Origin of the sequence: Devosia limi DSM 17137 (assembly GCF_900128975.1) — a bacterium.
GTDB classification, from domain to species: Bacteria; Pseudomonadota; Alphaproteobacteria; order Rhizobiales; family Devosiaceae; genus Devosia; species Devosia limi.
In genome coordinates, this window is record NZ_FQVC01000019.1 from 1 (window position 1) to 57,401 (window position 57,401).

Below are 57,401 nucleotides of genomic sequence, written 5' to 3' on the forward strand. Positions count from 1 at the left end.
TTGCCGTCGTCGAGCAGCAGGCGGTCACCGACCGAGACGCTTTCGATGATTTCGGGATGGGGCAGGTAGACGCGCTCGATGGTGCCGGGCGCATCATTGCTGTCGAGGGTAAACGTCTGGCCGGCGACCAGCTGGATCGAGCCTTCGGCGAACTTCCAGACGCGCAGCTTGGGGCCCTGCAGATCGACCAGGATGCCGAGCGGATGGTTCAGCGTCTTTTCGACATTGCGAATGCGCTCGACCGTCTGGCGCAGCACATCATGGCTGGCATGGCTCATATTGATCCGGAACACATCCGCGCCAGCGCGCGCCAGTTCTTCGATCATCTTCTCGTCCTGGCTCGCAGGCCCGAGGGTGGCGAGGATCTTCACGCGTCTCATGCGTCTCATTGGGCTGTCTCAAATCGGTGTGGGCGCTGCGGAAAAAGCGACAGGCGAACCGGAGGCCGCCTGTCGCAGGGGTGGGGTCTACTCAGCGAGCCAGAGCATGCAGTCGCTGGGCAGCAAGACGTTGACGTCCGCCCCGACAGTGCGCACCGAGGCGCCCGACTGGAACGGCACGTCGATCAACACCTCCGATGTTCCCACCATCACGCCATAGCGCACGGATGCCCCGAGGAACTCGATATTGCTGACCCGGCCCGGCAGGCGCACGCCTTGGCCACCGGCATCTTCGAGCGAAGCATGCTGTGGCCTGAACACAAGCCTGGTTCCCGGGCTGATCGTCACACCGTCCGGAACCGGCACCGAAATGGTATCGGTCACCTTGAACAGCCGCTTGCCGTCGACCGTCACCAACTCGCCATCCAGAATGTTGGCGGTGCCCAGGAAGTTGGCGACGAACAGGCTGGCAGGACGCTCATAGAGGTCCATCGGCCGGCCGACCTGCTGGATGCGGCCATCGCCAAACACCGCGATACGGTCGCAGATGGCGTTGGCTTCCTCCTGGTCGTGGGTCACGAAAATGGTCGTCAGGTTGAGCCGTTGCTGCAGATCGCGCAGCTCGCGGCGCACCTGCACGCGCATCTTGGCGTCCAGGTTGGACAGCGGCTCATCAAGCAGCAAGACCTTCGGCTCGATGGCGATGGTGCGGGCCACGGCCACGCGCTGCTGCTGCCCGCCAGACAATTGGGAGGGGCGGCGATCGGCCAGATGCCCCATGCCCACCAGCTCCAGCGCCGCCTTGACGCGCCGGGCAACCTCGTCCCTGGGCAGCTTGCGCTCCTCAAGGCCGAAAGCGACGTTGCGCGCCACGCTCAGATGCGGCCAGAGGGCATAGGACTGGAACACCATGCCGACATCGCGCTTCCAGGGGGGCATGGCCAATATATCCTGCCCACCCACGCGCACATCGCCGCTCGACGCGTTGTTGAAGCCGGCAATCAGGCGCAGCAGCGTGGTCTTGCCGCAGCCCGACGGCCCCAGAAAGGCGAAGAACTCGCCCGGCTGGATTTCGAGGTTGATGTCCTTGAGCACATGCAGCTCACCGTAGTGGACGTTGACATTGGTGATCTCGATCTTCCTGGCGCCAGCTACCGCTGCGCCATCACGGGTCTGTGCCATTTTCGGCTCCTTAAACTTCACTGTCATTTGCGCGCTCCCATGGCTTTCTGGCTGCGCTCGATCACGTAGTGCGACGCGAAGGTACACACGGCGACCAGGATCACTGCGATGACGCCCAGGGCGGCGCCCGGACCGCGTCCGGCGGGGGACTGCATGAACATGTACAAGCCGTAGGCAATCGGTGCCTCCGAGTTGGACTGGATCAGCATCAGGGTGGCGGATAGTTCAACTGCGGCAGTCGAGAAGCTGGTGACGAAACCGGCAAGGATGCCGCCCATCATCAGCGGCAGAACGATACGGCGAACCGTGCGGCGCTTGTTGGCGCCGAGGTTTTCGGCGGCTTCCTCCAGCGATACCGAAATCTGCTGCATCGCGGCGTAGCAGGCGCGCAGCGCATAGGGCAGACGGCGCACCGAAAGAGCCAGCACCAGCATGATCGACAGCGTCGCCAGCGGCGTACCATCGGGCAAGGTCACGCCGTAGTAGGTGCGCAGATAACCGATGCCCAGCACCACGCCAGGGATGGCGAGTGCCGACATTGCTGCCCAATCGAGCCAGGCGCGGCCGATGATCTTGGTGCGCAGCACCAGATAGGCGATCGCGCCGCCCAGCACCACGTCGATCAACCCCGCCAGCGAGGCGTAGATCAGCGTGTTCTTGATGTAGATCGAGCTTTCGCCAATGACCCGGCCGTAATTGGCCATGGTGTAGCCATCGGGCAGGGGGCTGAAAGACCAGATCGTGGCAAAGGACAGAAGCAGCAAGCCGATATGGGGCGAGAGCACCAGCAGCAGCACCAGTGTCACCGCGCCATAGGCGAGGATCGCCTCGCCCCGCTTCATCTTGCGCCTGGCCAGGCCGCCGCCGCCGCGTTGCACAGTTGAGTATTCACGGCCGCGCATGACGGCCACCGAGGCCCACATGGCAAAGATCGAGACGGCGATCAGGATGGTGGAAATCACGTAACCCATCGGATCGGCCAGGCCGATCGAGGTCACGCGCAGATAGGCCTGCGGGGCCAGCATGTCCTTGACGTTGAGCAGCAGCGGCGTCGCCAGATCGTCGAAGACCTTGACGAAGACCAGCGAGGCACCGGCCAGATAGCCGGGCATGGCCAGGGGGAAGATAATGCGGCGGAACAGGCGGAAGCCCGAAGACCCCAGGTTCTGCGCCGCCTCTTCCATGGCGCTGTCGATCTGGCGCAGGCTGTTGGAAACGTTGATCAGAATGAAGGGGAAATAGTGCAGCGACTGCACGAAAACCACGCCGTTGAGGCCATCCATGAACGGCAGCTTGAAGCCCAGATGCTGATCGAGCAGCAGGTTGACCGAACCATTGCGGCCGAACAGCAGTTGCATCGCCACCGCACCGACAAAGGGCGGCATGATCAGTGGCAGAAAGCCCAGCGTCTGGATGAGCATGGCACCGCGGAACTGGAAGCGGGTGGTGATCACCGCCAGCGGCAGCGCAAACAAAGTGGCCCAGACGACCGACAGGGATGACACATAGACCGAGTTCCAGAACGAACGCACGAACAGGTCATTGCGGAAAAAGTCGAGGAAGTTGACCAGCGTCAGGTTGCTGGTGCCTTTCTCGGTGAAGGCGACATAGATGACCGTTGCGGCCGGAACGAGAAGGAAGGCCAGAAGGAAGGCTGCGATAAGCAGCACAACAGCCATCTGGCCCGGCGTCGCGCTGAAGCGGCGCAACCGGCCTATTGCCAGGTTCGTCATGTGATCTCCGTGGAGTCGGAAAGGGCGCTATTTGCTGCGCCGGGCCCAAGGGCCGGTGTGGCGCAGACTGGATGGCCGCGGTGATGGCGGGCCCGCCCGGCACGAGCCGGACGGGCCTTGGCTAATGAAGCGAGACGCGATTAGCTCAGGAGCGCCAATGCCGCTTCGGCCTTGGCCTTGGCAGCGGCGTAGTTTTCAGCGGCGAATGTAGCCCAGGCCTGCTCAAGCTCGGACTGGCGCGAGGTCTTGTTCTCACCGCCGGTGAAGGCATCGGTGATCTCGGGGCTCACGGCCTGCTCATGGTCGAACGGCATTGCCGCGATCAGGGCATGAGCCTCCGCAATCAGTGCGCCAGCTTCGGCATTGTCCTTGCCCACCAGCGCAGCTTCGGCAGCGTGAACGGCACGGGTCGCGGCCTTCAGATTGTCCAGCTGGAAGGTGATGAGCTGGTCGAACAATACGTCGACCACCGCGGAGCGCGCGGAGGACAGGTCGCCATTGAAGTTGATCATCGCCTGGAAGCGGGCATCCTCATAGGGATTGGGGAAGCCCTCCGGCGCCTTGGCATAAGTGGCAGGGTTGATCGGCAGGCGGCGGATGGTGGGCTCAAGCAAGACTTCCTGGCCTGGCTCGGACAGCAGGAAGTTCACGAAAACCTCGGCGCCATCATGATTGGGCGCATTGGCGACGATGGCGATATTGGCGGGCACCACGGTGGTGACCGATGGGTAGGAGAAGCCGACGGGGAAGCCGCTGGCCTGGGCCGAGAAGGCGAAGAAGTCGATTACGATGCCGATGCCGGCCTGGCCCGAATTGACCGCGTCCGGCACGCCGAACGAGCGATCCATGACCTGCTGGAAATTACCGCCAACCGACTTGAGCGTGCCCCAGCCCGCGTCCCAGCCCTCGCCCTGCAGAATAGTCTCGACGGTGAGGTGGGTGGTGCCCGAGCGCGATGGTGCGGCCATCACGACATGGTCGTAATATTGAGGGTGCTTCAGGTCGCTCCATTCAGCCGGCGCAGCCAGCTCGTTGGCTTTGATGTAGCGCTCATTCCACATGATGCCATAGCCCGATGCGGCAAAGCCGAAGAAGAAGCCATCGGGATCGTTCACATCATAGGAGCCGACCTTTTCGGGTAGACCTTCAACGGACGGGACGAACGAGGCCAGCAGCTGATTGGCCTTGAGGGTATGGAAGGCGTCGGGAGCGGAAGCCCAGAACAGGTCGGTCTGGTTGTTCGCTTTGGTTTCCGTCAGGTACTGAACGCCAGCATTGGTGTTCTTGTTCTGAACTTCCAGGGCGTAGCCGGGATTGGCCGCCTCAAAGGCAGCCTTGAAAGGGTCGGTCACATCCTTGGAGAACGACGTCACGACCGTAACGGTGCCACCCTGGGCATGGGCGGCGGTCATCGCAATAGCCGAGGCCATCAGCACGGCGGTGAGTTTCTTCATTGGCAGGTTCCTCCATAGCGTCGGGCTCTTGGCGGCCGACATGCTCAAGGAGATTGCAACCGTCGTGCCAAGTCGGCAGGCGCCCGGAAATCCTGGGTTTCTCAGTTTTCGCAGGGCGGGAGTGGGTCATAGTCGTAACATGGCGCCCAGCCAGCATGGGTCGAAACGGTAACGTCAGCCCGCTTCATCTTCCGGGCGGGCGGCAATGTCGAGCTTGCGCATCTTGAGGTAGAGCGTCTTGCGCGAGATCCCCAGCGCATCGGCGGTGTCACCCATCCGCCCGTCCTGCAATGCCAGCGCTTCGATGATGATCGCCTTCTCGGCCCGGTTGAGCTTCTGCTCCAGCAGGTCGGCACCATCCAGAGGCGTGGCCGGCTGGGCCGGGTTTGGCAATCCCATGCCCAGCACGAAACGCTCCGCCGCATTGCGCAGCTCGCGCACATTGCCGGGCCAGTCATGCGCCATCAACTGATCGATCGTCAGGGAATCGGCCACGGGCGTTGCCCGCCCCTGCCGCCGCGCCGCCAGATCGAGGAAATGGGTGAACAGCAGCACGACATCGCGTCCGCGCTGGCGCAAGGGTGGTATCTCCACCCGGGCGATGTCGAGCCGATAGGCCAGGTCCTCGCGGAAGCGGCCTTCGGCGGCCAGCTTGTTCAGGTCGACCTTGGTGGCGGTCACGATGCGAAGATTGACCTGTCGCTCGGTATTGGACCCCAGCCGCTCAATCGTGCGTTCCTGCAACACGCGCAGCAAGCGCACCTGCGCCGCCAGCGGCATCGATTCAATCTCGTCGAAAAACAGTGTGCCGCCATCTGCATGTTCGATCTTGCCGATGCGGCGCGCCTGCGCGCCAGTAAACGCGCCAGGCTCGTGCCCGAACAGTTCCGATTCCAGCATGGTCTCGGGGATGGCCCCGCAATTGACCGCCACGAACCGGCCTGCCCGACGACTGCCCAGATCGTGCAGGGCGCGCGCCGCCACTTCCTTGCCGGTGCCGGTTTCTCCCAGGATCAGCACATCGACATCGACGTCGCTGAGCATCTGCAATTGCTGGCGCAGCCGCGCCACTGCCGGCGAGCGTCCGATGACGCGCCCTTCCCAACTCGCACAGTCCATGGTCTGGGCCCGCAGTCCCCGGTTTTCGATGATGACTTTTCGATGTGCCTGCGCCCGGCGCACGGCCTCGACCAGCAGCGCGGGATCGGCAGGCTTTTCGATGAAGTCCCAGGCGCCCGCCCGCAGGGCCTTCAGCGCCATTGGAATATCCCCATGCCCGGTGACCATGATCACCGGGATATCGGGATCGATCTGGCGGATTGCGGCGAGCGCCTGGAAGCCGTCCCGCTGCGGCATCCGCACATCGGTGATGACAACTGCGCCGGTTTCAGCCGTGAGTTTCTCGATCCCGGCGGCGGCAGTGCGGCAGGGGCGCACCGCAAACCCCTCGAGTTCGAGGGTCTGGGCGTAGGCTTCCAGCACTTCCTTGTCGTCATCGATGAACAGGACGTCGAAATCGGTCATGAGGCGCGCTCGAGGGTGACAAGGAAGGTGGTGCCGGTGGAATTGGTCTGCCGCACGGCGATGGAGCCGTTGAAGTCCTTGATGATGTTATAGGAGATCGACAGTCCAAGCCCTAAACCCGAGCCCGGCGCCTTGGTGGTGAAGAACGGATCGAATACCACATCGCGGTGGCTGTGCGGAATGCCGCCGCCGGTGTCCGATATTGCCATCATCACCGTCTCGCCCTGCATGGTGACGACCAGCCTGACATGGCGAGTGTCCAGCCCGGATACGGCGTCTAGCGCATTGGCGAGCAGGTTTACGACCACCTGTTCCAGCCGCACCGATTCCGCCGTGACCATGGCTGGCATGCCGGTGGGCATCTCCACCTCGAGCACCACGTCTTCGTCTTCGAAGCGATGCGAGAGCAGGCTCACCGCCGCGTTGACCGGCTCATCCAGCGCCACTGGCCCCAGTCTGGTTTCGGGGCGCCGGGCGAAACGGCGCAAATGGCTGATCTGGCCCGCCATGCGTCCGGTGAGGCCCTTGATCTTTTCCAGGCTTTGCCGGGCCATTTCCACCTTGCCCTGCTCGATCAGGCGCACACCATTGTGGGAATGGGACTGGATGGCGGCCAGCGGCTGGTTCAGCTCATGGCCGATCCCCGCCGCCATCTGCCCCAGCGCCGCCAGCTTGGCCGATTGGATCAGATCGTCGCGGGTCCGCCTGAAAATGTTGAGCGCGGTGGCCAGGTCCCCCAATTCATCCCGTCCCTGGGGCTGGATCAGTGTACCGGATTTGCCCTCTGCAATATTGGCCGCCGCATTGGCCAGATGCCGGATACGCAGCAACAGGCTCCGATAGACGTAGAAATAGCCGATCAGGATGGCCGATGTGATCGCCAGTACCGCAATCAGCAGCAGCCAGCGTCGGCCCGTTTCGATGGCCTGCCGGGCCCGCACCGCGGCCGCTTCGGCATTGCGCTCGGTCTCGCTGACTTCCGCCCGGATTTCCTCGCCCAATTGCTCGACCAGGCGCTGGTTCTCCTCGGTCACCCGCTGCGCTTCGGCCAGCGCCTCCAGTTCCAACTGCTTGAGGTGCGGAATGCCATCGCGATTGTCGGCGATCTCCAGGATGCGGCCGGCCAGCTGGCGGACGGTAATGCTGTCGGGCCAGTCGGTCAGCGACTGCACCCGCGCCGCTAGTTCGTCGGTGCTGTCGCCCAGAAATGCCACGGCCTCCTGCATGTCTTCGGCGGTGGTGACGCCGCTGACCCGGCTGATCAACCCGGTCGCCAGGTTTGCCTGCGCCACCACGGTCAGCAGGGCTTCGCTCTTCTGGTTCTCGGCCAGAAGCGGGGCGGCGCCTGTAAAGTCGGCAAGCTCTTTTTCGACGTTGAACCGGATGTCATCGACCAGCGGCCCGGCTTCTTCGAGCAGGTCCGCCTGGACCCAGCGCAATTCGTCCACAAGCGAGCGCATTTCCCCGAGCAGTGCAAACCGCACGCCGACCGCTCCGTCCATGCGCTGCACCTGATCGGTGATCTCTTCGGCCAGCGCGTCGAGCTCTCCGCCGCCAATCCCATTGCGCTCGGCCTCGGCGATCACCTCGCGCAACTCAACCAGCCTGTCGCTATAGATGGCGCGCGCCGCCTCATAGGTTGCCGCGCGTTCCGATCGCGCCAGGCTGGGCAGCACAGCACTGATATCTGCACCCACGCGCGAGAGCCTGGAGGCCAGCGAAAGCCGTGGGAGTTCCGATTGCGCGATCTGCTCAAGCTCGCCCGAAAGCCGCGCATAGGACAGCCAGCCAACAACGCTGGCGCCTGCCGCCAGCCCCACGATGATGACAAACGACACAAACAACCGCATGCCGATGCCGAATCGATGCTTGGGCAACACCGTTTGACCCCGTCGCAGGCTTGATTGGTTGTGCTGGTTCATCGCGGATCGCGGTTCTCGCGCTGCATGCGCTGACCGACTTCGATCTCGGTCAGGATCGCCTCGGCGGCCTGCAGATTGGCAGCGATTTCCGATTGCACTCGGCTGACCAGTGCAGCCTGGTCCATCGAGGTGGGCAGCGCGGTGGGCGTATCGCTCAGGCCGCGCATCAGCTTCTCGTCGCGCGTGCCTTCCACTGCCATTGGCGGGGTGGTCAGCAGGGCAATCGCCCGGGCAAGCGGCGCGACACTTGCCGCGGCGCCGCGGGCCTGTTGCTCGTTGACCTGCCGCCATAGCCGCGCCAGCGTCGCCCGGTTGCGCACGATGAACTCATCGAACAGGATATTGACCAGCTCATATCGCCGGGCCGAAAGCCCCGCATCGAATGGGCTGGTGCCGAGCAGGCCGGGCTGGCCCAACAGCCCGGGATAGCGCGCCAGCGCGGCCTCGGCATGGCGCGACGACACCGGAATGCGGTTGATGGCCGGATCGAGCAGCAGCGCCTGCCCAGGCTCGGAGAGCACGAAGGCCACAAATTTCTCGGCCAGAGCGGGGTTCTCGCTACGCGTCAGCACCGCAATGCTTGCCGGCACGAACAGCGTTTCGGGCGGCATGGCAAACGTCGTCGTGCCCGGCACATAATCCGGCGCGGTCGCCAGAAAATCCACCGTAATGCCGATGCCGAACCGTCCCTGCGCCACCCCCGAGGCAACCCCGAAGCTGCGCGCGGTGATGGTGGAGAGATTGCCGCCGAGCCGCGACAGCAGCGCCCAGCCCTCGTCCCAGCCGTATTTCTGCAGGATGGCTTCGATCACCAGATGGGTGGTGCCCGAGCGTGATGGCGAGGAGATGCCAATATGACCCGAATAGGCCGGCAGCGTCAGGTCCGACCAGTTGACCGGCACCGGCAGGTTATGCGCCGCGAGATATTCGGGGTTGTAGACAAACCCATAGCCCGCCAGGGCGAAGCCCGAATAATGCCCATCCGGACCATTGACAGGAAAGCCGGAGACAGCCGCAGGCGCATCGGCAGCGATCGGCGTATCAGCGCGCAAGAGCCCATTGCTGCGCAACACCTCGAACGCGTCCACTGCCGAAGCCCAGAACACGTCGGCCGGCACATCAGTCCGCTCCAGGATGAACCGCACGGCGCTGTTGGTATTGCGCTGCACAAAGCTCACATTGCTGCCGGGCGACTGCGCTTCGAACGCGCTTTTGAACGGCTCGAAGAACGATGGCGGAAATGACGTCACCACGACGATCTCGTCGGCAAAGGCGCCCGGGGTGAGCGCCAGCGCCAGCCAACAGACCATCCGCCATCGCGCGATCCGTGCGCACATTGGTAAGTGCCTCCTCCGCCGGGCTCGCCGAGGGCTATCCTGCCTCTTGTCCGATCCGCGTTGGACACGCCTACTGCCCTGTCGACCAAAGCGCAACAATTCCGTCGTCTCGAGCGTTCTGAAGAGCCGCCTCCCCACCTGCGCCGGACATCCTATGTTGTCGTCACCCTCGCGCCGCGGTTCGGCGTTATTGCGCCCTGGCGTGCGCAGGCCCAGTCGGGCGTTCCCTGGAAAGTATGTTGCCCCGAAGGGCCAAAGTGCATCACCGAGCACATGGTCTCGGCTTGGTAATGATTTTTTGCCTTATTTGGATGCATGGTGAACGAACTCTTTCCCGAGGCCTGATTTGCTCAAGACCAGTATTGTTCGCCTCGCCGCGCTCGCGGCGCTCAGCGCCGTTTCGGCCACAGCCCTCGCTTGCGAGGACTTGCGCATGGTCGATGGTGGCATCGTGGTGCAGGTCACCGATGGCGATACGGTGGTGCTCGATAGCGGGGTCGTGGTGCGCATGATCGGCACCCAGGCCCCCAAACTGCCGTTGGGCCGCGACGGATTTCCGACCTGGCCGCTCGCTCCGGAGGCCAAGACAGCGCTTGAGGCGCTGGCGCTGCACAAGCCGGTGCGGCTTGGCTATGGCGGCGAAGAGCTCGATCGCTATGACCGGGCGCTGGCCCATGTGTTCGTTGCCGGCGAGAGCGGCGCGGTCTGGGCGCAATTGGCCATGGTGGAGCAAGGGCTGGCGCGGGTCTATTCCTTCCCCGACAACCGCAAATGTCTGGATCAACTTCTTGTGGCCGAAGGCCGCGCACGTGCGGCAAAGCTTGGAATCTGGGGCAATCCCTATTACAGCGTGCGTGCGGCGGATCGTCCGGACGAAGTTCTGGACCGGGCGGGCCATTATGAACTTGTCGAAGGGCGCGTGCTGCAGGCCGATCAGGCTGGCGGGCGGGTCTACCTCAATTTCGGCCGGTTCTGGAAAGAAGACTTCACGGCCGTTATCGAAGCCCCCGCCTTGCGGATCTTCACCGCGGCGGGAATGGATCCGCTGGCGCTTGAGGGGGCGCTGGTTCGCGTAAGAGGATGGGTGGACGACCGGGATGGTCCGCGCATCGAAGTCACACATCCCGAACAGATTGAGGTCTTGGCCACGCGATGACTGGGTTGGGTCCTATCAAAACCGGATTGCGGATCGGGATGCTGGCGGTATCGCTGCTGGCGCTGAGCGCCTGTTCGACGTTTACCGGCACCGGCGTTTCGGTCAGCCAGACCGGCGACCGGCCGGCGCCAACTGTCGTGCCCGAAGGCACCGATCCCGAAGATGTGGTGATCGGCCGTCGCGAGCACCCGCGCATCATTGCCGCCTATGGTGGGGTCTATTCGGACCGCCCGGCCGAAATCATGGTTGCGCGCATTGTCGGTCGCCTGCTGGCGGCCGCCAACCAGCCCAATGCCCAGTTCCAGGTCACCATTCTCGATAGCGCCGAGGTCAACGCTTTTGCACTGCCCGGTGGTTATATCTATGTGACGCGCGGCATCCTGGCGCTGGCGTCCGATACCAGCGAGCTTGCGGCAGTCCTGGCGCACGAAATTGCCCATGTGACGCTGCGCCATGCGCGCGCCCGCACGGACCGTACCCGCACCACGGAGATCGTCGATCGCGTCATCAGCGGCGTGTTCGGTGGCAACGGTGCGAGCGATCAGGCGGCCAACCTGACGCGGCAATCGATGGCGGCGTTCAGCCAGAACCAGGAACTGGAGGCTGATCGCGAAGGCATCAAGTTTGCCGGCAAGGCGGGCTATGACCCCCATGCCGCAGCGCGTTTCCTCGGAGTCATGAGCCGCTTTGCCAAGTTCTCGGCGGGCGAGGACAGTGGCGATGGCTTCCTGTCATCGCATCCCTCGACCCCCAATCGCATCCAGAAGGCTGTCGAAACCGCCCGTACCATGTTCGGCGCACCAGGTTTCGGCGAAACGGATCGCGATGGCTATCTGGCCAGTGTTTCCGGGCTGACCTTTGGCGACAGCCCGTCCCAGGGCTCGATCGTGGGGCGGCGATTCCTGCATCCGGCCAACAAGTTCACCTTCTCGGTGCCGCAGGGCTACACGCTGCAGAATTCGCAGAGCGCGGTGGTTGGCGTTGCCGGCGATGGCGAGGCGGTGCGCTTCGACAGCGCCGATGTCTCGCCCTCGCTGGGGCTGGCCGCCTATCTGCGCTCGGGCTGGATCGCCGGGCTCAAGACCGATAGCGTCACCACGCAGACCGTCAATGGCATTGAAATGGCGTCAGGCGTGGCGCAGACCGATCAGTGGTTCTTCAGGGTCTCGGTGATGCGCCTCGATGGCCAGGTCTATCGGTTCATCTTTGCTGCCAAGGCTGACAGCGCGCGGTTTGAACAGGGCGCCGAGGCGACGCTGAAAAGCTTCCGCCGCACCGATGCCAGTGACCTCGCCCAGATTCGCAAGGTCGGGGTTCGCGTTGTCACGGCCAAGCCCGGCGACACCGCCGATTCGCTGGCGCAGCAGATGGCAGGGCTCAGCCGCGGGAGCGAGTTGTTCTACATTATCAATAATCTGTTCCCGGGCGATCCGGTGCAGGCGGGCAAGAAGTACAAGGTCGTCGCCCTGCAATAGGGGCTGGCCATTGGCTAGGGGGTGGCGCTGTCCAGGGTCAGGGCGGCGCGTCCGACACCCCGGTCGAACAGGTTGTACAGGCTATCGCCCATCAGCATCATGGTGGTGATCAGCACGACAGCGATCATCGCAGCGATGAGGCCATATTCGATGGCCGTGGCCCCGGATTCATCGCGCAGAAATCGCGTCGTAACCCGTGCCAGCATCCGTGCCCCCGTGACCGACCGTGTTTGAAGCTAAAGAAGGTCGCACAGGGCGGCGATCAATGGCTCGTCCGCCGGCGGCATGGGATAGTCGCGCAGGGACTGCGGCCGCACCCATTTGAGCGCAATATGTTCCCTGGGCTGTGGCGTTCCCTGCCATTTCCGGCAGGCGTAAAGTGGCATCAACAGGTGAAAATTCTCGTAAGAATGACTGGCGAATGAAACCGGCGCCAGGCACGCCGTCCTGGTCGAAATGCCGAGTTCTTCTTCCAGTTCGCGGATCAACGCCGCTTCGGGCGTTTCGCCCGGCTCGACCTTGCCGCCGGGAAATTCCCACAGCCCAGCCATGGACTTGCCCTCGGGGCGCTGGGCGATCAGCACGCGGCGATCGGCATCGATCAGGGCGACGGCGACGACAAGAAGCAGGCTCATAATTGGGGCCGCCGGTAATGATAGGAATAGATTTCGGTAAAGCCGAGCGAGCGGTAGAGCGACACTGCCGGGACGTTGTCGGCCAGCACCTGGATCGCCGCAGACTGCGCGCCGGACTGGCTGGTCCAGTTCAGCGCTGCGTTCATGACGGCGCGACCATAACCCAGGCCGCGGGCGGCTTCATCGACCACCACATTGAGGAAGATGGCGATGCCATTGGCATTGACCGCCAGGGCTGCGCCAACCGGGCGGTACTCATCATCGAATACCAGAATGCCGCGGGTCGGCGCGGTCATCTGGGCGGTGATAGCGGCAAAGCTGGCCTGAATTGCCGCATCATTGCCGGCCATGGCGCCCTGAGCGTTGATCCATTGCGGGTCGGTGGGCTCGAACAGCTTGGTCAGCGCCGCTACAGGACGGCCGACCGGACGCAGCGGCATCGCCAGCACGAGGCTTGTCTCGTAGACGTCCCAGTTCCTGGCATCGAGTTCAGCGATCACGGCGGGAGCGGCCAGCGGCGTGATGCGGAAGGTCGGGCGCAGGCCGCGGGCACGGTATTGCTCGGCCAGCGCCTCGATCCGCGCACCGGCATCGGCATGGTCGGCCGGGTCGAGGCTCTGGATCGAGTTGGCGCGCTTGGTGTAGCCATTGGCAAAGCGGGCGACCCAGGCGCCATCGTGCTGGGTTTCGACGGCGGGCCAGGCGAGAAGGCTGGCGGCTTCGATATCGGCAGTGTTGGGGAGGGTCATCTCGGGATCGTCTGGTGCTGAAAAGCCGACAGGCTAGCCGCCGCACGGGGCCGGCGGAAGCCGGAATCCCGTGCCTTGGGCAATTTTGCGGCCGGTGCCGGTCGCGCGATCAGCTGCGGTAATCGCCATTGATGGTGATGTAGCCGTGGGTGAGGTCGCAGGTGTAGACGGTGGCGCGACCTTCGCCGAGGCCGAGGCCGACGGTCAGTTCCAGGTCTTCGCCCTTCATATAGGCCGAGGTGGCGGCTTCGTCGTAGCCGGTGGCGCGCTCGCCATCCTTGGCGACGAGCAGGTCACCGAAGCGGATCGAGAGCTTGTCGCGGTCGGCCGGCTCGCCAGCCTTGCCCACGGCCATGACGACACGGCCCCAATTGGCGTCTTCACCGGCAATGGCGGTCTTGACCAGCGGGCTGTCGGCAATCGCCTTGGCAATGCGGAAGGCGCTGGCATCGCTGGTGGCGCCTTCGACATGGATCGAGACCTGCTTGGTGGCGCCTTCGCCATCGCGCACCACCTGGATGGCGAGGTCGAACAGCACGTCGCGCAGCGCTTCGCCGAAGATTTCGGCGCGGGGGTCGTCAAGGCTTTCCAGGGGGGCGACGCCTTCGGCCTTGCCGGTGGCGAAGGCCAGCAGCGTATCGGAGGTCGAGGTATCGCTGTCGACGGTAATGGCGTTGAAGCTGGTGGCGACGTGCTTGACCAGCAATGCCTGCAGCACCGGGGCCGAGACGGCCATGTCGGTGAAGACAAAGCTGAGCATGGTGGCCATATCGGGGGCGATCATGCCCGAGCCCTTGGCAATGCCATTGATGCGCACTTCGGCACCGTCGATCTCGACCGTGGCACCCGACAGCTTGGGGAAGGTATCGGTGGTCATGATGGCCTTGGCCGGGTCCATCCACGGGCCGTCATCGAGGCGCGTGGCCATCTGGTCCAGCACGCCGCTAAACTTGCCGGCGTCGAGCGGTTCGCCGATAACGCCGGTCGAGGCGATGAAAATCTCGTTGGGCGCGCAGCCGAGCGCCTTCGCCGCGATATCGGCCGTCAGTTCGACTGACTTCTGGCCCTTGATGCCGGTAAAGGCATTGGCATTGCCCGAATTGACCACGAGGCCACGGGCCACGCCGCCGGGCAGGTTGGCCTTGCACCAGTCGACAGCGGCCGATGAGCACTTGGAGCGGGTGACGACGCCGGCCACACTGCTGCCGGGCTCGAAGCCGACCAGCAGGACGTCGGTGCGGTTCTTGTATTTGATACCGGCTTCGGCGGTCGCGAAGCGCACACCGGCGATCGCCGGCAGGTCCGGATAGGATTTGGGGGCAAGTGGCGAAACCGGGATAGCGGCCATGAGAACAAGAACTCCTCGACGGGTGTTGCTCGGATGTGCCTCAAAGTCCTGCGGTTCGCAAGTGACACTGCCAAGTCACATTGCGATGGCTCATCGCAGAGGATGGCATGGATGCCATTGGGGGATAGCTCGAGACCACCAGTGCTTGAAAAAATCCGCCACCGGCTCGCGATGACCCGGTGGCGGTGATCGGTGCGGCCGGCAGGCGGTTAGCTGAAGGTCGTGCCGATCGCGAGGAACTTTTCGCGGCGGTGCTCGCGGGTTTCCAGGCGGCTCTTGCCGGCAAAATCGGCGATGAAGCTGGTGATCGCCTTGCTGGTATTGTTCATGACCGCGTCGGGGTGGCGATGCGCGCCGCCGGCCGGCTCGGCAATGATGCCGTCGATCACGCCAAAGCTGAGCAGGTCGGCCGAAGTGATCTTCATATTGGTCGCCGCGTCCTGGGCACGAGCGGCGTCCTTCCACAGGATCGAGGCGCCGCCTTCGGGCGAGATCACCGAATAGATGGCGTTTTCCAGCATCAGCACGCGATTGGCGGTGGCGATGGCGATGGCGCCACCCGAACCGCCTTCGCCGATGATGATGGCGAGGTTGGGCACGCCCAGCTCCAGCGACTTTTCAGTCGAGCGGGCGATGGCCTCGGCCTGGCCGCGTTCCTCGGCGCCGATGCCGGGATAGGCGCCGGCGGTATCAACGAACGAAATCAGCGGAATATTGAAGCGGTCGGCCATGTCCATGACGCGGACGGCCTTGCGATAGCCCTCGGGGCGGGCCATGCCGAAATTGTGCTTGAGACGAGTTTCGGTGGAATTGCCCTTTTCCTGACCGAGGATGGCGACAGGCTGGCCATTGAAGCGGCCAAAGCCGGCCTGGATCGCTGAATCCTCGCCGAACTTGCGGTCACCGGCGAGCGGCGCCCATTCGGTGATCAGGGTGCGGATATAGTCGGAAAAATGCGGGCGCTGCGGATGGCGCGCCACCTGCGTCTTCTGCCACGGGGTCAGGCGCTTGTAGATATCGACCAGCGCCTCATCGGCCCGGCTGGAGAGGCGGTTGACTTCTTCGTCAATCGACACGGCCTGGTCGGCCGCAGCAAGCGACTTGAGTTCGGCGATCTTGCCTTCAAGATCGGCGACCGGTTTTTCGAAATCGAGATAAGACTGCATCCCACCTGCCTATTGGAGCGCACGAGGTTCGCCGGGGGCGAAAAACTGCGCTCTCATGTCGTTTGCGCTTAGGGCGCTGCTCTTGCCCCTTAAAGTGGCCGGAAAGTGGCGATGGCGCAACACCAAGTCAAGGCTTGTAGCGCATCGGGCTGTGGGCGAGTTGCAAGGTTAGCAATCTGCTAACCGCACCAACCGGCTTGTCTAACCCTCGGCGAGGGGGTGATGGGTCTCCACCAGGGTGCGCAATTTCTCGTCCAGCACATGGGTATAGATCTGCGTCGTCGAGATATCGGCATGGCCCAGCAGCATCTGCACGACGCGCAGGTCGGCCCCGCCATGCAGCAGATGGCTGGCAAAGGCGTGGCGCAGCACATGCGGCGCGACGCGGGCCGAACTGATGCCGGCGCGTCCGGCCAGCCCCTTGAGATCGCGGGCAAAAACCTGGCGCGACACATAGCCTTCGGCGCCATTGGCCGGGAACAGGTAGGGCCCGGGCGGCAGCGTCTCGATATAAGTGCGCACGGCATCGCGAGCGCGATCATTGACCGGCACCACGCGTTGCTTGCTGCCCTTGCCGGTAATGGTGAGGAAGCTGGCGTCCCGCATCACGGCGGAGCGTTTGAGGCTGACCAATTCGGAAACGCGCATGCCGGTTGCGTAGAGCAGTTCGAGCAGCACATAAAGTCGCAGGGCCGCTGCGCGCCGATACCTGGTGCCGCCGGCATTGGCTTCGGCCTCGGCGGTGGTCAGCAATTTATCCACCTCGGCGATGGAGAGCACCTTGGGCAAGGCGCGGCGCGCCTTTGGGCTGGCGACAATGCGGGTGGGGTCATCGCCGCGCAGCGCATCGGCGCAGAGAAACTTGTGGAACTGACGGATCGCCGACAGACGCCGTGCACTGGAAGACGCCGACAGGCCCTCATTTTTGAGGCGATCGAGATAGGCGGCGACATGCTCGCGACCTGCGGTCATCAGGCTGGCCTCATGGCGCTGCAGGTAGGCCGCGTAATCGGTCAGGTCGCGCTGATAAGCGTCGATAGTATTTTTAGCGGCGCCGCGCTCGGCGCTCATCATTTCCAGAAATGCGCCGATCAGGTGCCCGCTCATGGCGTGGCGGGGGCGGGCGTGGTGCCCGGCAGTGCCGGGGCGCTTTCGCCCAGCAGTTCGCGGGCAGGAATACGAATTGTCACTTCCTTGGGTGTCGGCTCGACCAATGCGACAAGCGCGATCATGCCGGCATAGACCAGGCCGGCCAGGAACAGCAAGGTGATGACAAGGCGGATCAGGGTGGGCATGGGTTTCCGGACGTCGCAAGGGCATGGGCGGGGACAAGCCCCGGAACACAGTCGCACCAAAAGGTTTCCATCTGGTAGGCCCAGTCTGCCCCGCTTTGCCCATGAGGATCAACCCGAGGTTCTTGACAGGGGGGCTCTGCCCCGCTTGATAGCGCCAGACTATTCTGGAGTGCCCAGTGAACCGACCCGATCCGGCAATACGGCAAGCCCGCGCCGAAGAACTCGTCCAGTTGCTGGGCGGCAGGCCGCTGGTGCTGATAGGCATGATGGGGGCCGGCAAGACCACGGTCGGGCGGCGCCTGGCCAGTCGGCTCGGCCGCAATTTCCTCGACAGCGACGAGGAAATCGAACGCGCCGCGCAAATGACCATTCCCGAAATTTTCGCGCAGCGGGGTGAGCCCGAGTTTCGCGCCGGGGAAACCCGCGTTATCGCCCGGGTGCTCAAGAACGAGAACATCGTTCTCGCCACCGGTGGCGGGGCTTTCGTCAATGCCGAGACGCGGGCGCTGATCAAGGCCGAAGCCGTTTCGGTGTGGATCAAGGCGGATTTCGAACTGCTGTTCGCGCGGGTCTCGCGGCGGTCCAATCGGCCGCTGCTCAAGACCGAGAATCCGCGGGCGACTCTGCAAAAGCTGATCGAGGATCGCTATCCGATCTATGCCGAGGCCGATGTGACCGTCATCTCGCGTGATGTGCCCCAGGAGATGGTGGCCAGCGACCTGATCGATGCGGTTCTCGACCAACTCAAACGCTGAAGGAATTTTCATGGCCGCCGAGATCGCGCACAATGTCCATGTTGCTCTGGGCGAGCGTGCCTATGACATCCTGATCGGCGATCGGCTGCTCGATCACGCCGGCTCGATACTGGCCGAGCGGTTCCCGGGCCGGCGCTATGGCATCATCACCGATAATATGGTGGCCGAAGCGCAATTGCCGCGCCTGCTGGCTTCGCTTGATGCGGCCGGGCTCAGCCATTCCGAGATCATCCTGCCGGCGGGCGAGAGCACCAAGTCGTTTGCGCATCTGGAAACGGCGGTCGAAGGCATTCTTGCGGCGCGGCTGGAGCGTGGCGATCTGGTCATCGCGCTGGGTGGTGGGGTGATCGGCGACCTCGCCGGTTTTGCCGCATCGATCGCGCGGCGTGGCATGGATTTCATCCAGATGCCGACCTCGCTGCTGGCGCAGGTGGATAGCTCGGTCGGCGGCAAGACCGGGATCAATTCGCCGCATGGCAAAAATTTGATCGGCGCCTTCCATCAGCCGCGGCTGGTGCTGGCGGATCTGTCGACGCTCGACACGTTGTCGCCCCGCCAGTTCGCCGCCGGCTATGCCGAAGTGGTCAAATATGGCCTGATCGACGATGAAGAATTTTTCTTCTGGCTCGAAGAGCATCAGGCCGAAATCTTTGCCGGAGGACCGGCGCGGGGCGAGGCGATTGCCCGCTGCTGCCGGCACAAGGCGCGGGTGGTGATCGAGGACGAGAAGGAACTGGGCGTCCGCGCGCTGCTCAATCTCGGCCACACCTTTGGGCATGCCCTCGAAAAAGACACCGGCTATTCCGATCGCCTGCTGCATGGCGAGGGCGTGGCCATCGGCATGGTGCTGGCCCATGGATTTTCTGCCAGACTGGGCCTGGCGCCATCGCAGGATACTGGCCGGATATCCGCGCATTTGAAAAAGGCGGGCCTGCCCACCATATTGGCTGATATCCCCGGAGCGCTGGGATCGACCGAAACCCTGATGGCAGCGATTGCCCAGGACAAGAAGGTCGCGCGCGGTGCGCTGACCTTCATCCTGACACGCGGCATCGGGCAGGCTTTCATCGAGAAAAATGTCGACGGCGCGGCGGTTTCGGCGTTTCTGGACGAGATGCGCGGCTCGGCCTGAGCGTCACGCCGCCGGGCCGCTCGAGGGCAGGATCTCGATCGCCAGGGCGTGGACGCGGTCCTTGAGTTCGGCGTCCAAAGCGTTCATGACGGCACGGTGTTGCGCCACGCGCGTCATCCCGTCAAAATGACGGGTCGCGATTCTGACACGAAAATGGGTTTCACCGCCCTCGCGCCACCCGGCATGACCAAAGTGTTTGTTGGACTCGTCGATGACGTCGAGTTGGGTAGGCGAAAAGCTGGCGGTAAGCTTGTCGGTGATGGTATCTTTGACGGTCATCTGACAGGCTCCGATGTTGATAATGGGATTGTAACTAGGCGCAATGAAACCTGAATCCAAGCTCTTCGACACCATTCGCATCCGGCCACGCCGGGAAGAAAAGCCCGAACCCATCGCCCAAGGCTGCGATTGGGAAGGATGCGAGCTGGCTGGCACCTACAAGGCGCCCAAAGGCGCCCGTAACCAGGGCCAGTATCACCATTTCTGCCTTGAGCATGTCCGCCACTACAACACCTCGTTCAACTTCTTTGCCGGCATGGACAAAGAGCAACTGGACGAGGCGCTGCATGCGCCGCCCAAGGCCGAGAGCCGCTCGAGTTTTGCCACCGGCAATCCCGGCATGCGGGCGTCGACCAGCGCGCGCAAGGCCGGCGTTGGCGCCGGCGACAAGTATGGCGATCCGTTCGGCGTGTTTGCGCGCTTCCGCCATCGCCAGTCGCAAAAGCCGGCCGCCGAGCGCGTGCGGCCGCTGCACGAGCAGGATCGGCGGGCGCTGGAAACCCTGGGTATTATCGGTGCGCCGGTTTCCGACGAGATCAAGCGTGCCTACAAGACCCTGGTCAAAATCCACCATCCAGACGCCAATGGCGGGGACAAATCCTCCGAAGAACGGCTGCGCACCATCATTGCGGCCTATTCCCACCTCAAGAAGACCGGCTTCGTCGCCAAATAGCACCTTGCCGGTTTTGTCGATCCGGTCGGAACGCGACAGCGTCCCGACGACTACCCCCGCCGTCACAATGCTGCTATAGACCGCCGGAGTTTTTACGCGACCCCGCCTCGATTTTTTCTTCTGCCACGAGCCCCTTCCATGAGTGAATTCGCCAATCTGCCGGATACCGACTACAAGGCCCGGGACCTTTTCGGGATCGATACCGATATGGTGGTCAAGGGTTATGCCGAGCGCACTGCCCACGTGCCCCCGATTGATCCGGACTATCTTTTCGACCGCAACACCACGCTGGCGATCCTTGCAGGCTTTGCCTTCAACCGCCGCGTCATGGTGCAGGGCTATCACGGTACCGGCAAGTCGACCCATATCGAGCAGGTCGCGGCGCGGTTGAACTGGCCGCTGGTGCGCGTCAATCTGGACAGCCACGTCTCCCGTATCGATCTCGTCGGCAAGGACGCGATCGTGCTCAAGGACGGCAAGCAGATCACCGAATTCCGCGATGGCATCCTGCCATGGGCGGTGCAGAACAATGTCGCTCTGGTGTTCGACGAATATGACGCGGGTCGTCCCGACGTGATGTTCGTTATCCAGCGCGTGCTGGAAGTGGCGGGTCGCCTGACCCTGCTTGACCAGAACCGCGTGATCGTGCCGCATCCGGCCTTCCGCCTGTTCGCGACCACCAATACGATTGGTCTGGGCGATACGTCGGGCCTCTATCACGGCACCCAGCAGATCAACCAGGGTCAGATGGACCGCTGGAGCCTGGTGACGACGCTCAATTACCTGCCGCATGACAAGGAAGTCGGCATCGTTCTGGCCAAGGCCAAGAGCTATGCGCAGACCGAGAAGGGCAAGAAGACCGTGTCCAACATGGTGCGTCTGGCCGATCTGACGCGCTCGGCGTTCATCAATGGCGACCTCTCCACCGTGATGAGCCCGCGTACGGTGATCACCTGGGCCGAAAACGCCGAGATCTTCGGCGATGTCGGTTTCTCGTTCCGCCTGACCTTCCTCAACAAGTGCGACGAACTCGAACGCCCCGTGGTTGCCGAGTTCTATCAGCGCGTGTTTGGTGAAGACCTGCCGGAATCCTCGGCAAACCTGGCGGTGACCGCCTAGTTCGGGATCAGCCTCTTGGCCCAGAACATCTATGACGATGCGGCATTCTTTGAGGGTTACAGCCAGTTCCCCCGCTCACGCGAGGGACTGGCCGGCGCCCCTGAATGGCCGTCGCTCCGGGCCATGCTGCCCGCGCTCAGGGATCGCACGGTCCTCGATCTCGGCTGCGGGTTCGGCGCGTTCTGTCGCTGGGCCGTGGAGCAGGGCGCCAGCGACGTCGTGGGGCTGGACCTGTCGCAGCGCATGCTCGATACGGCCCGCGAGCGCAGCGGCGACATGCCGATCCGCTACGAGCAGGCCGATCTTGAAACCTTCGAGCCGCAAATTGGTGCGTTCGACCTGGTGTTCAGCTCGCTGACCGTTCACTACCTCGCCGATTTCGATGCTTTCTGCGCCAAGGTGCGGCGGACCCTCAAGCCGGGTGGGCACTTCGTCTTTTCGATGGAGCACCCGATCTTTGCCAGCCGGGCCGAGCCCGACTGGATCAGCGACGCGGCCGGCAAGCGGGCCTGGGCCATTCAGGACTACAATCGCGAAGGCGAACGGGTGACTGACTGGATCGCCAAGGGCGTGATCAAGCATCACCGCAAGATCGCCACCGTCTTTGCCAGCCTTTCCGCCCATGGCCTCGTCGTCGATGCGATGGACGAATGGGGTCCCACGTCTGCGGACCTTGTCGCCATCCCGGCGCTTGCCGATGAAATCGTGCGGCCGATGCTTTTGCTGATGGCCGCTCACGCCGCGGGCGACCGCGTCATCCCTGCCTAATCTTTCCGACCCGGATCCGTTTCCATGGCACAGCCACCGCGCAGCAAAGCCAACAAGCCCGACCAGACCCAGGTGTTCAAATCCGCCATGGGTGCCACGGTGCGCGCCATTGGCGGCAAGGCCGATCTCGAAGTGACCTTCACCGCCGATCGGCCCTTGCTGACCTCGGACAAGGCGCGCCTCGCCAATCTGCCGCGCCTGCCGACCCGGCGCGACATTGCCATTGCTCGCGGGCAGGGCGACGCCATGGCCATGCGCCTCGCCAGTCATGATCCCGATGCGCATCGCAAGCGCTCGCCGATGGACCCCGTCGCCCGTGCCGCCTTCGATGCGCTGGAACAGGCTCGTGTCGAGGCGCTGGGCTGCGTGCGCATGCCGGGCATGGTCGGCAATATCGGCGAGATGCTGGAAGACCGGCTGTTCCGCGCCAATTTTGCCGAGATCAGCGACAAGGGCGATGCCCCGATCGCCGAGGCGCTGGGCCTGCTGCTGCGCGAAAAGCTCGCCGGCGTGCCGGTGCCGCCCTCGGGTCATGCGCTGGTGGATTTCTGGCGCAAGGAAATCGAGGAGAAGGGCGGTAATTCGCTCAACGAGCTGCTGACCCGCTACGAAGACCAGGACGAGTTTTCGCGCGTTGCCAAGGCGCTGCTGCGCGACCTCAACCTCGTGCCCGAAAGCGAGCTTGAAGACCCCGATGCCTCCGACGAAGACGCCGGGGACGACCAGGAGCCGGACAAGGCCGATGGCTCCGACCAGTCGCCCGAACAGGGCGAAGGCGAGAACGAGCAGGACAGCAGCGAGCAGGACGAAAGCGCTGGCCAGAGCGAGGAAACCGGCGATGTCGAGGGCATGGAAAGCGACATGGCCGACACCGACGAGGACGCGGCCAGCGATGCGGGGGACGATGCCCCGATGCCGCCGCCGGCCAAGGACGGCGGCACGCAGCTGACCAACCAGTTCAACTACAAGGTGTTCACCACCAAGTATGACGAGATCGTCAAGGCGGCAGAGCTCTGCCCGCCCGAGGAACTCGATCAGCTGCGCTCGCTGCTGGACAAGCAGCTGGAAAACCTGGCTGGCGCAGTGGCGCGGCTGGCCAACAAGCTGCAGCGCCGCCTGATGGCCAAGCAGAACCGCAGCTGGCAGTTCGACCTCGAAGAAGGGGTGCTGGATACGGCGCGGCTGACCCGCGTGGTCACCGACCCGATGCAGGCGCTGAGCTTCAAGGTCGAGAACGACACCGATTTCCGCGATACCGTGGTGACGCTGCTGATCGACAATTCCGGCTCGATGCGCGGGCGGCCGATCACCATTGCGGCGATCTGCGGCGATATTCTTGCGCGCACGCTGGAGCGCTGCGGCGTCAAGGTCGAGATCCTGGGCTTTACCACCCGCGCCTGGAAGGGCGGCAAGAGCCGTGAAGCCTGGCTCGAGGCCGGCCGGCCCGCCAATCCTGGCCGCGTCAATGACGTGCGCCACATCATCTACAAGGCCGCCGACGAGCCGTGGCGACATGCGCGGCGCAATCTCGGGCTGATGATGCGCGAGGGGCTGCTGAAGGAAAACATCGACGGCGAGGCGCTGGAATGGGCGCGCAAGCGCCTGATGGCGCGGCCGGAAAGCCGCCGCATCCTGATGGTGATCTCCGATGGTGCGCCGGTCGATGACTCGACGCAGTCGGTCAATGCCGGCAATTATCTCGAGGCGCATCTGCGCCAGGTGATCGAGGATATCGAGACGCGTTCGTCGATCCAGCTGGTGGCGGTGGGTATCGGCCACGATGTGACCCGCTATTATCGCCGCGCCGTGACGCTGCTCGATGCCGAGGAACTGGCGGGCGCGCTGACCGACGAATTGGCCTCGCTGTTCGATGAAGAATTGCCTGCCCAGACCCGGCGGAGGGGGCGCGGATGATCCGCGCGGCCGTTCTTGCGACGGCTGCATTCCTCGGGCTGGGGCATGCCCCGGCCTTCGCTCTCGAATTGACCGTCGGTGCGGTCCAGATCACTCAGTTCAAGGGCGCAGCCCTCGACCAGAAGGTCGACAAGCTGATCTGGCGTGGCGGTATTGCCATGGTCAGCCAGGACGATACCTTTGGCGGGCTCTCGGGTCTTGCCACGACTGGCAGCGACCAGCAGGTGGCGCTGGTGTCGGATCGGGGAAACTTCGTTTCCGGGCAATTGGCCTATGACGAGGCCGGGCGGTTGTTCGGCTTTATCGGCGTGACCATCCAGCCGATCCAGAATTCCAGGGGCGCGCCGCTGCCGCGGCAATATAGCCGCGATGCCGAGGCCATGGACACGGTCTATCGCGATGGCCTGCCGGTAGCGGTGCGCGTCGGCTTTGAGCATCTGACGCGGGTGGCGGACTTCGATCTGGCCAAGGGCGTGCCCGGTGGTCCGGCGCGCGAAGTGCCGATCCCCGACTGGCTGACCAATACCCGCACCAATGAATCGCTGGAAGCGGTGTGTATTGCGCCGCCGGCCTCCCCGATTGCCGGTTCAACCCTACTGCTGACCGAGGGCGTCATTGATGACGATGGCCAGCATGTGGCGCTGCTGCTGGGGCAGAACGACAAGGGGCCGCTGAGCTATCAGTCAAACCCGGTGGTCAATCCGACCGATTGTGCCTTCCTGCCCAATGGCGACCTGCTGGTGCTGGAGCGCGGGGTGGCGTTCCTGAGCTTCACCATGACGCTGCGCCGGGTGCCGGCCGCCGAAGTGCGGCCGGGCAATCTGATGATCGGCGAAGTGCTGCTCGAGGCCAGTGGCGGCGACATCGACAATATGGAGGCCTTGGCCGTCCATACCGCGCCCGATGGGGAAACCCGGATCGTCATTGGCTCGGACAATAATTTCAACGACTGGCAGCGCAGCCTGCTGCTGGAATTTGCGCTGCCGGAGTGATTATCAGGCCCGGGCGCCCAACGGTGGCAGGGGGCGGATCCGGCCCATCAGCGCCCGGTAAGGGGCCAGCAGCAGCAGGGCGGCCAGGAACTTGACCATGAAGTCGCCCGAGGCCAGCGAAGTCCAGAGCGGCACTTCCGGGCCAATGCCGAGCCAGGGGGCCGGGAAGCCCAGCGAACCGTCGGGCAGGCCGAACATGGCGTCGATGCCGGCCATGGCGGGCGAGAAGGCGACGGTGAAGAAGATCGCGGTATCGATCATCGAGCCAAACAGCGATCCCAGCAGCGGCGGCAGGTACCAGGCGCGGCTGGAGCGCAGGCGGGAGAAGATGGCGATATCGAGCAGCTGGCCGGTGAGGAACGCCGTGGCCGAGGCCATGGCGATGCGCTGGGTGGTGGCGGGCGAGCCGCCAGCATTCCAGGGCAGGGGATTATAGCTGAGATAGAACGAGACCCCGAGACCGACAAGAAAGCCGACCAGCACGACGAGACGCGCCTTGCGCGGGCCGTCATAGCGGTTGGTCAGGTCCGTGATCAGGAAGGCAAAGGGGAAGGTGAAGGCGCCCCAGGTCAAGAGGTCGGCCAGATTGACCGAGCCGAGCTGCGCCTGCAGCGGGTAGAGCACCAGGATATTGGACGCGGCGACAACCACGACCATGGCGGCAACAGCCGCCAGGAAGCGAGCAAGCATTGGAATGCACCTCTATTGAGCGCTATCCGGCAAAAGACCGGGGCGCGGGGTAGTCTAGCGAATGGGCGTCATGGACGCCCGTAAAATAAAAGCCGCGCGGACCGGAAGGCCTGCGCGGCTGAATTCGGGATGGGCCGGTGGCTTACGACGCCAGAGCGGCGCGCACTTCCTTCTTCAGGCCCTGGGCCAGCGGCGACATATCGGCATCGTCCTGCTTGAGCAGGAAGGCATCCAGACCACCGCGGTGTTCGACGGTGCGCAGGGCAGCTGCCGAAATGCGCAGCTTCACCGGGCGCGCCAGGGCGTCCGAGAGCAGGGTCACATTCACCAGATTGGGAAGGAAGCGGCGGCGGGTGCGGTTGAGGGCGTGGGACACGTTGTTCCCGGTCATTACACCCTTGCCAGTCAGTTCACAGCGACGTGCCATTTGGAGATATCCTAATTTGTGTAAAGGTCCTGCGTGGCGGGTTATCCCGCGACGGGCCTCGATTGTTGTGAAATCTTGGCCGGTCTTTAGAGAAAAGGGGTGCTGCCGTCAAGGTAAGCTGGTGCTCAAACGCCCGCGAGCGCCTTGCAAGGGCCTCGGGAGGGAGGCACCTTTTGACTTTACGTGATTCGTTGGCCGGTTCGGGCCGGGTCACGCCCTGGCCCCAGTGCCGATAAAGAGACGACACCCGTGACCTTTTTTCGTTTTGCCTCTGCCCTTGGGCTTGCCGCCTGCCTCGCCATCCCGGCGCAGGCCGCCGATGTGCAGGCCAGCGCCAGCTATGTGATCAGCCTGGGCGGCATCAATGTCGCCAGCGTGGCGGTCGACCTGAGCGATAACGGCTCGCGCTACGAACTGGACCTCAAGGCCAATGTGGCCGGGCTGGGCTCGCTGGTGGCGAGCGGCACGGCGGCCATGGTGTCCAAGGGCCGCGTCAATGGCTCGGCGTTGATCTCGGAGACATTCGATCTCAATACCCGCGCCAATGGCGAGACCTTCTCGGTCGATGTCGACTATGCCGGGGGCAGTGTTGCAGGGTTCAAGGTCGAGCCGCCGCTGCTGGACAATTACAACCGGGTGCCGATCGAGCGCAGTCACCTCAATGGCGTCGGCGACATGCTGTCTTCCTTCGTCATCAAGGGCGGCGCCTTCGACAGGAGCCTCTGCCAGCGCAAGGTGAACATCTTTACCGGCGTCGAGCGCTTCAACATTGCCATGGCGTTTGCCGCCAATGATGAGGCGACCTCGCCGCGCACCGGCTATCAGGGGCCGGTCGTGCTGTGCAATCTGCGCTACACGCCGGTATCGGGCCACTTCACCACATCGGAAATCACCAATTATCTTGCCGACAGCGACCGCATCCTGATCTGGTATGCGCCGCTGGGCGAGACCGGCTATGTCATCCCCTACCGCGTGCTGCTCAGCACCAATATGGGTGACCTGTCGATGGTGCTGACGCAGATGCGCAGCTGACCGTCGCACCTGCTGCACCGACAATGTTTCCTCGCAATCGCACCCCTTGCCCTCTCCCCTGAGGGCGAGCGGGCGGTCGGCGTTCGAGCCGATTTCGGCTAGATCACGCTTTCCATTCCCCACGCGCTCGGCCACGAGACTTAACAATACCTTAGCGGGGGCGCTGTCCCGGGCTGGGACGGTCAACGGCTTTATCCTCAATTTCGAAGTTTTTTCACCCCGGTTGCTGCCGCATTCGGGGTGAAAAGGTGCGCCGGTCTGTCGGACATTGGCGTTAAGGTCTTGTTCGTAAAGGGCTCTGGCGGGGCAATCTTTACGCTTTGGTAAGGATGATGAACGGGTTTGGCTGGGTTTTGGATGGGTTCGGCGCCTGAGGCAGTGGCGTAGTGGGTGGGCTGGTGCCCAGCGACTATGGGCTGGGGTGAACAAAGCCGCATTCTCTCCGTTGCTCCGATTCGATCCGTGTTCGTTCTTGGTTTGCACCAAAGGTTAATGGAGCGGGCGCGACTGGCCGCGGGCTGTCCCGTTCTGGACGTGTTGTGGCGCCGCCTGGCGAGGCCGGCGGTTGGACGGGACTGCGTTGCATGCGGCGAGACGGGCCTCATGAGTTTTGAATATGCGAGACACCGCCTCGCCGCATGCGATGGGTTTTCTGGAACTCAGGTGCGGCCGACCTTTTGAGCTTAGGCCGACACAGCCCCCATGGACCCAAGGGGAGGCGAACGCCCCCCTCTCCCATCTGCCTCCCACAAGCCGGTTCGCGCGACCCCGCAGCTATCGTGGGTGAGTGCGGGGAGTATGCGGGCGGGTGGAGGGGGCGGGGATAAGTTTCGGTTTTGTCGTCATTCAGTGGCTGCGGGGACCCCCACCCTTGATCCCTCCCCCCCAGGGGGGAGGGTGTCGCAGTCGGTATACCCCCCCCAAATTACCGGGGGTGCCCGGGCGTGACCCGCGGGTCTCGGGGCACAATCGCTGTGCGGTGCGGAGGAGAGTGGCCCACGGATCAGGCCCGTGGGCAGCACGGTGGGTGGATTTTGACCCGAGTTTGCGGCGCCATACCCCCACCCTGCTCGATGACGGACTTAGCAACCTAAGTCCTATCTCGCTTCCCTCCCCACAAGGGGGAGGGATGTCGACTGATGGAGTGGTGATGGAGCAAGCAGTCATCTCCCTCCCCCCTTTGTGGGAGGGATCAAGGGTGGGGGTGCTGACGGGCATAGTCTCGCCCAGTTCACTGGGCTGCCCGCGGGCTTGACCCGCGGGTCTCGGGTCGCAGCCGCTGGGCCGTGGGGAGGAGAGTGGCCCACGGGTCAGGCCGGTGGGCAGCGCGGTGGGTGGATTTTGACCTGAGTTTGCGGCGCCATACCCCCACCCTGCTCGATGACGGACTTAGCAAGCTAAGTCCTATCTCGCTTCCCTCCCCACAAGGGGGAGGGATGTCGACTGATGGAATGGTGATGGAGCAAGCAGTCATCTCCCTCCCCCCCTTGTGGGAGGGATCAAGGGTGGGGGTGCTGACGGGCATAGTCTCGCCCAGTTCACGGGGCTGCCCGCGGGCTTGACCCGCGGGTCTGGTGCCGCAGCCGCTGGGCCGTGGCAGCGCGGTGGGTGGGGGATGGAGGCGCGGCTCGCGAAACGCGGGCGGGATGTGGTTATAGTTAACGCAAGGCTAACGCGGGGCGGGTCCAGGAATGGGACGGTCAAGGGCCGGAGGAGTGAAGAGGGGCGCGGAGAGGGCAGGGACGCTGGGGTGGAGAGTGTCAAGGTGACAAAAATCTTTGCGCGGCATGGATTTACCTCTCGTTCACAGGTCGAGTCGGCGGCGGTGAAAAGGCGAGAAATTAACGGTCTGGTAGGGATGATGAACGGGTTCTATGGGGAATGCGCCGGGAAAACACCAGATGATGAGGTGTTAGTGCCTGGGACGGGGCAGACCCACCACGGGCAGTAGGGAACAAAACCAGATTCACCGAGTCGCACCGATTCGGTTCTGGTTCGTTCCCCTCTCGTTCCGATTGTGATCAGTCGATAAAATGGGTCGCATAAACTGTCCTTTCGTGGGACAGTATGGCAACACTCGTAACCGTCCGCTCGACGCCCTACATTGGCGGCAATGACCTTCGCACCCTATCAATCGCTCAAGGCGATTCTCGGCCCCACCAATACCGGCAAGACCTACTTTGCCATCGAGCGCATGCTGGCCCATCCCACCGGGATGATCGGGCTGCCGCTGCGTCTGCTGGCGCGCGAGGTTTACCAGCGCGTGGTGGAGCGAGTTGGCGCCCAGGCGGTGGCGCTGATTACCGGGGAAGAGCGCATCGTGCCGGCGCGGCCGCGATTCTGGGTGTGCACGGTGGAAGCCATGCCCACCGATATCCGGGTCGATTGCGTCGCCATCGATGAAATCCAGACAGCGATCGACTTTGACCGCGGGCATGTGTTTACCGATCGCATCCTGCATCTGCGCGGCACCCGCGAGACGCTGTTCCTGGGCGCGGGGACGATGGCGGGCGTGATCAAGCGGCTGCTGCCCGATGTCGAAATCATCGACCGACCGCGATTCTCGCATCTGACCTATGCCGGCTCCAAGAAGATCTCGCGCCAGCCGACCCGCTCGGCCATCGTCGCCTTCTCGGCCCGGCAGGTCTATGCGATTGCCGAACTGATCCGGCGCGAGCGCGGCGGGGCGGCGGTGGTGATGGGGGCGCTGAGCCCGCGTACCCGCAATGCACAGGTCGAGCTCTACCAGAATGGCGACGTGGATTTCCTGGTGGCGACCGATGCCATCGGCATGGGGCTGAACCTCGATATCCATCACATCGCCTTTGCCGACGACACCAAATTCGACGGGCACCAGAGCCGGCCATTGACGGCGGCCGAACTGGGCCAGATCGCCGGACGGGCCGGTCGACATGCCCGCAATGGCACCTTTGGCGTCACCGGCGGCACCGAAGGATTTGACGAAGAAATGGTCGTGGCGCTGGAAACGCACGACTTCGATCCGGTCAAAGTGCTGCAATGGCGCAACAATCGGCTGGATTTTTCATCCATCCCGGCCCTGCTCAACAGCCTGGAACGCGCCCCCGAGCACCGCAGCCTGACAAGGGTGCCGATCGCCACCGACCAGCGGGCCCTGGAGTTCGTGGCCCGCAATGAAGCAGGGGCACTGGCACGGGGACTGGATGGGGCGCGCCTGCTGTGGGAGGTGTGCCAAACCCCGGATTACCAAGGAATTTCGCCCGCGGCGCATGGCGAAATCGTCACGCGAATTTATTCAGATTTGAAACGAAATGGCGCCGTCAATGCGGACTGGATTGCCGAGCAGGTGCGGTTTTGCGACAATACGAGCGGCGATATTGACACGCTCAGCAACCGGATCAAGCAAATCCGGACCTGGACCTTTGTCGCCAACCGTAAAAACTGGCTTGCAGACCCATCACATTGGCGCGAAAAGACCCGTGATATAGAAGATCGGCTGAGCGACGCTTTGCATGAGCGTCTCACCCAGCGATTCGTGGACCGGCGGACCAGCGTTCTACTCCGCCACCTGAAAGACAAACGTATGGCATCTCCCGAGATCAATGAACGTGGCGAAGTACGGCTGGAAGGCCATCTGATCGGCACGCTCGAAGGCTTCCGTTTCACCCTGGCGCGCAATGACGGCGACGTCGATGCGAAGGGACTGCGGACCGCCGCCGATCACGTGGTGGCGCCCGAAATCCACAATCGCGCCGACCGGCTGGCCGGGGCGCCGAACGAGGAATTCGTGCTGGCGACCGACGGGCGCATGCGCTGGAAGGGCGATGTCATCGCCGAACTGGTCGAGGGCGACGCGCTGCTGCGCCCCCGGATCCTGATTCTGGCCGATGAAACGCTGACCGGCACCGACCTCGAACGCGTGCAGGACCGGCTGAACCTGTGGCTGCGCCACCATATCAATACCGTGCTGGAGCCGGTGATGGCGCTGGAAGCGCCGGCCGATCTCGATGGTCCGGCTCGTGGCATTGCCTTCCAGCTGTTCGAGCATCTTGGCCTTATTCCGCGTGCCCAGGTGGCCGAGGAGGTCAAGGGGCTCGACCAGGACGTGCGCGGCAAGATGCGCAAGCTGGGGATCAAGTTCGGCGCCTATCACATCTATCTGCCGCTGAGCCTGAAGCCGGCGCCGCGCGAACTGGCGCTGATTCTGTTCGCCCTGCGCAATGGCGGCATCCGCCAGCCGGGCGTCACCGATATTCCGCATATCGTGCTGTCGGGCCGGACGTCGTTCCTGGTCGATCCGGAAGTCGATGTCCGGCTTTACGAAATCGCCGGCTTCAAGGTGGCAGGCAAGCGGGCGGTGCGCGTCGATATTCTCGAGCGCCTGGCCGATATCATCCGGCCGTTGATCTCGCTCGATCCGAGCCGCATCGAAGGCGAGCCCCCGGCGGGCGCTGCCGAAGGCAATGGCTTCCGGGTGACGGTCGAAATGACCTCGCTGCTGGGCTGCTCGGGCGAAGATTTCGCCTCGATCCTGACCTCGCTGGGCTATCGCCTGCGCCGTACGCCGAAGGTGGTTGCGGTGGCGGCCCCGGCAGCTGAAGCGACGGCGGAGGCGCCGGCGCTTGAGGAAGTGCTGGCAGAAAATCCGGCCGAGATCGAGCCGAGCCCGGCGCTTGACGGTGAAGCTGCTGCCCCAGCGGTGGTGGCCGACGCCGATATCCCGGCGACGACGATCATCGAAGCCGCGCCAGCGACTGCCGAGACGAATGAGGCGGTTGCGGCGGCCGAAACGGGCGAAGCCGTTTCAGCGAATGAAACAGTTGAGACTGTTTCGGTGGAGCCAGAGTTCGATGAAGTTTGGTTCCCCGGCGGCAAGCGCCAGGACAATGCCAAGCGCCATGGTGGCCGGCGCGAACAGCGCGGCGGGGGTGCCGAAGGCGGGCAGCGCCCGCCCCGTCACGAGCGCCAGCGTCCGGCGGCCCGACCGGCCAATCGCCGTCCCGAGGGTGAAGTGCAGGACCTGAGCAAGGCGGCCCATCTCAATGGCAAGGCGCGGTTTGAAAACCGGGCCAAGGCCGAGGCGCGCCCGCGCTTCGACAAGCCACGCGGCGATGCAGTGCGCCAGGACAATACCAGGCCGGCGCAGCGCGACGAGCGCAAGGTGGCCTTCGATCCCGATAGCCCGTTCGCGGCCCTGGCTGCGCTGCGCGGCAAGAAGCCCGAGTAAGGATTGGCAGGGCCGGTTCCCCCGGCGCCCCGCAAGGAGCGCCTGGACAGGTTCCTGTTCTTTTCGCGCGCCATCAAATCGCGCACCCTGGCGCAAAAGGTCATCGAGACCGGCGCCATCCGCGTCAATTCCGAACGCATGATCGCCAGCGACCACAAGGTGGGCGCTGGCGATGTGCTGACCATGGCCGTCCATAATCGCATTATCGTCTGGAAGATCCTCGATTGCGGCACGCGGCGCGGCCCGGCCAGCGAGGCGATGACGCTGTATGAGGACCTGTCGCCGCCCGTCCTGCCGCGTGAGGAGCGCTCGCCCTATGACGCAGCGATTGCCGAGCGCGACCCCGGCAGCGGGCGGCCGACCAAGCGGGAGCGGCGGCTGACGGACAAGTTGCGGGACGGGGACGAGGAGTAGCGGGCTGAGCCCGATGGGCCTCGCGGGAATGACCCGGTGGAAAGTTCAGAGCGAAAGCTCTTTCTCTCATGGGGAGCGGCGCGCCAATCCGTCCTACGGCGCAGCCTTGCAGCGGGGGTGAAAACGGTTTAGCACCGGTCCCGTTGAGACTCCCCTTGGACTGCCCTCCACATGACCTACATCGTCACTGACAATTGCATTAAGTGCAAATACACCGATTGCGTCGAGGTTTGCCCCGTCGACTGCTTTTATGAAGGCGAGAACATGCTCGTCATTCATCCGGACGAATGTATCGACTGTGGTGTGTGCGAACCGGAATGTCCGGCGGAAGCAATTCGGCCCGATACCGAAAGCGGGCTCGACAAGTGGCTCGAGATCAATACGAAATATGCTTCGATCTGGCCGAACTTGTCTGAACGGCGTGATCCGCCTGCTGACGCCAAGGCATTCGATGGCGAAGAAGGCAAGTTTGAAAAATACTTCTCCGCTACGCCCGGCGAAGGCGATTGACGGGACTCAACGCGGAATAGTCGTTGCGGCAACGGACCTCGAACAGGCCCGCGAAGACTGCTGATTCGTAGTTTTTGATTCTGCTGAAATATTGTGCTATGGTGCTCCTATATGCAGTTGAGCCCGTCACCCGTGCCGTCAGGCACATTTTTTTTGACAGACATCACCAGATGCTTGGCGTTCCGGGAAAGCGGACCCGGACGGCCATAGGGCTTGACTGCGCTGCCCCTGAGCGGGGCGATATCAGTATGAGGTGGACGGTCCTTCCCGCAGGGTTCTGTCCATTGGGGCGTCAACAAGGAGTTATCTTATGGTAGCCAAGAAGACCACTCAGCGGCTTGGGTTCAAGACCGGCGAATTCGTTGTCTATCCGTCGCATGGCGTCGGTGTGATCGTCGCGATCGAGGAACAGGAAGTTGCCGGTCTGGTTCTTGAGTTGTTCGTCATCAGCTTCGAGCAGGACAAGCTGACCCTGCGCGTTCCCGTGGCAAAGATCAAGTCGGTCGGCATGCGCAAGCTGGCCGAAGAAGACATGGTCACCCAGGCCCTCACCACAGTGACCGGCCGGGCTCGCGTCAAGCGCACCATGTGGTCGCGCCGCGCCCAGGAATATGAAGCCAAGATCAATTCGGGCGATCTGATTGCCATCTCGGAAGTCGTGCGCGATCTCTATCGCTCCGACGACCAGCCCGAGCAGTCCTATTCCGAACGCCAGCTGTTCGAGCAGGCCATGGATCGCATGAGCCGCGAAATCGGCGCGGTGAACCGCCTGACCCTGACCGAAGCCGTGCAGCTGATCGAAAAGAACCTCGCCAAGTCCCCGAAGCGGACCAAGGCCGATGCGGCCGAAAGCGACGAGGAAGCTGCGGCCTAAAGTGGCGGTGGATTGAGAATTATGGAGGCCGGCGGAAACGCCGGCCTTTTTTGTTTTTGGGGTGTGGGGGAGTGGGAAGTATGGGCTAGCCGGCCCCCACCCTTGATCCCTCCCCGCAAGGGGGAGGGTGTCGACTGAGGATTTGGTGCGCGGTGGTGGCTGTGCGGTGGGCGGTAGCATCAATGGTGTCGCAAACACCGGCTGCCCACGGGCTCGACCCGTGGGTCATTATCAGCGCGGCACAAGCGGGGAGTGGTCCCCGGGTCAAGCCCGGGGACAGCGCGGTGGGTGGGATGGGCAACGCGGCTGGGATGGGCAACGTAGGGGATGCAGGTGGGTGAAGATGCGGCCGTGTGGACGGGAACCTACGATTTGTCGCCCAGGACGCTTTTCATGCTGACTTTGGCGCTGCCGGGCCGGAGGGGCTGTTGCTGGCTTTCATGGGGAGCCCAGCCGGAGAGCCAGATCACATCGAGGCTGGCGCGGACGCGGCCGTCGGGGTCAGCGTCGCGCTCGGCATAGGCCGTCGCGGCGGCGGTGAGCAGGGTGCGGGTGGCTGGGCGGCGGGGGCGGTCGAAGAGCGGATTGGCGGCGCCCAGCGCCTTGAGTTCGGCCATCAGCGCGAAGGGGCTGGAATAGCGCACGATATGGGTTTCGACGTCGGTGACGGGTAGCGCCAGGCCAGCCCGTTGCACCAGGGCGCCGGCGTCGCGGACCTGGATCATCGGGGCGACACGGGCGGACGCACCGCCCAGCACCAGCGCATCGGCGGCGAGGAAGGCTTCGCGCAGCTCAGTGAGCGTATTGCCGCCGAGCGCGGCGACCGTCAGCAGGCCATCGGGCGCCAGTTTTGAGCGCAGCCGCGCCAGATAGCCGGGCACGTCATTGACCGCCTGCAGATGCAGGATGGAAACGATGAGGTCATAGGGGCCATCGCCGAGATCGGGCACATCGTCGGGGCCGGCAAAGGCGGCATGGCGCTGATAGGAAAAGCTGGCGCTGGCAGTGCGGCCGGTGGTCGGCAGGCGCTCGATATCGGGGCCGATGATGACGGCGCGAGGAAAATCGCGGATCAGCGCGCCGAGGCGATCGTCAAGGTCGGCCAATACCAGATCGGTGACAAAATCCTCGCGCCCGGCCGGGCGGCGGGCGAGGTGGCGCGCGATCAAGGTCGTGTCGAAGATTTTCGGGGGCAGGGACATGGCGCGGGGACGACAGTGCTTCATTGCGGTGGCAGTATGGAGCTTATGGAGAGCCCGGACGCGTCTGTCAAAACCCCGCTGCACAGCCGCCTGATCGGCGGGGCGCAGCGCATGGGGGCGCTGCTGCTCGACCAGCTCTATCCGCCGATATGCCTCAACTGCGATGCACCGACAGCCAGCGCCGACACCTTGTGCGGCACCTGCTTTGCCGGGCTGCGGCCGATCACGGCGCCGCTCTGCCCGCGACTGGGACTGCCCTTTGAGACCGATCCGGGGGCCGATGCGCTCTCGCTCGAGGCGATTGCCGAGCCACCGCCCTTTGCGCGGGCGCGCTCGGCGGTGCTCTATAACGCGGTGGCGGGGACAATCGTGGCGCGGCTGAAATATGGCGACCGGCCGGAGCTGGCGCGGTTCTGCGCGCTGCTGATGGCGGGGGCCGGGCATGAATTGTGGGGGGATGGCCCGGTGCTGGTGCCGGTGCCGCTGCATCCCAGCCGGCAGCGCGAACGGCGCTATAACCAATCGGGCGAGTTGGCGCGCGCCTTGGCCGCAGTGACGGGGCTGCAATGCGATCCGGCTTTGGCCCGGCGCATCCGGCGGACGCGGCAGCAGGTGGGGTTGAGCGGGGATGGGCGGGCGCGCAATGTGGCGGGGGCGTTTGCGGCGCATCCGGACCTGCTGGCCCGCCTCAAGGGCCGCAATGTCGTGCTGGTCGACGACGTCTACACGACCGGGGCGACCTGCAAGGCGGTGACGCGGGCGCTGCTCAAGGGCGGGGCCGGCTCGGTTGATGTCATCAGCTTTGGTCGCGTTGTCATTGGGGCGGAAATGCCCATATAAGCGGGACAGACCTGTATTTCCTGCGTTTTCGGAGAGCTTGCATGGCCAAGATCGAGATCTACACCACCCCAACCTGTCCCTATTGCCACGCCGCCAAGGCGCTGCTGGCCGACAAGGGGGTCGATTTCACCGAAATCACGGTGCTGGAGCCCGACCTGCGCGCGGCAATGACCGAGCGCGCCCATGGCCGCCGCACCGTGCCGCAGATTTTTATCGGTGACACCCATGTGGGTGGCTATGACGACATGGCGGCGCTGGATCGCCAGGGCGAGCTGGATGGGTTGTTGCAGGGGTAGTGGCGGGCCGCGCTTGTGCGTTTCTCATGCTTTCGTTTCCCCCAGGGTCTTTTCCCATTCACTCCGTGGGATGAGGAACGAATGGGTGGGACGGCATAACTCCGTGGGATTTGGGGAGTTGCCCCACGGGGCATTATCGGCCCGGCGTGGGTGGTGAGTGGTCCCCGGATCAAGTCCGGGGACAGCGTGGTGGGTGTGAGGACGTGTGGCCGTACTCAGGCGCGGCAAGAATGGATTCCCGCCTGCGCGGGAATGACCCGGTGAAATGCGCGAATGAGGCGGTGGTCGGAGCAGCAGTCAACGACAATCAAGCCACCTCCAAATGGAAATGATCTGACATGAAGATTGCGGCGATACAGATGCGGTCGGGGCCGGAGCCGGAGGCTAATCTGGCGGCGCTGGAGCCATTGCTGGCCGAGGCGGTGGCGGCGGGCGCGCATTATGTGCTGACGCCGGAAGTGACCGTGGCCTTTGCGGAAAACCGCGAGGGGCTGGCGCGGGTGGCAGGGCCCTATGAGGGCAATCCGCAGCTGGCTGTGCTGGCTGATCTCGCCAAGCGGCATGGGGTGTTCCTGCATATCGGCTCGATGGCGGTGGCGCTCGAGGACAGGCGGTTTGCCAATCGCTCGGTGCTGCTGGGACCGGACGGGCAGGTGCAGGGGCTTTACGACAAGATCCATCTGTTCGATGCCGATATTGCCGGGCTCAATGCCTATCGCGAAAGCGACACCTATAAGGGTGGCGATGCAGCGGTTGTGGTGCCTGTGGACGACATCAAGCTGGGCATGGCGATCTGCTATGACGTGCGGTTTCCGCCGCTGTTCAATGCGCTGGCCAATGGAGGGGCGCAACTGATCGCGGTGCCCGCGGCATTTACGGTGCCGACGGGGGAGGCGCATTGGGAAGTGCTGCTGCGGGCGCGGGCGATCGAAACCGGCTCCTATGTGATTGCGGCGGCGCAGGGTGGCGTGCACCCCAATGGCCGCGCCACCTACGGGCATTCGATGATCATCGACCCATGGGGCAAGATCGTCGCCATGCTTGACCATGACGCGCCCGGGGTGATCACGGCAGAGATTTCCGCCGAAGCGGTCGCCGATGCGCGCCAGCGCGTCCCGGCGCTGGCCAATGCGCGCGATTTTGCCAAGGCATTGCCGCGCTGAGCGATCGACCTATATCTTAGTGGCAGGGGCCCAGTGCCCCGAGGACGAAGCCGTGATCAATTTTTCTTTGCACTGCCCACAGGACCACCAGTTCGACGCCTGGTTCAAGAGCGCTGCGGCGTTCGACGAACAGCAGGCGCGCGGGATTGTTACCTGTCCGGTTTGCGGATCTTCCGAAATCGGCAAGGCCTTGATGGCGCCGGCGCTGTCGCGGGCGCATTCAGACAAGCATGCGGTTTCGGCGGGACATCCCGACCAGGCCAGGATCCAGGAAATGCTGCGGGCATTGCGCCAGAAGGTGACGAGCGAAGCGGATTATGTCGGCGACAGGTTTGCCGAAGAGGCCCGCAAGATTCACTTTGAGGAAGCCGAAGCGCGGGGCATTTACGGCGAAGCCACGCGTGAAGAGGTTGTTGCCATGGTCGAGGAGGGCATCGAGTTCATGCCGCTGCCCGACCTGCCCGAGGACCGCAATTAGGGTTCCATCAAGCTTTGCCCGGACCTGACCGGCCCGCCATGCGCGGCGGGACGATGGATTGCCATGCCTGGTATCCGGCGGCGCGCGGAAGCCTGCAATGGTCGAACTGGATTTGTTTTGGGGGATTTAGGTCGGTTCGATGGGGAGGGTGGAATCCCCGCCATCGAACCTAACCAACCGGCAATCTTGGCAGACCGCCTTCGGCTGAGCGTGCGAATAGCATGGGTGAGCGGGGAAGGCGATGGGGATTGTGACAAAAACGTCGTCTGCGACGAAGCGTCCGGTGACGGCGGAAAGCTGGATTGCCCGGACAAGCCGGGCCATGACGGCGTGGGCGCATTGTGGCCACATGAAAACGCCGCCCCGGGGTGTCCGGGGCGGCGTTGGTTTGGGGAGGTCGCCGGCGCTATTCCAGCTTGCCGAGATCGCGCACGGCGCCGCGGGCGGCGGAGGTGACGAAGGCGGCATAGGCCTTGAGCGCCTGGGTGACATTGCGCTTGCGCGGATGCGCCGGCTTCCAGCCCAGCGCGTCCTGGTCGTGGCGGCGCTGCACCAGCTCATCATCACTGACCAGCAGGGTGATCGAGCGGTTGGGGATATCGATCTCGATGGTGTCGCCTTCGCGCACGAGGCCAATGGTGCCGCCTTCGGCCGCTTCGGGAGAAACGTGGCCGATGGAAAGGCCCGAGGTGCCGCCCGAGAAGCGGCCATCGGTCAGCAGCGCACAGGCTTTGCCCAGGCCCTTGGATTTCAAATAGCTTGTCGGGTAGAGCATTTCCTGCATGCCGGGGCCGCCGCGCGGGCCTTCATAACGGATGACGAGGACGTCGCCCTCCTTGATCTGGTTGGCCAGGATCGCCTTGACGGTATCGTCCTGGCTTTCGAAGACGCGGGCCGGGCCGGTGAATTTGAGGATCGACTCATCGACACCAGCGGTTTTGACGATACAGCCATCAATGGCGATATTGCCCTTGAGCACGGCCAGGCCACCATCCTTGGAGAAGGCATATTCGGTCGAGCGAATGGCACCATCCTTGCGGTCGGTATCCAGTTCGGCCCAGCGATTGGACTGGGAAAAGGCCTGGGTGGTGCGCACGCCACCGGGGGCGGCCATGTAGAAATTGCGCACTTCCTCGGAATTGGTGCGCGAAATGTCCCATTTGTCGATGGCGTCGCCCAGAGTGGGCGCATGCACGGTCGGTTCGCTGCGATTAAGCAGCTCGGCGCGGTCGAGCTGGCCCAGGATCGACATGATGCCGCCGGCGCGGTGGACGTCTTCCATGTGGACGTCGTTCTTGGCCGGGGCGACCTTGCACAATACCGGCACCTTGCGGCTGAGCTTGTCGATATCGTCCATGGTGAAATCGACGCCGCCTTCATGGGCAGCGGCCAGGATGTGCAGCACGGTATTGGTCGAGCCGCCCATGGCGATATCGAGGGTCATGGCATTGGCGAAGGCGGCCTTGGTGGCGATGGAGCGCGGTAGCACCGAGGCATCGTCCTGCTCATACCAGCGCTTGGTGATTTCGACGATGGTGCGGCCGGCCTGCTCGAACAGGCGCTTGCGATCGGAATGGGTGGCCAGGGTCGAGCCATTGCCGGGGAGCGACAGGCCCAGGGCCTCGGTGAGACAGTTCATCGAATTGGCGGTGAACATGCCCGAGCAGGAGCCGCAAGTGGGGCAGGCGGCTTCCTCGACAGCCTGCACTTCCTCGTCGGAATAATGCTCGTCGGCGGCCATCACCATGGCATCGACCAGATCGAGCGCCTGCAGCTTGCCCTTGAGCATGGCCTTGCCGGCTTCCATCGGCCCGCCGGAGACGAAGATCACCGGGATGTTGATGCGCATGGCGGCATTGAGCATGCCGGGGGTGATCTTGTCGCAATTGGAGATGCAGACCATGGCGTCGGCGCAGTGGGCATTGACCATGTATTCGACCGAGTCCGCGATCAGGTCGCGGCTGGGCAGCGAATAGAGCATGCCGTCATGACCCATGGCGATGCCGTCATCGACCGCGATGGTGTTGAATTCCTTGGCGACGCCGCCGGCGGCCTCGATCTCGCGGGCCACCAGCTGGCCCAGGTCCTTGAGGTGGACATGGCCGGGCACGAACTGGGTGAACGAATTGACCACCGCGATGATGGGCTTGCCGAAATCGTCATTCTTCATGCCGGTGGCGCGCCAGAGGCCGCGAGCGCCGGCCATGTTGCGACCGTGGGTGGTGGTGCGGGAGCGATAAACAGGCATGATATCCTCAATAAGGCTTGGCGCCGGTTCAACTCCGGCTGGATGGTTGGTCTTTCTTAGACCCATTCCAGGGATGGATCAATCAAATTGCGTACCGTACGGTACGGTACGCAATAGGTGGCGCCAGGGGGGCGGCGCAGGGGATGATGCGCGCTGCCAGCCTAGTTGTTGATGCGGATGATCAGCCAGTCGGTGCTGGAGCAGGCGTCGTCGGCGCAGACATTGGCGAACCAGAGGACGCCGTCGCCGAAGCCGACGCCGTCGCTGGTGACGATGAGGTCCGCGAAGTCCTGGCTGGCAAGGGTGGCCAGGGTGTCCTCGGTAAGGAGGCTATCGAAATTGTCGATGAGATCGGCGGGTTCGAGCACGTCATAGAGCTCGCCATTGGCGGCCACTTCCAGCGGATAGGCCGCGAGGTTGGCGAGCGCGGTGGGGTCGTCGAACAGGAAGGCGTCCTGCAAGGCGCCGAAGGCTTCGCCAAAGGCCTCGGCATCGCCGTGCAGTGCCTCAATCCGGGTCATGACGTCTTCTTCGCTCTGGGCGAAGGCGGGGCTGGCGGCGAGAGCAAGGCACGAGGCAGCGAGCAGGACGAGGCGCATGGCAGCTCCAGGGACGACATTATCGTCCAGCTATAGCGCAACGCCCTGGCTTCGCACGAAAAATCGGATGTGAACCGGCAAGGTGATCAGGCGGCGGGGCGCTCGGCCATGACCATGTAGTTGACCCCCATGTCGCGCGACTTGCGCCATTCATCGGCCAGCGGATGATAAACCACGCCGGTTTCCCCGGTCACCTTGAGCCCGTTGCGCTTGAGCAGGGTCTTGATCTCGTCGGGGGTGAGGAATTTCTTCCAGTCATGGGTGCCCCTGGGCAGCCAGCCCAGCACATATTCGGCCCCGACAATCGCCAGCGCATAGGCGCGGGCGGTGCGGTTGAGGGTGGCTGTCAGCATCAGTCCGCCCGGCTTGACCAGATCGGCGCAGCTTTTCATGTAGAGCGGCACATTATCGACATGCTCGACCACTTCCATGTTGAGCACGATATCGAAGGTCTTGCCCTCGGCGGCCAGGGCCTCGCTGGTGGTGGCATGGTAATCGACGGCGACGCCGGACTGCTCGGCATGCAGGCGCGCAATGGCGATATTGCGCTCGGCGGCGTCGATGCCGGTAACGGTGGCCCCCAGCCGGGACAGCGGTTCGCAGAGCAGCCCGCCGCCGCAGCCGACATCGAGAATGGTCAGGCCTTCAAGCGGGCGCAGCAGGCTGCCGTCGCGCCCGAAATGGGCCAGGGCATGCTCGCGGATATAGGCGAGCCGCACCGGGTTGAATTTGTGGATCGGCTTGAACTTGCCATTGGGGTTCCACCATTCCTCGGCCATCGCGGTGAACTTGGCGACTTCGGCATCATTGATGGTTGTGGCGGTCATGGCAGGCTCCGTTTGGCGCATATGAGCCCGAGTGTGGGGCAGAGGCAAGGCGCGCGAGGTCGCAGCGCATGGAAATTGCTGGTTTCCGGCCGGGCGACGAACGGCCGCAGCCAGCGCCGGGCGGGCGCCGCGCCGGCGGGTGGCAATCAGCCATGCGGCTCGGCGCCGTGGAACAGACGCCAGTGCAGGTTGCCATCGCGGCGGACCAGTACGCCACTGAGGCGATAGGGCCGGCGGGTGATGGTGCCGCTGTCGTCGATCACGACGTGACCTTCGGCAAACAGCCAGAAGACATTGCCCTGGCTGGCGCCGTCGACGCGGCTCCAGTCCCAGCCCATGGTGACGGGGCGGGCGAACAGGGCCTGGAAGAAAGTGGTGAGCGCCGGCTTGCCACGCATGACTTCGTCGGCCTCGGAGCCCGCCAGCAGCACGTCGGCATCGTCATCGAAGGCGTTGACGATGCCCATGTCCTTGCTGCCGATCAGCGCATTGAGGCGATCAAGGGCGGTCTGGATGTCGCGCTGGGTGGTGGTCATGGAGGTCTCTGCAGCCGTTGCATGTTGATTGCACTGCGCCTTTGTGGCATGGCAGCCCCCGAACACAAAGTCCACCGCCGGAACTCCAACCGGCGGTCTTCCGGGGACACCCATGGCCCGTATCGTCGTCAAATTCGGTGGCACATCCGTCGCTACCGTCGAACGCATCCGTCAATCGGCACGCCACGTCAAACGCGAGGTCGAGGCCGGCAACGAAGTGTGCGTTGTCGTTTCCGCCATGTCGGGCAAAACCAATGAGCTGGTTGGCTGGGTCAACGAAGCCTCGGCTTTCCATGACGCGCGCGAATATGACGCCGTCGTCGCCTCGGGCGAACAGGTCACGGCCGGGCTGATGGCGATCGTGCTGAGCGAAATGGGCGTGCAGTCGCGCTCCTTCGCCGGCTGGCAGGTGCCGATCCGGACCGACGACTCCCATGGCGCGGCGCGGATCGTGGAAATCGATCCGACCGAACTCGACAAGCGCATGAAGGATGGCTGGGTGCCGGTGATCACCGGTTTCCAGGGCGTTTCGCCAAGCGGGCGCATCACGACCCTGGGGCGCGGCGGTTCGGACACGTCGGCAGTGGCGGTGGCGGCGGCGGTCAAGGCCGACCGTTGCGATATCTATACGGATGTGGACGGTGTTTACACCACCGACCCGCGCATCGTGCCCAAGGCGCAGCGGCTGTCCAAGATTTCCTTCGAGGAAATGCTGGAAATGGCCTCGCTCGGCGCCAAGGTGCTGATGATCCGTTCGGTCGAGATGGCCATGGCCTATAAGGTGCCCCTCTTGGTGCGCTCCAGTTTCGATGACCCGGATGCGCCGCAGGTGGCGCCTGATGGAACGCCGGGAGTGCCCGGTACGCTTGTATGCGATGAGGATGAGATCATGGAAAAGCAGATCGTTTCGGGCGTGACGCTCGCCAAGTCGGAAGCCAAGATCACCCTGCGTGACGTCAAGGACAAGCCGGGCGTTGCCGCGGCGATCTTCGGCGCGCTGGCCGATGCCGGCATTATCGTCGACATGATCGTGCAGAACATCGCCGATGATGGCGCCACCACCGACATCACCTTCACCGTGCCCGACAGCGAGTATGACAAGGCGATCAAGACGCTGGAAAATGCCGGCGAGCGAATTGAATATGCGCGCCTGAGTGGCTCCAAGGGCGGCGCAAAGATCTCGGTCGTGGGGGTGGGTATGCGTAGCCATGCCGGTGTCGCATCCTCGATGTTCAAGGCTCTGGCCGACAAGGGCATCAACATCCAGCTGATCACCACCTCGGAAATCAAGACCTCCGTGCTGATCGATGATCAATATGCCGAGCTTGCGGTTCGCGCGCTCCATACGTATTACGGGTTGGACAAGAAGGACGCCTGACCGCGTCGGTCTGGGGCTCCCCCGCGAGTCCCAGTCGGTGCACCGAGGTTGTTAGCCGCGTCCGGCAAAGGGGGGCGGCTTGACGGTCGTCAAATGAGGATATGGCCACATCGATAGGCGGCCCTCGCGTGCTGTTGCGGCAATTGCGCGAGACCATGGCGGAGCCACTGGCGTCGCAGGATCGGCTCGACAAGATTGTCTCGCTGATTGCCGAGAACATGCGGGCCGATGTCTGCTCGTTTTATGTGCTGCGCGATGACGGCGCGCTCGAGCTGTTTGCCACCAAGGGCCTCAAGGCCGAATCGGTCCATATGACGACGCTGCGGCTGGGCGAAGGCCTGGTCGGGCTGATCGCTGCCGAAGCCGAGCCGCTCAGCCTGGACGATGCGCCTTCCCACCCCGCTTTCGCCTATCGCCCCGAGACGGGCGAGGACCCCTATTATGCCTTTCTGGGCGTGCCGGTGCTGCGCGCCGGCCAGACGCTCGGGGTGCTGGTCGTGCAAAATGCCGAGCGGCGTCATTATGGCGAGGATGAAGTCGAGGCGATGCTGACTACGGCCACAATCCTGGCCGAGATGGTCGCCACCTCGGACTTCGACAATCTGATCAAGCCGGGATCCGATATCGATCTGAGGCGGCCTCGCATGTTCACCGGCGTCAGTTTTACCGATGGCATCGCGCTGGGCACCGTGGTGCTGCACGATCCGCGCGTCGTGGTGACCAATTTCATCGCCGAGGATACCGAGCAGGAAAAGCTGCGGCTCGACCAGGCGCTGGAAAAGATGCGGGTCTCGATCGATGCCATGCTCGATCATGGCGACATGCAGCCGAGCTCGGATCACCGCGAGATCCTGGAAACCTACCGCATGTTCGCCAATGACCGGGGCTGGGTGCACCGGCTGACCGAGGCGATCGAGAACGGGCTTTCCGCCGAGGCGGCAGTGGAGCGGGTGCAGAACGATACCCGCGCCCGCATGCTGCGCCAGACCGATCCCTATATCCGTGACCGGCTGCACGATCTCGACGACCTGGCCAACCGGCTATTGCGCGTCCTGACCGGGGATCATCAGGGCATGGGGCGGAGCCTGCCCGACAATGCCATTCTGGTCGCCCGCAATATGGGGCCGGCGGAACTGCTGGAATATGACCGCACCAAGCTGCGCGGCATCGTGCTCGAAGAGGGCGGTACCACGGCCCATGTCGCCATTGTCGCCCGTTCCCTGGGTATGGTGGCGGTGGGGCAGGCACAGTCGATCGTGTCGATGTGCGAAAGCGGCGACGACATCATTCTGGATGGTCCGGCCGGCGTGGTGCATCTGCGGCCGACGCCCGATATCGAACAGGCCTATGTCGACAAGGTGCGGGTATCGGCGAAGCGGCGCGCCCATTATGCAGCGCTCAAGGACAAGCCCTCGATTACCAGGGATGGGATCGAGATGACACTGCTGCACAATTCGGGGCTGGTGGCGGACCTGCCGATGCTGGACGATACCGGCGCGGCGGGAGTCGGGCTGTTCCGGACCGAGTTGCAGTTCATGATTGCCAGCAAGCTGCCGCGCCTGCGCGAGCAGATCGACCTTTATGCCGAGGCCATGGCGATTGCCGGGGACCGGCCGGTGGTGTTCCGGCTGCTCGATATCGGCGGCGACAAGGTGGTGCCCTATATGCGCTCGATGGCCGAGGAAAATCCGGCCATGGGCTATCGCTCGATCCGGCTGGGCCTCGACCGGCCGGGCCTTTTGCGCACCCAGGTGCGGGCGCTGCTGCTGGCGGCCGATGGGCGGCCGCTCAAAATTCTCGTGCCGATGGTCACCGAGACCTTCGAGTTCAAGCAGACCCGCATGGTGGTGCATAAGGAAATCGACCGTCTGCGGCGCGCCGGGCAGAAGATTCCGTCGCGGCTGGAGCTGGGGGTGATGGTGGAAGTGCCCTCGCTGCTGTTCGAGCTCGACCAACTGCTGCCCGAGGCCGATTTTGTCTCCATCGGGTCCAACGATCTGGTGCAGTTCCTGACCGCATCGGATCGGGCCAATCCGCGGGTCGCCAAGAATTACGACGCCATCGGGCTGCCGCGCCTGCGGGCGATCCGGACCGTGGTCGATGCGGCAAAGCGCTATAATGTGCCGATCACCATGTGCGGCGAGCTGGCCGGCAAGCCGCTCGAGGCGCTGGCATTGATGTCGATTGGCATGACCAAGCTGTCGATGGGCCCCGCCTCGATCGGGCCGATCAAGGAATTGATCCTCAATGTGGAGCTGGGGCCGATCAAGCAGGCGGTGGCGGCGGCGCTGAGCGACGGTTCGGACGGGGTTTCCATCCGCGTGTTGCTGCAGGAATGGATCGACAAGCAGAACCTGCCGGTTTAAGCGCACGACTTGCGGTGTGGCGCCGCAGGTATTAAACGCACCAAGTCATCCCGGCGAAGGCCGGGATCCATGTTGTGAACCATCCGCATCATCCAGAGCCGGGACTATCCCGCGCATGGATTCCGGCCTCCGCCGGAATGACCCGGTGGTTTGTTTAGGACGTTCGAATGGCATCTCTTCCCCAGGACAAGCTCGACGCTCTGGAAACGCGCTTTCAGTATGTCGAGGCTGCGCTTTCGGGCGGGGCCGGGCCCGATGAATTCGTCAAGCTCAGCAAGGAACATGCCGAGCTGGCGCCGATCGTGGGCGAGATCATCGCCTACAAGAAGGCGCTGAAGGACCTGGCGGAGGCCGAGGCGCTGCTGAAATCGGGCGACAAGGACATGGCCGAAATGGCCGAGGCCGAAATCGCCGAGCTCGAAACCAGGATCGAGCAGCTGCATGGCGCCATCCGCATCCTGCTGCTGCCCAAGGACGAGGCCGACGAAAAGTCGATCATCCTCGAAATTCGCGGTGGTACCGGCGGGGACGAAGCGGCTCTGTTCGCGGGCGACCTGTTCCGCATGTATGAGCGCTATGCCGTCGGCCATGGCTGGAAAGTCACGGTGATGGAGGAGAGCCCCGGCGAAGCCGGTGGGTTCAAGGAAATCATCGCCAATGTCTCGGGCAAGGGCGTCTATGCCCGGATGAAATTCGAGAGCGGCGTGCACCGCGTGCAGCGGGTGCCGGCGACGGAAGGTTCGGGCCGTATCCACACTTCGGCGGCGACGGTGGCGGTGCTGCCCGAAGTCGAGGATATCGACATCGAAATCCGCAACGAGGATATCCGCATCGATACGATGCGCGCCTCGGGGGCCGGCGGCCAGCACGTCAACACCACCGACTCGGCAGTGCGTATTACCCATATCCCTTCGGGGCTGGTGGTCACATCGGCGATGAAGAGCCAGCACCAGAACCGGGCGCAGGCGATGATCGTGCTGCGCTCGCGGCTTTATGAAATGCAGCGCGAAGAGCGCGACAGCGCCCGCTCGGCCGAGCGCAAGGGGCAGGTTGGCTCGGGTGACCGGTCCGAACGCATCCGCACCTATAATTTCCCGCAGGGCCGGGTGACCGATCACCGCATCAACCTGACGCTCTACAAGCTCGACAAGGTGATGACGGGCGAAGCGCTGGACGAATTGATCGAGGCGCTGATCACCGAGCACCAGGCCGGCCAGCTGGCCGATCTGGAGAATGCGAACTGAGCACCGCCCCGACTATTGGCGGCCTGTGGCGGCAATGGCGCGATGTGCTGAGCCGGCTGGGCTTTGCCAATGCGGCCCTCGACGCCAAGTGGCTGGCGGCGGCCGCGCTGGGCCTTTCCAATCTGGAAATGGTGACCCGCGAAACCGAGCCTGTCGATGACGCCGCGGCGCTGCGGCTGGCCGAGATGGTGCAGCGGCGCATGGGTGGGGAATCGGTTGGCCGGATCATCGGCGAGCGTGAATTCTACGGGCTGCCGTTCCGGCTCAATGCCGCAACCCTGGAGCCGCGACCCGATACCGAACTGCTTGTCGATCTGGCGCTCAAGGCCATTGGCCCGGGCCAGCGCATGCTGGATCTGGGCACCGGCACCGGCTGCATTCCCATCGCCATCCTTGCCAATGAGCCTGATGTGAGCGCCTTGGCGGTCGATCTCAGCGGCGAAGCGCTGGTAGCGGCGCGGGAAAACGCTGTGCGCAATGGTGTGGCCGAACGGCTGCAATTGCTGGAGGGCAGCTGGTTCGAGCCGCTGGTGGAGGGCGAGCGGTTTGATCTCATCGTGTCCAATCCCCCCTATATCGAAAGCGCGGTGATCGAGACGCTGGCCCCCGAAGTGCGGGTGCATGATCCGCGCCTGGCGCTGGATGGCGGGCCCGATGGGCTGGCGCCCTATCGCAGCATTGCCGCCGAGGCTGGGCGCTGGCTGAAACCGGGCGGGCAATTGATGGTGGAGATCGGCCATGACCAGGGCGCGAGCGTCAGTAAGGTATTGGCGGCTGCCGGCTTGGCCGGGATCACGGTGCATTGCGACCTGGCAGGGCTTGACCGTGTGGTTTGTGCGCACCATATTGCAGCTTAGCCGCTGCACGGCCTTGTGAGCCGCGCATTTTATGCTTGGAAAGATGCGGCGAACCATATAGCTTTGACCTTGCTGTCAACGGCGCATCATGAGCGCCACGGTGATGGCCACCCGTTCATCGGTATATCTGCATTGGTAGAGCTGCGAAGCGCAGCGCGGTTCCGAAAAATCCGGACGATGCATGATGATGACGGAATATGTGGCCCTGCTGCTCGACGGTTTCAGGTCTTCATGAAGCCAGACTTATAACCTGTGCAAGGACCGGAAGGTCCGCCGGGAACTTGGCCAGACCTGGCAGATGCCGGTCCGCCAGTAGTGAGACGCTTAACTTTTAGAGTTAGATAAAGCGACCAGATGAGACCCAATCAGCAGAATAACAACAACAATAACAACAAGAACCGTTCGCGCGGTCGCAATGGTGGGCGCAAGCATGTGAACCCGCTGTCGCGCAGCTTCGAGAGCAACGGCCCCGATGTGAAGGTGCGCGGCAACGCCGCCCATATCGCGGAGAAGTATCTCCAGCTGGCCCGCGACGCCCAGTCGAGCGGCGATTCGGTGATGGCGGAGAACTATCTCCAGCACGCCGAGCATTATTTCCGTATCGTCAGCGCGGCCCAGCAACAGAGCGGCCAGCGTCCGGACCAATTCGGCCAGGATGATGATTTCGACGATGATATGCCCGAGATGAATTCGCGCTTTTCATCGCACCAGCCCCAGCAGCAACAGCAGGCCGAAGCCGAAGAGCAGCCGGAGGCCCAGCAGGCCGCCGCCGCGGCTCCCGTCCAGCAGGCCAGTGAAGATGCGCCTCCGGCGCAGCAGCAGGCCGAAGGCGAGCGCAAGCCACGCGAACGCCGTCCGCGCCGTCGTCGCCCGGTGGGCGAGGCCGGCACTGGCGATCCAGCCAATGCCCCGCAGCCCGAAGTCGGCGAATTGCCGGCTTTCATCACTGCCGGCGGCACGACGACGCCAGCCGAGTAGGCGCTGACAATTTTGAGATTGAAGAGGCCGGGCACATTGCCCGGCCTTTTTGTTTCTGCGGGTGGGGGTGAGGCTTGGGTGGCTGAGGTCAGTGCTTCGCGGCGTGTCTCAAATCATCACCGGGCTGCCCACGGACTTGCCCCGTGGGTCACTCTCAACGCGGCCCAAGCGGGGAATGGTCCCCGGGTCAAGCCCGAGGACAGCGCGGTGGGGGGGAGGTGCGTGGGTGAGGCAAGGGCAGTGAGGGAGGAAACTGGATCCCGGCATTCGCCGGGATGACGCCGGCGGGCGTTGGTGGGGTGTGCATCGCTCTAGCACCTGACGCGTTATCCCAAAGGGGATACAGTCGCCTCTATCGCCATGGCGGCTCTTTTCGTTTTCAAACCCCTTCCTATATCTGGGGGGATGAAACAGCGCCGCCTGGCGGGCGTTTCATCGACGACGCTTCCGCCGTCTGATCGGTGCCTTTTGCTGGGCCGGTTGACGGGCGAGAAAAGGAGAGTTGAATGAACATCGAAAAATATACCGAGCGGGCCCGTGGGTTTATCCAGAGCGCGCAGACTGCGGCACTGGGCAAGGGACATCAGCAATTTGCGCCGATCCATCTGCTCAAGGTGCTGCTTGATGACGACCAGGGCATGGCCAATGGCCTGATCGAACGTGCCGGGGGCGACCCCAAGGCTGTGCGTGCCGGGGTCGAAGCAGCGCTCAACAAAATTCCATCGGTATCGGGGGACGGCTCGCAGCTCTATCTGAGCCGTGAACTGGCACGGGTGTTTGAAACGGCGGAAAGCGCCGCGCAAAAGGCCGGCGACTCGTTCGTGACGGTCGAGCGGCTGCTGCTGGCGCTGGTGGTGGAAAAAGACACCGATGCCGGCAAGATCCTGGCATCGGCCGGGGTGACTCCGCAGGGGCTCAATACCGCTATCGAAGCGATCCGCAAGGGCCGCACCGCCGACAGCGCCTCGGCCGAAAACGCCTATGATGCGCTCAAGAAATATGCGCGCGACCTGACCGCCGATGTGCGCGAAGGCCGGCTCGACCCGGTGATTGGCCGCGACGAGGAAATTCGCCGCACCATTCAGGTGCTCAGCCGCCGCACCAAGAACAACCCGGTGCTGATCGGTGAGCCCGGCGTCGGCAAGACCGCCATCGCCGAAGGCCTGGCCATCCGCATCGTCAATGGCGACGTGCCGGAGAGCCTCAAGGGCAAGAGCCTGCTGTCGCTCGACATGGGCGCGTTGATCGCCGGCGCGAAATATCGCGGCGAGTTCGAGGAGCGGCTGAAAGCGGTGCTCAATGAAGTGACCTCGTCGGACGGACAGATCATCCTGTTCATCGACGAAATGCACACGCTGGTCGGGGCCGGTAAGGCAGATGGGGCAATGGACGCCTCCAATCTGCTCAAGCCCGCCTTGGCGCGCGGTGAATTGCACTGTGTAGGCGCAACGACGCTGGAAGAATACCGCAAGCATGTCGAAAAGGACGCTGCCCTGGCGCGCCGGTTCCAGCCGGTCTTTGTCGACGAGCCAAGCGTGGAAGACACCATCTCGATCCTGCGCGGGCTCAAGGAAAAGTACGAGCTGCATCACGGTATCCGGATTTCGGATTCGGCACTGGTGAGCGCAGCGACGCTGAGCAACCGCTATATCACCGACCGCTTCCTGCCCGACAAGGCCATCGACCTGATGGACGAGGCGGCGGCGCGTCTGCGCATGGCTGTCGACAGCAAGCCCGAGGCGCTGGACGAACTCGACCGGCGTATCATGCAGCTCAAGATCGAGCGCGAAGCGCTGCGCAAGGAAGACGATGACGGCTCCAAGACCCGGCTGGGCCGGCTGGAGAGCGAACTCGCCGATCTGGAAGAGCAGGCGCAGAGCCTGTCGACCAAGTGGCATGCCGAAAAGGAACGCATCCAGGGCAGCCAGAAGATCAAGGAAGAACTCGACGCGGCGCGCAGCCAGCTCGAGATCGCCCAGCGCAGTGGCGACCTCGCGAAAGCGGGCGAGCTGGCCTATGGCGTGATCCCGGAACTGGAAAAGCGCATCAAACTGGCTGAAGATCCCAATGGCGACGGCAAGATCGATCCGCTGATGGCTGAAGAGGTGGTGACGCCCAGTCATATTGCCCAGGTCGTTTCCCGCTGGACCGGCATTCCGGTCGACCGGATGCTGGAAGGCGAGCGCGAAAAGCTGCTGCATATGGAGCAGTCGCTGGGGGCCCGCGTGATCGGGCAGGCCGAAGCCGTTGCCGCGGTGGCCAAGGCGGTGCGGCGTTCGCGCGCCGGACTGCAGGATCCAAACCGGCCGATTGGCTCGTTCATGTTCCTGGGGCCAACGGGCGTCGGCAAGACCGAACTGACCAAGTCGCTGGCCCAGTTCCTGTTCGATGACGAGACCGCCATGGTGCGGCTCGACATGAGCGAGTTCATGGAAAAGCACTCGGTTGCCCGCATGATCGGCGCGCCTCCGGGTTATGTCGGTTACGACGAAGGCGGGGTTTTGACCGAAGCCGTGCGGCGCCGGCCCTATCAGGTCGTTCTGTTCGACGAGATCGAAAAGGCGCATCCGGATGTGTTCAACATCCTGCTGCAGGTGCTCGACGACGGACGGCTGACCGATGGCCAGGGCCGGACGGTGGATTTCCGCAATACGGTGATCATCCTGACCTCCAATCTGGGCTCGGAATATCTGGTTGACCTCAAGGACGGCGAGTCGGTCGAACTGGTGCGCGGCAAGGTGCTGGACATGGTCAAATCCGCGTTCCGCCCCGAATTCCTCAACCGGATCGACGAGATCCTGCTGTTCCACCGGCTGGGCCGCGAACATATGGGCGCTATTGTCGATATCCAGTTCGGACGGCTGCAGAGCCTGCTGCGCGATCGTGAGATCGTGCTGGAGCTGACGCCCAAGGCGCGGGAATGGCTGGCCGGTGAAGGCTATGATCCCGCCTATGGGGCCCGCCCGCTGAAGCGGGTGATCCAGCGTTCGGTCCAGGATGGACTGGCCGAGGAGATTCTCGCTGGCCGGATCAGCGATGGTGACCGCGTGCTCGTCGATGCTGACGACAACGGTATTGTGCTCCTGCCCGGCGGCTCCGCCGCGGCAAACGCCGCCGCTTAACCAAAACTGTGAAAGGCCGGTCGCGAGACCGGCCTTTTGATTTGCACAGACGGCCGCAGCTTGTTAGAACGTAACAAGAACAAATATCTGAGGCCGTCATGAGCGACAAGATCGACTACATCGAATTTCCCAGCAGCGACCGGGCTGGCACCAGCGCCTTCTTCCAGGCGGCATTTGGCTGGGGCGTGACCAGCTATGGGCCGGACTATGACGGTATCAATGATGCCGGGATCGATGGCGGTGTCGACCAGGCGCCCGAAAAGGTCGATGCCACGATGGCGATTGTGCGGACCGATGATCTTGATGCTGCCGAACGCCGGGTGACCGCTGCAGGCGGCGTCATTACCAAAGCGCAGTTCGATTTCGCGGGCGGACGGCGGTTTCACTTCCGCGAGCCGGGCGGCAATGAGCTGGCGGTTTGGGTGGCGCGGGACTAGGGGGGCTTTGCCGGTGGGCGAGATTTTTCGTTCAAGATCGGCGTTTGGCCCCACCCACTGAGTCATTCCCGCGCAGGCGGGAATGACCTGGTGGTTGAGGAAGAATCTCGTGGACGTAGAATGACCCAGTGGGCAGATGAGGTTCTGATGGGGCGAGCATTGCCGGGTGGCCACGATGTTCCGGCTTCCGGCTTGTGCTCACCGCAGCATTCTCGTCCCGCTTTCCGCGCTCCCGGAAACGCGCTAGCCTTTAGGTCCGCAGTTGATTGTGGGCGAGGCGCCAATGGTCGAAACCGCTGCTGTTTCCCAGGAACATCCCTATTCGCCGGTGGCGCGGCGCACTGTGCTGATCGCAGCGATCCTGGCGTCGAGCATGGGGTTTATCGATGGGTCGGTGATGTCGATTGCCATTCCGGCGATCCGGGCCGATCTCGGGGCGACGCTCGCCGACGCGCAGTGGATTTCCAATGGCTATATGCTGCTGCTGTCCTCGCTGATCCTGCTGGGTGGAGCGGCGGGCGACCGCTTCGGGCTGCGCAAGACGTTCGGGCTGGGCATTGTGGTGTTCGTCGCCGCCTCGATGGTCTGCGCCCTCGCGCCGACGCCGGCGGTGCTGATCGGCGCGCGGGTAGTGCAGGGGGCTGGCGCTGCCTTCATGGTGCCGGGCAGCCTGGCGATCATCGCCAAAGCCTATCCGCGCGACGAACGCGGCAAGGCGATTGGCATCTGGGCGGCGGCGTCGTCGCTGACCAGCATTGGCGGGCCAATCGTCGGCGGCCTGATTCTGACGCTGTTCGGCGACTGGAGCTGGCGGCTGGTCTTTGCCATCAATCTGCCGCTGGGTGGCATTGCGCTGGCGCTGCTGTGGTACAAAGTGCCTGCCGATCATGCCGAAGCCGGCCGCAAGCTCGATGCCATCGGCGCGGTCCTGGCGACGGCGGCGCTGATGCTGATCGCCTTCGGCCTGACCGGCAGCGACGGCGTGCCGCCGCTCTCGCATATGGCTGCCTATAGCGGCGCCGGACTGGTTGTCGCCATTGCCTTCATCGTCTGGGAGGCACAGACCCAAACGCCGATGCTGCCGCTGCGGCTGTTTTCACAGAAGGCATTTTCCGGCGCCAATGGGCTGACCTTCGCATTATATTTCGCACTGGCGGGCACCATGTTCTTCCTGCCGATGACGATGATCGGGGGGTGGGGTGTCACCCCGGCCGATGTGGCGCTGGCCATGCTGCCCATGGGTGTGCTGTTGACGGTGCTGTCGTCGTTCACTGGCGCGTTGGCAGATCGGTATGGTCCGGCGCCGCTGATTGCCGGCGGCTCGGTGATCGTGGCGCTGGCCTTTGCGGTGCTCGGACTGACGACGCCGCTGCATGACGTGTGGTTCGCCGTGCTGCCATCGATCGGACTTTTGGGTCTGGGCATGGGGCTGGTGGTGTCGCCGCTGTCGACAGCGGTGATGACTGCGGTCGACGATAGCGATACCGGCATTGCTTCGGGCGTCAATAATGCGGTGGCGCGGGTGGCAGCGCTGATGGCGGTGGCGCTGCTGGGGCTGGTGGTGGCGTCGGTGTTCGAGAGGGCGCTGGGCAGCGCCGCCGAATTGCCGATCTTTTTCGGGCTGGCAACCGAGGGGCTGGCGCCGGCTGAGGACGCTGCGCGCGTGGCGGCGACCGATGCGGCTTTTGCCGCCGTCGCCTATATTACAGCCGGGCTAAGCCTGGTTTCAGCGGTGATTGCGTGGCTAACACTGGAGCACAAGCGGCCGGCAGCGTCAGCCTAATTGGTGGCGGAGGTCGCGGGCGCGGTCGTGGTTGCCGCGGCCACGTTGACCGGTGCCGGATCGCGGGCCATCAGGTCGTTCATCTGGGCGATGGTGCGCTTGAACTCGGCTTCATACTGGGTCGGCATGGTGTTTTCGCGCGGCAGCTTGACGCTCAGGGGATCGACCAGATTGCCGTTGATCAGGATTTCGAAATGCAGGTGCGGGCCGGTCGAATAGCCGGTGGAGCCGACATAGCCGATGACCTGGCCCTGGCGGACGCGCACGCCCGGCTTCATGCCATCGGCAATGCGCGACATGTGGCCATAGGCGGTCTGATAGCCGTTGACGTGCTGCAGTTCGACCTTGTTGCCATAGCCCGATTGCCAGCCGGCCAGTTCGACGACGCCGTCGCCCGAGGCATAGATCGGGGTGCCGCTGCGCGCGGCGAGATCGACGCCGGTATGCAGCTTGCGGGTCTTGAAGATGGGATGGATGCGGTAGCCGAAGCGCGAGCGCAGCGTGCCGCCACCTTCGAGCGGCCGGCGGGTGAGGAAGCGTTTGCCGGTCTCGCCGCTCGGATCGTAGAAATCGATCACACCGTCCTTGGTGGCAAAGCGATAGAGCTGGCGGACCGTGCTGCCCAGGGTGAGCCCGACATAGAGCAGTTCGGCGCGGCCTTCGGCATCGGGCGCGGTCTTGAGGATTTCGATGGCGTCGCCGGCGCTGATCTTCTTGTTCATGTCGATATCATAGGCAAACATGCCGATGATGCGCTCGATGGTGGCGTCATCCAGATCGTGCTTGCGGCCGGTTTCCCAGATCGAGCGATAGACGGAGGGCAGGTTGGCGACGTTGACCTCTTCGGTGTCTTCCTCGGGAAACTCGATCTCGGCCGGGGCCAAGCCTAGCACATATTGGCCCTTGTCGGTCAAAGCCACCGTGGCGCGGTGCACATCGATATCGGCGCCGTCATCATGCAGGTAGATGCTCATGCGGTAGGGGATGAGCGTATTGGAATTGCGCGATGGCCCGAAGAGGATGCGCAGGCGGGCGCCGGCCGGCAGGTCGGTCGAGGGAAAGACGTTTTGCAGCGTGGCCTCGATGGCCACGATCATCGGATCGGTAAAGCCGTTCTTGCGCAGCACTTCGCTGAGCCGGCTGCGTTCCTTGATGGTCAGGATACGCTCGGTGCGACCCAGTCCGGCATCGGCGGCCTGGGTGGTCTTGGGCACCACGGTGACGTTCTCGGCAATGCCGCCGATCACATTGCCATCGGTGGCAAGGCCCAGATCGCGCACCGACGGCCCCAGCGAAGCATAGGCCAGGGTGGGCGCCTCGACGTCGGAATAGGCAGACTCGACGGTGCTGCGCACATATTCGGCGGCCGACTGGTCGGAAATGGCGCGCGGTGGCACAAAGGTCGTTGGCATGGCAGCGAGGCGTACGGCGACTTCGCCTTCGACTTCGGCGCCATAGATATCGGTATTGACCTCGAGGGCCGAGGCGCTGGACTCGAGCGGCTGGGTTGCCGCGAGAATGGCCACGGGGTCATAGGTGGGCACATCGTCCGACAGCGAGGTCGCGGCTGTGGCCAGCGTGGCGCGGATGCGCATGAAGGGCTGGTTGCGGATCATGTCGCGGCCATCGACGGTCTCGCGGATCGATGCCTCGATGATTTCGAGATCGGAGCGGGTCTGGGTGACCGGACGTATCCGGGAGGATTTGGCGGAGAGATCGGTCGGCGCCAGCGCCTCATGCGCCGGGCGGGCCAGTTGCAGCGCCTCATAGGCGGTCGAGAAGGTGTCCTGGCCCTGGAAGGAGACATAGAGAGCGGCGCCCATCAGCAGCACGCTGGTCAGCCCGGTCATCACCGTGCCGGTGAGCCAGGCAAAACTCAGCTCGCGCCCATGCGGGATTTCGCCATCCGTCGACTGCACGGTGAGGGCGGGGCTGTCTTCAAAGCCTGTCGCCTTCAAGAGTGCCGCGTGCCGGTTTCGCTGCGCTGCGTTCAACGCCCCATCCTTAGAATATCCATGCTATTTGCCGGTCACGAGGGCAGGCCCCGATCCGGCTTTGGCGCGACGCAATACCTGCGCACGCGCGGAGTCTATATCACTGGTGTCGTCTGATCAGCAAAAAATGCGGCGAAACTAGGCCTGTTTGCCCGATACGCCCTGGGAGTGAGCGGGCGCACAAGACCAAGTGGGCAGAAAAGCATTGGCATGCCCATAGAGGAAGCGCCGGGAAAAGCTGCGGCGGAACCGGAGTGGCGGTCCGAGGGTTGAATTCACCGTCCAAATAACCACATAGGGTCTCTGCAGGCGCAAACGCCTCTAATCTCTGGTGACTCAGTCGAGTTTTCCACCGGATGGCAATGCGCGGCCTGGCGAAAAGACAGTTTTGTCATGTTGGCGTGTTGACACTTGGGCGTGGGGCCCGTAGAACCCGGCTCATCGCTGCAGACCGCGGCGCCGGCAACGGCCCGAACGAGCAGCAAGACGCTGAATTTACTGACGATCTGGTAAGTTAGGCGGTTCGGATTTCACGATGACTTCGGTCAAAACTGAGAACTGAAATAGGGTGTTGACAGTCCTCTGTGACTGACCTACAACCCCGCAACGTTGACGACGTCGAGCACTTGCTGCTCCCACTGTTGACGGTTTTCTGAAAGGGCGGACGATCTGCCGGGCAACCGGAGGATGGGTTCTGTTTCCCTTAAGGAATTTGAAGGCCCTGGTGCCTTCGATGACGTCCTAGCCCTTTGGGCAGCGAGGTCAGGTCTTTGACATTGTGAAGATGGAAGAAAGAGAAACGTGGACGGCGAGTGTTCTTGCGGTTCGGCTCCTGGGCAACTGGGGGTTGAGCAAAAAGACAATCGATGGGTGCACGTTTTCTAAGAGAAAACATAACGCTTTCGCAGTCTT

50 protein-coding genes are annotated in these 57,401 nt (G+C 63.7%); 26 read left to right on the forward strand and 24 right to left on the reverse strand.

The genetic code is table 11. The features are described 5' to 3' along the window. The 7 genes from BUA69_RS19670 to BUA69_RS19700 form a co-directional block, all read right to left on the reverse strand. The coding region (locus tag BUA69_RS19670) for a pyruvate kinase (protein WP_244547459.1) at positions 1–389 on the reverse strand (389 nt) is incomplete at its 3' end. A gap of 78 nt (positions 390–467) precedes the next feature. After that, complete coding sequence (locus tag BUA69_RS19675) at positions 468–1,562, reverse strand: ABC transporter ATP-binding protein (protein ID WP_046135957.1); 1,095 nt, start codon at positions 1,560–1,562, stop codon at positions 468–470. A gap of 23 nt (positions 1,563–1,585) precedes the next feature. Then, positions 1,586–3,295: an ABC transporter permease gene (locus tag BUA69_RS19680; protein ID WP_046135956.1), complete on the reverse strand. Its 1,710-nt coding sequence runs from the start codon at positions 3,293–3,295 to the stop codon at positions 1,586–1,588. A gap of 140 nt (positions 3,296–3,435) precedes the next feature. Then, positions 3,436–4,749, reverse strand: coding sequence for an ABC transporter substrate-binding protein (locus BUA69_RS19685; RefSeq protein WP_046135955.1), 1,314 nt, complete (start codon positions 4,747–4,749; stop codon positions 3,436–3,438). A gap of 174 nt (positions 4,750–4,923) precedes the next feature. Beyond that, a complete protein-coding gene (locus tag BUA69_RS19690) occupies positions 4,924–6,273 on the reverse strand; it encodes a sigma-54-dependent transcriptional regulator (protein ID WP_046135954.1) in 1,350 nt (449 codons plus the stop codon). Continuing rightward, positions 6,270–8,150 carry an ATP-binding protein gene (locus tag BUA69_RS19695; RefSeq protein WP_052950632.1) on the reverse strand — a complete coding sequence of 627 codons (1,881 nt, stop codon included), beginning with the start codon at positions 8,148–8,150 and terminating at the stop codon, positions 6,270–6,272. The genes BUA69_RS19690 and BUA69_RS19695 overlap by 4 nt, the downstream gene beginning before the upstream one ends. A gap of 41 nt (positions 8,151–8,191) precedes the next feature. After that, positions 8,192–9,532: an ABC transporter substrate-binding protein gene (locus BUA69_RS19700; RefSeq protein WP_046135952.1), complete on the reverse strand. Its 1,341-nt coding sequence runs from the start codon at positions 9,530–9,532 to the stop codon at positions 8,192–8,194. A gap of 346 nt (positions 9,533–9,878) precedes the next feature. On the opposite strand from BUA69_RS19700, the gene BUA69_RS19705 reads away from it, so the two are divergent. Together BUA69_RS19705 and BUA69_RS19710 are read left to right on the forward strand one after the other, a co-directional pair. Further along, positions 9,879–10,688 carry a thermonuclease family protein gene (locus tag BUA69_RS19705; protein WP_143154601.1) on the forward strand — a complete coding sequence of 270 codons (810 nt, stop codon included), beginning with the start codon at positions 9,879–9,881 and terminating at the stop codon, positions 10,686–10,688. Positions 10,689–10,726: 38 nt separating this feature from the next. Continuing rightward, a complete protein-coding gene (locus BUA69_RS19710; protein WP_046135951.1) occupies positions 10,727–12,163 on the forward strand; it encodes a M48 family metalloprotease in 1,437 nt (478 codons plus the stop codon). Between the two features lie 14 nt (positions 12,164–12,177). On the opposite strand, the gene BUA69_RS19715 is transcribed toward BUA69_RS19710, so the two are convergent. The 7 genes from BUA69_RS19715 to BUA69_RS19745 form a co-directional block, all read right to left on the reverse strand. Then, complete coding sequence (locus tag BUA69_RS19715) at positions 12,178–12,369, reverse strand: Flp family type IVb pilin (protein ID WP_425283949.1); 192 nt, start codon at positions 12,367–12,369, stop codon at positions 12,178–12,180. A gap of 30 nt (positions 12,370–12,399) precedes the next feature. Further along, on the reverse strand, positions 12,400–12,798 hold the full coding sequence (mutT, locus tag BUA69_RS19720; protein WP_046135950.1) for an 8-oxo-dGTP diphosphatase MutT: 399 nt from the start codon (positions 12,796–12,798) through the stop codon (positions 12,400–12,402). Further along, positions 12,795–13,547 (reverse strand): GNAT family N-acetyltransferase, encoded by a 753-nt coding sequence (locus BUA69_RS19725; RefSeq protein WP_046135949.1) that lies wholly within the window; start codon positions 13,545–13,547, stop codon positions 12,795–12,797. The genes mutT and BUA69_RS19725 overlap by 4 nt, the downstream gene beginning before the upstream one ends. 109 nt (positions 13,548–13,656) lie before the next feature. Then, a complete protein-coding gene (gene argJ / locus BUA69_RS19730; protein WP_046135948.1) occupies positions 13,657–14,895 on the reverse strand; it encodes a bifunctional glutamate N-acetyltransferase/amino-acid acetyltransferase ArgJ in 1,239 nt (412 codons plus the stop codon). Positions 14,896–15,104: 209 nt separating this feature from the next. Further along, positions 15,105–16,061 carry an acetyl-CoA carboxylase carboxyltransferase subunit alpha gene (locus BUA69_RS19735; RefSeq protein WP_046135947.1) on the reverse strand — a complete coding sequence of 319 codons (957 nt, stop codon included), beginning with the start codon at positions 16,059–16,061 and terminating at the stop codon, positions 15,105–15,107. Positions 16,062–16,262: 201 nt separating this feature from the next. Then, complete coding sequence (locus BUA69_RS19740) at positions 16,263–17,168, reverse strand: site-specific tyrosine recombinase XerD (protein ID WP_046135946.1); 906 nt, start codon at positions 17,166–17,168, stop codon at positions 16,263–16,265. After that, the gene (locus tag BUA69_RS19745; protein WP_046135945.1) at positions 17,165–17,356 is read right to left on the reverse strand and encodes a hypothetical protein; all 192 of its coding nucleotides are present in this window, start codon (positions 17,354–17,356) and stop codon (positions 17,165–17,167) included. The genes BUA69_RS19740 and BUA69_RS19745 overlap by 4 nt, the downstream gene beginning before the upstream one ends. Positions 17,357–17,532: 176 nt before the next feature. Here BUA69_RS19745 and BUA69_RS19750 point away from each other — a divergent pair, with 176 nt between their 5' ends. Both BUA69_RS19750 and aroB read left to right on the forward strand, forming a co-directional pair. Next, a complete protein-coding gene (locus BUA69_RS19750) occupies positions 17,533–18,111 on the forward strand; it encodes a shikimate kinase (protein WP_046135944.1) in 579 nt (192 codons plus the stop codon). Positions 18,112–18,121: 10 nt separating this feature from the next. After that, a complete protein-coding gene (aroB, locus tag BUA69_RS19755) occupies positions 18,122–19,243 on the forward strand; it encodes a 3-dehydroquinate synthase (RefSeq protein ID WP_046135943.1) in 1,122 nt (373 codons plus the stop codon). A gap of 3 nt (positions 19,244–19,246) precedes the next feature. Here aroB and BUA69_RS19760 read toward each other — a convergent pair whose 3' ends face one another. Then, positions 19,247–19,522, reverse strand: coding sequence for a BolA family protein (locus BUA69_RS19760; RefSeq protein ID WP_046135942.1), 276 nt, complete (start codon positions 19,520–19,522; stop codon positions 19,247–19,249). 43 nt (positions 19,523–19,565) lie between these two features. On the opposite strand from BUA69_RS19760, the gene BUA69_RS19765 reads away from it, so the two are divergent. From BUA69_RS19765 to BUA69_RS19785, 5 genes are all read left to right on the forward strand, one after another. Further along, the gene (locus BUA69_RS19765) at positions 19,566–20,195 is read left to right on the forward strand and encodes a J domain-containing protein (protein WP_046135941.1); all 630 of its coding nucleotides are present in this window, start codon (positions 19,566–19,568) and stop codon (positions 20,193–20,195) included. 138 nt (positions 20,196–20,333) lie between these two features. Then, on the forward strand, positions 20,334–21,314 hold the full coding sequence (gene cobS, locus BUA69_RS19770; protein ID WP_046135940.1) for a cobaltochelatase subunit CobS: 981 nt from the start codon (positions 20,334–20,336) through the stop codon (positions 21,312–21,314). A gap of 15 nt (positions 21,315–21,329) precedes the next feature. After that, the gene (locus tag BUA69_RS19775) at positions 21,330–22,082 is read left to right on the forward strand and encodes a class I SAM-dependent methyltransferase (protein ID WP_046135939.1); all 753 of its coding nucleotides are present in this window, start codon (positions 21,330–21,332) and stop codon (positions 22,080–22,082) included. Positions 22,083–22,106: 24 nt separating this feature from the next. After that, positions 22,107–23,996: a cobaltochelatase subunit CobT gene (gene cobT, locus BUA69_RS19780; RefSeq protein ID WP_046135938.1), complete on the forward strand. Its 1,890-nt coding sequence runs from the start codon at positions 22,107–22,109 to the stop codon at positions 23,994–23,996. Continuing rightward, on the forward strand, positions 23,993–24,988 hold the full coding sequence (locus BUA69_RS19785) for an esterase-like activity of phytase family protein (RefSeq protein WP_052950630.1): 996 nt from the start codon (positions 23,993–23,995) through the stop codon (positions 24,986–24,988). Before cobT ends, BUA69_RS19785 begins: the two co-directional genes overlap by 4 nt. A 3-nt stretch (positions 24,989–24,991) precedes the next feature. Here the strand turns inward: BUA69_RS19785 and BUA69_RS19790 are convergent, their stop codons facing one another. Both BUA69_RS19790 and rpmB read right to left on the reverse strand, forming a co-directional pair. Further along, the gene (locus BUA69_RS19790; RefSeq protein ID WP_046135937.1) at positions 24,992–25,678 is read right to left on the reverse strand and encodes a queuosine precursor transporter; all 687 of its coding nucleotides are present in this window, start codon (positions 25,676–25,678) and stop codon (positions 24,992–24,994) included. A 142-nt stretch (positions 25,679–25,820) separates the two neighbouring features. Continuing rightward, the gene (gene rpmB / locus BUA69_RS19795) at positions 25,821–26,105 is read right to left on the reverse strand and encodes a 50S ribosomal protein L28 (RefSeq protein WP_046135936.1); all 285 of its coding nucleotides are present in this window, start codon (positions 26,103–26,105) and stop codon (positions 25,821–25,823) included. A gap of 249 nt (positions 26,106–26,354) precedes the next feature. Here rpmB and BUA69_RS19800 point away from each other — a divergent pair, with 249 nt between their 5' ends. The 5 genes from BUA69_RS19800 to BUA69_RS19825 all read left to right on the forward strand — a co-directional run bounded on the left by BUA69_RS19800 (position 26,355) and on the right by BUA69_RS19825 (position 34,141). Continuing rightward, positions 26,355–27,137: a DUF3108 domain-containing protein gene (locus tag BUA69_RS19800; RefSeq protein WP_046135935.1), complete on the forward strand. Its 783-nt coding sequence runs from the start codon at positions 26,355–26,357 to the stop codon at positions 27,135–27,137. Between the two features lie 2,113 nt (positions 27,138–29,250). Continuing rightward, a complete protein-coding gene (locus BUA69_RS19810) occupies positions 29,251–32,343 on the forward strand; it encodes a helicase-related protein (RefSeq protein ID WP_046135729.1) in 3,093 nt (1,030 codons plus the stop codon). A 3-nt stretch (positions 32,344–32,346) separates the two neighbouring features. After that, positions 32,347–32,757, forward strand: coding sequence for an RNA-binding S4 domain-containing protein (locus tag BUA69_RS19815; RefSeq protein ID WP_046135728.1), 411 nt, complete (start codon positions 32,347–32,349; stop codon positions 32,755–32,757). 171 nt (positions 32,758–32,928) lie between these two features. Further along, complete coding sequence (fdxA, locus tag BUA69_RS19820) at positions 32,929–33,267, forward strand: ferredoxin FdxA (protein WP_046135727.1); 339 nt, start codon at positions 32,929–32,931, stop codon at positions 33,265–33,267. A gap of 310 nt (positions 33,268–33,577) precedes the next feature. Then, on the forward strand, positions 33,578–34,141 hold the full coding sequence (locus tag BUA69_RS19825) for a CarD family transcriptional regulator (RefSeq protein ID WP_046135726.1): 564 nt from the start codon (positions 33,578–33,580) through the stop codon (positions 34,139–34,141). Between the two features lie 365 nt (positions 34,142–34,506). Here BUA69_RS19825 and BUA69_RS19830 read toward each other — a convergent pair whose 3' ends face one another. Next, a complete protein-coding gene (locus BUA69_RS19830; protein ID WP_046135725.1) occupies positions 34,507–35,343 on the reverse strand; it encodes a class I SAM-dependent methyltransferase in 837 nt (278 codons plus the stop codon). Positions 35,344–35,379: 36 nt separating this feature from the next. On the opposite strand from BUA69_RS19830, the gene BUA69_RS19835 reads away from it, so the two are divergent. The 4 genes from BUA69_RS19835 to BUA69_RS19850 all read left to right on the forward strand — a co-directional run bounded on the left by BUA69_RS19835 (position 35,380) and on the right by BUA69_RS19850 (position 38,120). Next, complete coding sequence (locus BUA69_RS19835) at positions 35,380–36,183, forward strand: ComF family protein (RefSeq protein WP_046135724.1); 804 nt, start codon at positions 35,380–35,382, stop codon at positions 36,181–36,183. Between the two features lie 41 nt (positions 36,184–36,224). After that, entirely contained in the window at positions 36,225–36,479 is a 255-nt protein-coding gene (gene grxC, locus BUA69_RS19840; RefSeq protein WP_046135723.1) for a glutaredoxin 3, read from the forward strand. A gap of 338 nt (positions 36,480–36,817) precedes the next feature. Next, complete coding sequence (locus BUA69_RS19845) at positions 36,818–37,642, forward strand: carbon-nitrogen hydrolase family protein (protein ID WP_046135722.1); 825 nt, start codon at positions 36,818–36,820, stop codon at positions 37,640–37,642. A 52-nt stretch (positions 37,643–37,694) separates the two neighbouring features. Continuing rightward, positions 37,695–38,120 carry a DUF1178 family protein gene (locus tag BUA69_RS19850; RefSeq protein ID WP_046135721.1) on the forward strand — a complete coding sequence of 142 codons (426 nt, stop codon included), beginning with the start codon at positions 37,695–37,697 and terminating at the stop codon, positions 38,118–38,120. 406 nt (positions 38,121–38,526) lie between these two features. Here the strand turns inward: BUA69_RS19850 and ilvD are convergent, their stop codons facing one another. The 4 genes from ilvD to BUA69_RS19875 form a co-directional block, all read right to left on the reverse strand. Beyond that, entirely contained in the window at positions 38,527–40,368 is a 1,842-nt protein-coding gene (gene ilvD / locus BUA69_RS19860; RefSeq protein WP_046135719.1) for a dihydroxy-acid dehydratase, read from the reverse strand. A gap of 161 nt (positions 40,369–40,529) precedes the next feature. After that, the gene (locus tag BUA69_RS19865; protein ID WP_046135718.1) at positions 40,530–40,967 is read right to left on the reverse strand and encodes a hypothetical protein; all 438 of its coding nucleotides are present in this window, start codon (positions 40,965–40,967) and stop codon (positions 40,530–40,532) included. Positions 40,968–41,053: 86 nt separating this feature from the next. Further along, positions 41,054–41,794, reverse strand: a complete 741-nt coding sequence (gene ubiG / locus BUA69_RS19870; protein ID WP_046135717.1) for a bifunctional 2-polyprenyl-6-hydroxyphenol methylase/3-demethylubiquinol 3-O-methyltransferase UbiG — start codon at positions 41,792–41,794, stop codon at positions 41,054–41,056. A gap of 146 nt (positions 41,795–41,940) precedes the next feature. After that, positions 41,941–42,330: a nuclear transport factor 2 family protein gene (locus tag BUA69_RS19875; protein WP_160300133.1), complete on the reverse strand. Its 390-nt coding sequence runs from the start codon at positions 42,328–42,330 to the stop codon at positions 41,941–41,943. 112 nt (positions 42,331–42,442) lie between these two features. Between BUA69_RS19875 and BUA69_RS19880 the strand changes: the two genes are divergently transcribed. The 8 genes from BUA69_RS19880 (at position 42,443) to BUA69_RS19915 (ending at position 54,495) form a co-directional block, all read left to right on the forward strand. Further along, positions 42,443–43,708: an aspartate kinase gene (locus BUA69_RS19880; RefSeq protein WP_046135715.1), complete on the forward strand. Its 1,266-nt coding sequence runs from the start codon at positions 42,443–42,445 to the stop codon at positions 43,706–43,708. 101 nt (positions 43,709–43,809) lie between these two features. After that, complete coding sequence (gene ptsP, locus BUA69_RS19885; RefSeq protein ID WP_046135714.1) at positions 43,810–46,074, forward strand: phosphoenolpyruvate--protein phosphotransferase; 2,265 nt, start codon at positions 43,810–43,812, stop codon at positions 46,072–46,074. A gap of 167 nt (positions 46,075–46,241) precedes the next feature. After that, positions 46,242–47,318, forward strand: coding sequence for a peptide chain release factor 1 (prfA, locus tag BUA69_RS19890; RefSeq protein ID WP_046135713.1), 1,077 nt, complete (start codon positions 46,242–46,244; stop codon positions 47,316–47,318). Positions 47,319–47,341: 23 nt separating this feature from the next. After that, positions 47,342–48,175 (forward strand): peptide chain release factor N(5)-glutamine methyltransferase, encoded by an 834-nt coding sequence (prmC, locus tag BUA69_RS19895; RefSeq protein WP_280136812.1) that lies wholly within the window; start codon positions 47,342–47,344, stop codon positions 48,173–48,175. A gap of 354 nt (positions 48,176–48,529) precedes the next feature. Beyond that, the gene (locus BUA69_RS19900) at positions 48,530–49,153 is read left to right on the forward strand and encodes a DUF4167 domain-containing protein (protein ID WP_046135711.1); all 624 of its coding nucleotides are present in this window, start codon (positions 48,530–48,532) and stop codon (positions 49,151–49,153) included. Between the two features lie 506 nt (positions 49,154–49,659). Then, the gene (clpB, locus tag BUA69_RS19905) at positions 49,660–52,275 is read left to right on the forward strand and encodes an ATP-dependent chaperone ClpB (RefSeq protein ID WP_046135710.1); all 2,616 of its coding nucleotides are present in this window, start codon (positions 49,660–49,662) and stop codon (positions 52,273–52,275) included. A gap of 98 nt (positions 52,276–52,373) precedes the next feature. Further along, positions 52,374–52,712, forward strand: a complete 339-nt coding sequence (locus BUA69_RS19910; protein WP_046135709.1) for a VOC family protein — start codon at positions 52,374–52,376, stop codon at positions 52,710–52,712. Positions 52,713–52,995: 283 nt separating this feature from the next. Next, positions 52,996–54,495, forward strand: a complete 1,500-nt coding sequence (locus BUA69_RS19915) for an MFS transporter (protein ID WP_046135708.1) — start codon at positions 52,996–52,998, stop codon at positions 54,493–54,495. On the opposite strand, the gene BUA69_RS19920 is transcribed toward BUA69_RS19915, so the two are convergent. Both BUA69_RS19920 and BUA69_RS21200 read right to left on the reverse strand, forming a co-directional pair. Beyond that, positions 54,492–56,489 carry a M23 family metallopeptidase gene (locus BUA69_RS19920; RefSeq protein WP_143154602.1) on the reverse strand — a complete coding sequence of 666 codons (1,998 nt, stop codon included), beginning with the start codon at positions 56,487–56,489 and terminating at the stop codon, positions 54,492–54,494. The two genes, BUA69_RS19915 and BUA69_RS19920, sit on opposite strands and share 4 nt — an antisense overlap. 703 nt (positions 56,490–57,192) lie before the next feature. Beyond that, the coding region (locus BUA69_RS21200) for a hypothetical protein (RefSeq protein WP_210186604.1) at positions 57,193–57,401 on the reverse strand (209 nt) is incomplete at its 5' end.

What these genes read in the sequence shown, in the direction of transcription:
- ptsP (WP_046135714.1), top strand. Translation starts at nt 43,810, where the DNA reads ATGGCCACATCGATAGGCGGCCCTCGCGTGCTGTTGCGGCAATTGCGC.
- clpB (WP_046135710.1), top strand. Translation starts at nt 49,660, where the DNA reads ATGAACATCGAAAAATATACCGAGCGGGCCCGTGGGTTTATCCAGAGC.
- BUA69_RS19745 (WP_046135945.1), bottom strand. Translation starts at nt 17,356, where the DNA reads ATGCCCACCCTGATCCGCCTTGTCATCACCTTGCTGTTCCTGGCCGGC.
- prfA (WP_046135713.1), top strand. Translation starts at nt 46,242, where the DNA reads ATGGCATCTCTTCCCCAGGACAAGCTCGACGCTCTGGAAACGCGCTTT.
- BUA69_RS19915 (WP_046135708.1), top strand. Translation starts at nt 52,996, where the DNA reads ATGGTCGAAACCGCTGCTGTTTCCCAGGAACATCCCTATTCGCCGGTG.
- BUA69_RS19900 (WP_046135711.1), top strand. Translation starts at nt 48,530, where the DNA reads ATGAGACCCAATCAGCAGAATAACAACAACAATAACAACAAGAACCGT.
- BUA69_RS19835 (WP_046135724.1), top strand. Translation starts at nt 35,380, where the DNA reads ATGGAGCTTATGGAGAGCCCGGACGCGTCTGTCAAAACCCCGCTGCAC.
- mutT (WP_046135950.1), bottom strand. Translation starts at nt 12,798, where the DNA reads ATGAGCCTGCTTCTTGTCGTCGCCGTCGCCCTGATCGATGCCGATCGC.
- BUA69_RS19715 (WP_425283949.1), bottom strand. Translation starts at nt 12,369, where the DNA reads ATGCTGGCACGGGTTACGACGCGATTTCTGCGCGATGAATCCGGGGCC.
- grxC (WP_046135723.1), top strand. Translation starts at nt 36,225, where the DNA reads ATGGCCAAGATCGAGATCTACACCACCCCAACCTGTCCCTATTGCCAC.
- BUA69_RS19675 (WP_046135957.1), bottom strand. Translation starts at nt 1,562, where the DNA reads ATGGCACAGACCCGTGATGGCGCAGCGGTAGCTGGCGCCAGGAAGATC.
- BUA69_RS19825 (WP_046135726.1), top strand. Translation starts at nt 33,578, where the DNA reads ATGGTAGCCAAGAAGACCACTCAGCGGCTTGGGTTCAAGACCGGCGAA.
- BUA69_RS19785 (WP_052950630.1), top strand. Translation starts at nt 23,993, where the DNA reads ATGATCCGCGCGGCCGTTCTTGCGACGGCTGCATTCCTCGGGCTGGGG.
- BUA69_RS19910 (WP_046135709.1), top strand. Translation starts at nt 52,374, where the DNA reads ATGAGCGACAAGATCGACTACATCGAATTTCCCAGCAGCGACCGGGCT.
- rpmB (WP_046135936.1), bottom strand. Translation starts at nt 26,105, where the DNA reads ATGGCACGTCGCTGTGAACTGACTGGCAAGGGTGTAATGACCGGGAAC.
- BUA69_RS19845 (WP_046135722.1), top strand. Translation starts at nt 36,818, where the DNA reads ATGAAGATTGCGGCGATACAGATGCGGTCGGGGCCGGAGCCGGAGGCT.
- BUA69_RS19740 (WP_046135946.1), bottom strand. Translation starts at nt 17,168, where the DNA reads ATGAGCGGGCACCTGATCGGCGCATTTCTGGAAATGATGAGCGCCGAG.
- BUA69_RS19765 (WP_046135941.1), top strand. Translation starts at nt 19,566, where the DNA reads ATGAAACCTGAATCCAAGCTCTTCGACACCATTCGCATCCGGCCACGC.
- fdxA (WP_046135727.1), top strand. Translation starts at nt 32,929, where the DNA reads ATGACCTACATCGTCACTGACAATTGCATTAAGTGCAAATACACCGAT.
- BUA69_RS19875 (WP_160300133.1), bottom strand. Translation starts at nt 42,330, where the DNA reads ATGACCACCACCCAGCGCGACATCCAGACCGCCCTTGATCGCCTCAAT.
- BUA69_RS19680 (WP_046135956.1), bottom strand. Translation starts at nt 3,295, where the DNA reads ATGACGAACCTGGCAATAGGCCGGTTGCGCCGCTTCAGCGCGACGCCG.
- BUA69_RS19700 (WP_046135952.1), bottom strand. Translation starts at nt 9,532, where the DNA reads ATGTGCGCACGGATCGCGCGATGGCGGATGGTCTGTTGGCTGGCGCTG.
- BUA69_RS19690 (WP_046135954.1), bottom strand. Translation starts at nt 6,273, where the DNA reads ATGACCGATTTCGACGTCCTGTTCATCGATGACGACAAGGAAGTGCTG.
- BUA69_RS19830 (WP_046135725.1), bottom strand. Translation starts at nt 35,343, where the DNA reads ATGTCCCTGCCCCCGAAAATCTTCGACACGACCTTGATCGCGCGCCAC.
- BUA69_RS19760 (WP_046135942.1), bottom strand. Translation starts at nt 19,522, where the DNA reads ATGACCGTCAAAGATACCATCACCGACAAGCTTACCGCCAGCTTTTCG.
- BUA69_RS19725 (WP_046135949.1), bottom strand. Translation starts at nt 13,547, where the DNA reads ATGACCCTCCCCAACACTGCCGATATCGAAGCCGCCAGCCTTCTCGCC.
- BUA69_RS19790 (WP_046135937.1), bottom strand. Translation starts at nt 25,678, where the DNA reads ATGCTTGCTCGCTTCCTGGCGGCTGTTGCCGCCATGGTCGTGGTTGTC.
- BUA69_RS19880 (WP_046135715.1), top strand. Translation starts at nt 42,443, where the DNA reads ATGGCCCGTATCGTCGTCAAATTCGGTGGCACATCCGTCGCTACCGTC.
- ubiG (WP_046135717.1), bottom strand. Translation starts at nt 41,794, where the DNA reads ATGACCGCCACAACCATCAATGATGCCGAAGTCGCCAAGTTCACCGCG.
- ilvD (WP_046135719.1), bottom strand. Translation starts at nt 40,368, where the DNA reads ATGCCTGTTTATCGCTCCCGCACCACCACCCACGGTCGCAACATGGCC.
- cobS (WP_046135940.1), top strand. Translation starts at nt 20,334, where the DNA reads ATGAGTGAATTCGCCAATCTGCCGGATACCGACTACAAGGCCCGGGAC.
- BUA69_RS19865 (WP_046135718.1), bottom strand. Translation starts at nt 40,967, where the DNA reads ATGCGCCTCGTCCTGCTCGCTGCCTCGTGCCTTGCTCTCGCCGCCAGC.
- cobT (WP_046135938.1), top strand. Translation starts at nt 22,107, where the DNA reads ATGGCACAGCCACCGCGCAGCAAAGCCAACAAGCCCGACCAGACCCAG.
- BUA69_RS19810 (WP_046135729.1), top strand. Translation starts at nt 29,251, where the DNA reads ATGACCTTCGCACCCTATCAATCGCTCAAGGCGATTCTCGGCCCCACC.
- BUA69_RS19735 (WP_046135947.1), bottom strand. Translation starts at nt 16,061, where the DNA reads ATGCAGTCTTATCTCGATTTCGAAAAACCGGTCGCCGATCTTGAAGGC.
- BUA69_RS19685 (WP_046135955.1), bottom strand. Translation starts at nt 4,749, where the DNA reads ATGAAGAAACTCACCGCCGTGCTGATGGCCTCGGCTATTGCGATGACC.
- argJ (WP_046135948.1), bottom strand. Translation starts at nt 14,895, where the DNA reads ATGGCCGCTATCCCGGTTTCGCCACTTGCCCCCAAATCCTATCCGGAC.
- aroB (WP_046135943.1), top strand. Translation starts at nt 18,122, where the DNA reads ATGGCCGCCGAGATCGCGCACAATGTCCATGTTGCTCTGGGCGAGCGT.
- BUA69_RS19710 (WP_046135951.1), top strand. Translation starts at nt 10,727, where the DNA reads ATGCTGGCGGTATCGCTGCTGGCGCTGAGCGCCTGTTCGACGTTTACC.